General features: G+C 68.7%; 59 protein-coding genes (1 of these 59 only partly in view). 32 read left to right on the top strand and 27 right to left on the bottom strand.

Annotated elements, in window-relative coordinates; translation table 11 throughout:
* The 8 genes from LFM09_RS27235 to LFM09_RS27200 form a co-directional block, all read left to right on the top strand.
* Positions 1–7 carry the end of a hypothetical protein gene (locus tag LFM09_RS27235; RefSeq protein WP_414099400.1) on the top strand. The gene continues 188 nt to the left of window position 1, outside the view, so 7 of the gene's 195 nt are visible here — the last part of the coding sequence; its start codon lies off the left edge, out of view; the stop codon is at positions 5–7.
* A 67-nt stretch (positions 8–74) separates the two neighbouring features.
* On the top strand, positions 75–1,277 hold the full coding sequence (locus LFM09_RS27230) for an ABC transporter substrate-binding protein (protein ID WP_414099399.1): 1,203 nt from the start codon (positions 75–77) through the stop codon (positions 1,275–1,277).
* Positions 1,274–2,152, top strand: coding sequence for a carbohydrate ABC transporter permease (locus LFM09_RS27225; RefSeq protein ID WP_414099398.1), 879 nt, complete (start codon positions 1,274–1,276; stop codon positions 2,150–2,152). The genes LFM09_RS27230 and LFM09_RS27225 overlap by 4 nt, the downstream gene beginning before the upstream one ends.
* A 26-nt stretch (positions 2,153–2,178) precedes the next feature.
* Positions 2,179–2,961 (top strand): carbohydrate ABC transporter permease, encoded by a 783-nt coding sequence (locus LFM09_RS27220; RefSeq protein WP_414099566.1) that lies wholly within the window; start codon positions 2,179–2,181, stop codon positions 2,959–2,961.
* 112 nt (positions 2,962–3,073) lie between these two features.
* Positions 3,074–3,874 carry an SdrD B-like domain-containing protein gene (locus tag LFM09_RS27215; protein ID WP_414099397.1) on the top strand — a complete coding sequence of 267 codons (801 nt, stop codon included), beginning with the start codon at positions 3,074–3,076 and terminating at the stop codon, positions 3,872–3,874.
* 142 nt (positions 3,875–4,016) lie between these two features.
* Positions 4,017–4,802 (top strand): SdrD B-like domain-containing protein, encoded by a 786-nt coding sequence (locus LFM09_RS27210; protein WP_414099396.1) that lies wholly within the window; start codon positions 4,017–4,019, stop codon positions 4,800–4,802.
* Positions 4,803–4,973: 171 nt separating this feature from the next.
* Positions 4,974–5,630 (top strand): hypothetical protein, encoded by a 657-nt coding sequence (locus tag LFM09_RS27205; RefSeq protein ID WP_414099395.1) that lies wholly within the window; start codon positions 4,974–4,976, stop codon positions 5,628–5,630.
* On the top strand, positions 5,627–6,211 hold the full coding sequence (locus LFM09_RS27200; protein WP_414099394.1) for a hypothetical protein: 585 nt from the start codon (positions 5,627–5,629) through the stop codon (positions 6,209–6,211). Before LFM09_RS27205 ends, LFM09_RS27200 begins: the two co-directional genes overlap by 4 nt.
* A gap of 52 nt (positions 6,212–6,263) precedes the next feature.
* On the opposite strand, the gene glf is transcribed toward LFM09_RS27200, so the two are convergent.
* The 3 genes from glf to LFM09_RS27185 all read right to left on the bottom strand — a co-directional run bounded on the left by glf (position 6,264) and on the right by LFM09_RS27185 (position 10,061).
* The gene (gene glf / locus LFM09_RS27195) at positions 6,264–7,451 is read right to left on the bottom strand and encodes a UDP-galactopyranose mutase (protein ID WP_414099393.1); all 1,188 of its coding nucleotides are present in this window, start codon (positions 7,449–7,451) and stop codon (positions 6,264–6,266) included.
* Positions 7,452–7,518: 67 nt separating this feature from the next.
* Positions 7,519–8,427 (bottom strand): glycosyltransferase, encoded by a 909-nt coding sequence (locus LFM09_RS27190; protein WP_414099392.1) that lies wholly within the window; start codon positions 8,425–8,427, stop codon positions 7,519–7,521.
* The gene (locus LFM09_RS27185; RefSeq protein ID WP_414099391.1) at positions 8,415–10,061 is read right to left on the bottom strand and encodes a glycosyltransferase; all 1,647 of its coding nucleotides are present in this window, start codon (positions 10,059–10,061) and stop codon (positions 8,415–8,417) included. Before LFM09_RS27185 ends, LFM09_RS27190 begins: the two co-directional genes overlap by 13 nt.
* A 298-nt stretch (positions 10,062–10,359) precedes the next feature.
* Between LFM09_RS27185 and LFM09_RS27180 the strand changes: the two genes are divergently transcribed.
* The 6 genes from LFM09_RS27180 to LFM09_RS27155 are packed head-to-tail and all read left to right on the top strand — an operon-like array spanning position 10,360 to position 16,955.
* On the top strand, positions 10,360–11,490 hold the full coding sequence (locus LFM09_RS27180; protein WP_414099390.1) for an acyltransferase family protein: 1,131 nt from the start codon (positions 10,360–10,362) through the stop codon (positions 11,488–11,490).
* Positions 11,491–11,531: 41 nt separating this feature from the next.
* On the top strand, positions 11,532–13,466 hold the full coding sequence (locus tag LFM09_RS27175) for a DUF6541 family protein (protein WP_414099389.1): 1,935 nt from the start codon (positions 11,532–11,534) through the stop codon (positions 13,464–13,466).
* On the top strand, positions 13,463–14,695 hold the full coding sequence (locus LFM09_RS27170; RefSeq protein ID WP_414099388.1) for a hypothetical protein: 1,233 nt from the start codon (positions 13,463–13,465) through the stop codon (positions 14,693–14,695). The genes LFM09_RS27175 and LFM09_RS27170 overlap by 4 nt, the downstream gene beginning before the upstream one ends.
* A 25-nt stretch (positions 14,696–14,720) precedes the next feature.
* Positions 14,721–15,845, top strand: a complete 1,125-nt coding sequence (locus tag LFM09_RS27165; protein ID WP_414099387.1) for a glycosyltransferase family 4 protein — start codon at positions 14,721–14,723, stop codon at positions 15,843–15,845.
* A 58-nt stretch (positions 15,846–15,903) separates the two neighbouring features.
* The gene (locus LFM09_RS27160) at positions 15,904–16,593 is read left to right on the top strand and encodes a glycosyltransferase family 2 protein (protein WP_414099386.1); all 690 of its coding nucleotides are present in this window, start codon (positions 15,904–15,906) and stop codon (positions 16,591–16,593) included.
* Positions 16,594–16,595: 2 nt separating this feature from the next.
* The gene (locus LFM09_RS27155; protein WP_414099385.1) at positions 16,596–16,955 is read left to right on the top strand and encodes a DUF2304 domain-containing protein; all 360 of its coding nucleotides are present in this window, start codon (positions 16,596–16,598) and stop codon (positions 16,953–16,955) included.
* Between the two features lie 59 nt (positions 16,956–17,014).
* Here the strand turns inward: LFM09_RS27155 and LFM09_RS27150 are convergent, their stop codons facing one another.
* Positions 17,015–17,950, bottom strand: coding sequence for an NAD-dependent epimerase/dehydratase family protein (locus LFM09_RS27150; RefSeq protein WP_414099384.1), 936 nt, complete (start codon positions 17,948–17,950; stop codon positions 17,015–17,017).
* Between the two features lie 55 nt (positions 17,951–18,005).
* A complete protein-coding gene (locus LFM09_RS27145; RefSeq protein ID WP_414099383.1) occupies positions 18,006–18,809 on the bottom strand; it encodes an HAD family hydrolase in 804 nt (267 codons plus the stop codon).
* 71 nt (positions 18,810–18,880) lie between these two features.
* On the opposite strand from LFM09_RS27145, the gene LFM09_RS27140 reads away from it, so the two are divergent.
* Together LFM09_RS27140 and lhgO are read left to right on the top strand one after the other, a co-directional pair.
* Positions 18,881–19,762 (top strand): LLM class flavin-dependent oxidoreductase, encoded by an 882-nt coding sequence (locus tag LFM09_RS27140; RefSeq protein WP_414099382.1) that lies wholly within the window; start codon positions 18,881–18,883, stop codon positions 19,760–19,762.
* A gap of 30 nt (positions 19,763–19,792) precedes the next feature.
* Positions 19,793–20,953, top strand: coding sequence for an L-2-hydroxyglutarate oxidase (gene lhgO, locus LFM09_RS27135; protein ID WP_414099381.1), 1,161 nt, complete (start codon positions 19,793–19,795; stop codon positions 20,951–20,953).
* On the opposite strand, the gene serS is transcribed toward lhgO, so the two are convergent.
* The gene (serS, locus tag LFM09_RS27130; RefSeq protein ID WP_414099380.1) at positions 20,946–22,193 is read right to left on the bottom strand and encodes a serine--tRNA ligase; all 1,248 of its coding nucleotides are present in this window, start codon (positions 22,191–22,193) and stop codon (positions 20,946–20,948) included. The two genes, lhgO and serS, sit on opposite strands and share 8 nt — an antisense overlap.
* 52 nt (positions 22,194–22,245) lie before the next feature.
* On the opposite strand from serS, the gene LFM09_RS27125 reads away from it, so the two are divergent.
* On the top strand, positions 22,246–22,728 hold the full coding sequence (locus LFM09_RS27125) for a hypothetical protein (RefSeq protein WP_414099379.1): 483 nt from the start codon (positions 22,246–22,248) through the stop codon (positions 22,726–22,728).
* Here LFM09_RS27125 and LFM09_RS27120 read toward each other — a convergent pair.
* Genes LFM09_RS27120 through LFM09_RS27110 form a run of 3 tightly spaced genes read right to left on the bottom strand, consistent with a single transcriptional unit; the run spans position 22,725 to position 25,020 of the window.
* Entirely contained in the window at positions 22,725–23,171 is a 447-nt protein-coding gene (locus LFM09_RS27120) for a DUF350 domain-containing protein (RefSeq protein WP_414099378.1), read from the bottom strand. The genes LFM09_RS27125 and LFM09_RS27120 overlap by 4 nt on opposite strands.
* A gap of 21 nt (positions 23,172–23,192) precedes the next feature.
* Positions 23,193–24,356 (bottom strand): glutathionylspermidine synthase family protein, encoded by a 1,164-nt coding sequence (locus LFM09_RS27115; RefSeq protein ID WP_414099377.1) that lies wholly within the window; start codon positions 24,354–24,356, stop codon positions 23,193–23,195.
* Positions 24,357–24,360: 4 nt separating this feature from the next.
* A complete protein-coding gene (locus LFM09_RS27110; RefSeq protein WP_414099376.1) occupies positions 24,361–25,020 on the bottom strand; it encodes a hypothetical protein in 660 nt (219 codons plus the stop codon).
* Between the two features lie 132 nt (positions 25,021–25,152).
* Here LFM09_RS27110 and LFM09_RS27105 point away from each other — a divergent pair, with 132 nt between their 5' ends.
* The 3 genes from LFM09_RS27105 to LFM09_RS27095 all read left to right on the top strand — a co-directional run bounded on the left by LFM09_RS27105 (position 25,153) and on the right by LFM09_RS27095 (position 26,882).
* The gene (locus tag LFM09_RS27105; protein ID WP_414099375.1) at positions 25,153–26,226 is read left to right on the top strand and encodes a septum formation family protein; all 1,074 of its coding nucleotides are present in this window, start codon (positions 25,153–25,155) and stop codon (positions 26,224–26,226) included.
* Positions 26,223–26,573: a metallopeptidase family protein gene (locus tag LFM09_RS27100; protein ID WP_414099374.1), complete on the top strand. Its 351-nt coding sequence runs from the start codon at positions 26,223–26,225 to the stop codon at positions 26,571–26,573. The genes LFM09_RS27105 and LFM09_RS27100 overlap by 4 nt, the downstream gene beginning before the upstream one ends.
* Before the next feature lie 99 nt (positions 26,574–26,672).
* Positions 26,673–26,882 carry a hypothetical protein gene (locus LFM09_RS27095; protein ID WP_414099373.1) on the top strand — a complete coding sequence of 70 codons (210 nt, stop codon included), beginning with the start codon at positions 26,673–26,675 and terminating at the stop codon, positions 26,880–26,882.
* On the opposite strand, the gene LFM09_RS27090 is transcribed toward LFM09_RS27095, so the two are convergent.
* Together LFM09_RS27090 and pheA are read right to left on the bottom strand one after the other, a co-directional pair.
* Positions 26,879–27,472, bottom strand: coding sequence for a histidine phosphatase family protein (locus LFM09_RS27090; RefSeq protein ID WP_414099372.1), 594 nt, complete (start codon positions 27,470–27,472; stop codon positions 26,879–26,881). The two genes, LFM09_RS27095 and LFM09_RS27090, sit on opposite strands and share 4 nt — an antisense overlap.
* Positions 27,469–28,359, bottom strand: a complete 891-nt coding sequence (pheA, locus tag LFM09_RS27085; RefSeq protein ID WP_414099371.1) for a prephenate dehydratase — start codon at positions 28,357–28,359, stop codon at positions 27,469–27,471. Before pheA ends, LFM09_RS27090 begins: the two co-directional genes overlap by 4 nt.
* A 147-nt stretch (positions 28,360–28,506) precedes the next feature.
* Between pheA and LFM09_RS27080 the strand changes: the two genes are divergently transcribed.
* A complete protein-coding gene (locus LFM09_RS27080) occupies positions 28,507–29,025 on the top strand; it encodes a macro domain-containing protein (RefSeq protein WP_414099565.1) in 519 nt (172 codons plus the stop codon).
* Between the two features lie 45 nt (positions 29,026–29,070).
* On the opposite strand, the gene LFM09_RS27075 is transcribed toward LFM09_RS27080, so the two are convergent.
* Positions 29,071–29,565 (bottom strand): GNAT family N-acetyltransferase, encoded by a 495-nt coding sequence (locus LFM09_RS27075; protein ID WP_414099370.1) that lies wholly within the window; start codon positions 29,563–29,565, stop codon positions 29,071–29,073.
* Positions 29,566–29,626: 61 nt separating this feature from the next.
* On the opposite strand from LFM09_RS27075, the gene LFM09_RS27070 reads away from it, so the two are divergent.
* The gene (locus LFM09_RS27070; protein WP_414099369.1) at positions 29,627–30,244 is read left to right on the top strand and encodes a response regulator; all 618 of its coding nucleotides are present in this window, start codon (positions 29,627–29,629) and stop codon (positions 30,242–30,244) included.
* On the opposite strand, the gene LFM09_RS27065 is transcribed toward LFM09_RS27070, so the two are convergent.
* From LFM09_RS27065 to LFM09_RS27050, 4 genes are read right to left on the bottom strand one after another with little or no spacing between them, the layout of a single operon-like run.
* Positions 30,222–31,328, bottom strand: a complete 1,107-nt coding sequence (locus tag LFM09_RS27065; RefSeq protein ID WP_414099368.1) for a GAF domain-containing sensor histidine kinase — start codon at positions 31,326–31,328, stop codon at positions 30,222–30,224. The two genes, LFM09_RS27070 and LFM09_RS27065, sit on opposite strands and share 23 nt — an antisense overlap.
* Positions 31,329–31,333: 5 nt before the next feature.
* The gene (gene cydD, locus LFM09_RS27060) at positions 31,334–34,345 is read right to left on the bottom strand and encodes a thiol reductant ABC exporter subunit CydD (RefSeq protein ID WP_414099367.1); all 3,012 of its coding nucleotides are present in this window, start codon (positions 34,343–34,345) and stop codon (positions 31,334–31,336) included.
* Between the two features lies 1 nt (position 34,346).
* Complete coding sequence (gene cydB, locus LFM09_RS27055; protein WP_414099366.1) at positions 34,347–35,315, bottom strand: cytochrome d ubiquinol oxidase subunit II; 969 nt, start codon at positions 35,313–35,315, stop codon at positions 34,347–34,349.
* Positions 35,316–35,325: 10 nt separating this feature from the next.
* Positions 35,326–36,780 (bottom strand): cytochrome ubiquinol oxidase subunit I, encoded by a 1,455-nt coding sequence (locus LFM09_RS27050; RefSeq protein WP_414099365.1) that lies wholly within the window; start codon positions 36,778–36,780, stop codon positions 35,326–35,328.
* Positions 36,781–37,108: 328 nt separating this feature from the next.
* Here LFM09_RS27050 and LFM09_RS27045 point away from each other — a divergent pair, with 328 nt between their 5' ends.
* Complete coding sequence (locus LFM09_RS27045; protein WP_414099564.1) at positions 37,109–37,687, top strand: TMEM165/GDT1 family protein; 579 nt, start codon at positions 37,109–37,111, stop codon at positions 37,685–37,687.
* Here the strand turns inward: LFM09_RS27045 and LFM09_RS27040 are convergent, their stop codons facing one another.
* Entirely contained in the window at positions 37,688–38,137 is a 450-nt protein-coding gene (locus LFM09_RS27040) for a MarR family winged helix-turn-helix transcriptional regulator (protein WP_414099364.1), read from the bottom strand.
* A 77-nt stretch (positions 38,138–38,214) separates the two neighbouring features.
* Between LFM09_RS27040 and LFM09_RS27035 the strand changes: the two genes are divergently transcribed.
* Complete coding sequence (locus tag LFM09_RS27035) at positions 38,215–38,565, top strand: cupin domain-containing protein (protein WP_414099363.1); 351 nt, start codon at positions 38,215–38,217, stop codon at positions 38,563–38,565.
* On the opposite strand, the gene LFM09_RS27030 is transcribed toward LFM09_RS27035, so the two are convergent.
* From LFM09_RS27030 to LFM09_RS27000, 7 genes are read right to left on the bottom strand one after another with little or no spacing between them, the layout of a single operon-like run.
* A complete protein-coding gene (locus tag LFM09_RS27030; RefSeq protein ID WP_414099362.1) occupies positions 38,562–38,699 on the bottom strand; it encodes a hypothetical protein in 138 nt (45 codons plus the stop codon). The two genes, LFM09_RS27035 and LFM09_RS27030, sit on opposite strands and share 4 nt — an antisense overlap.
* A 35-nt stretch (positions 38,700–38,734) precedes the next feature.
* Positions 38,735–40,861, bottom strand: a complete 2,127-nt coding sequence (locus LFM09_RS27025; RefSeq protein ID WP_414099361.1) for a DUF5682 family protein — start codon at positions 40,859–40,861, stop codon at positions 38,735–38,737.
* Positions 40,854–41,939 (bottom strand): ATP-binding protein, encoded by a 1,086-nt coding sequence (locus tag LFM09_RS27020; RefSeq protein WP_414099360.1) that lies wholly within the window; start codon positions 41,937–41,939, stop codon positions 40,854–40,856. Before LFM09_RS27020 ends, LFM09_RS27025 begins: the two co-directional genes overlap by 8 nt.
* Positions 41,940–41,985: 46 nt before the next feature.
* The gene (locus LFM09_RS27015; RefSeq protein ID WP_414099359.1) at positions 41,986–43,566 is read right to left on the bottom strand and encodes a DUF5691 domain-containing protein; all 1,581 of its coding nucleotides are present in this window, start codon (positions 43,564–43,566) and stop codon (positions 41,986–41,988) included.
* Complete coding sequence (locus LFM09_RS27010) at positions 43,563–44,024, bottom strand: hypothetical protein (RefSeq protein ID WP_414099358.1); 462 nt, start codon at positions 44,022–44,024, stop codon at positions 43,563–43,565. The genes LFM09_RS27015 and LFM09_RS27010 overlap by 4 nt, the downstream gene beginning before the upstream one ends.
* Positions 44,021–45,184 (bottom strand): SWIM zinc finger family protein, encoded by a 1,164-nt coding sequence (locus tag LFM09_RS27005; RefSeq protein WP_414099357.1) that lies wholly within the window; start codon positions 45,182–45,184, stop codon positions 44,021–44,023. The genes LFM09_RS27010 and LFM09_RS27005 overlap by 4 nt, the downstream gene beginning before the upstream one ends.
* Before the next feature lie 33 nt (positions 45,185–45,217).
* On the bottom strand, positions 45,218–46,390 hold the full coding sequence (locus LFM09_RS27000) for a homogentisate 1,2-dioxygenase (protein ID WP_414099356.1): 1,173 nt from the start codon (positions 46,388–46,390) through the stop codon (positions 45,218–45,220).
* Positions 46,391–46,460: 70 nt separating this feature from the next.
* Between LFM09_RS27000 and LFM09_RS26995 the strand changes: the two genes are divergently transcribed.
* The 4 genes from LFM09_RS26995 to LFM09_RS26980 are packed head-to-tail and all read left to right on the top strand — an operon-like array spanning position 46,461 to position 50,258.
* A complete protein-coding gene (locus LFM09_RS26995; RefSeq protein WP_109630433.1) occupies positions 46,461–47,324 on the top strand; it encodes a hypothetical protein in 864 nt (287 codons plus the stop codon).
* Positions 47,321–48,487: a fumarylacetoacetate hydrolase family protein gene (locus LFM09_RS26990; RefSeq protein ID WP_414099355.1), complete on the top strand. Its 1,167-nt coding sequence runs from the start codon at positions 47,321–47,323 to the stop codon at positions 48,485–48,487. The genes LFM09_RS26995 and LFM09_RS26990 overlap by 4 nt, the downstream gene beginning before the upstream one ends.
* Positions 48,487–49,119 (top strand): IclR family transcriptional regulator, encoded by a 633-nt coding sequence (locus LFM09_RS26985; protein ID WP_414099354.1) that lies wholly within the window; start codon positions 48,487–48,489, stop codon positions 49,117–49,119. Before LFM09_RS26990 ends, LFM09_RS26985 begins: the two co-directional genes overlap by 1 nt.
* Positions 49,116–50,258, top strand: coding sequence for a VWA domain-containing protein (locus LFM09_RS26980; RefSeq protein ID WP_414099353.1), 1,143 nt, complete (start codon positions 49,116–49,118; stop codon positions 50,256–50,258). Before LFM09_RS26985 ends, LFM09_RS26980 begins: the two co-directional genes overlap by 4 nt.
* Here LFM09_RS26980 and LFM09_RS26975 read toward each other — a convergent pair.
* Together LFM09_RS26975 and LFM09_RS26970 are read right to left on the bottom strand one after the other, a co-directional pair.
* Positions 50,255–50,719 (bottom strand): hypothetical protein, encoded by a 465-nt coding sequence (locus LFM09_RS26975; protein WP_414099352.1) that lies wholly within the window; start codon positions 50,717–50,719, stop codon positions 50,255–50,257. The genes LFM09_RS26980 and LFM09_RS26975 overlap by 4 nt on opposite strands.
* Positions 50,716–51,180: a hypothetical protein gene (locus tag LFM09_RS26970; RefSeq protein WP_414099351.1), complete on the bottom strand. Its 465-nt coding sequence runs from the start codon at positions 51,178–51,180 to the stop codon at positions 50,716–50,718. The genes LFM09_RS26975 and LFM09_RS26970 overlap by 4 nt, the downstream gene beginning before the upstream one ends.
* Positions 51,181–51,259: 79 nt before the next feature.
* Here LFM09_RS26970 and LFM09_RS26965 point away from each other — a divergent pair, with 79 nt between their 5' ends.
* The 4 genes from LFM09_RS26965 (at position 51,260) to LFM09_RS26950 (ending at position 54,814) form a co-directional block, all read left to right on the top strand.
* A complete protein-coding gene (locus tag LFM09_RS26965; protein ID WP_414099350.1) occupies positions 51,260–52,024 on the top strand; it encodes a DUF2470 domain-containing protein in 765 nt (254 codons plus the stop codon).
* Between the two features lie 85 nt (positions 52,025–52,109).
* Complete coding sequence (locus LFM09_RS26960) at positions 52,110–52,808, top strand: CPBP family intramembrane glutamic endopeptidase (RefSeq protein ID WP_414099563.1); 699 nt, start codon at positions 52,110–52,112, stop codon at positions 52,806–52,808.
* A gap of 147 nt (positions 52,809–52,955) precedes the next feature.
* Positions 52,956–54,143: an arginine deiminase gene (locus tag LFM09_RS26955; RefSeq protein ID WP_414099562.1), complete on the top strand. Its 1,188-nt coding sequence runs from the start codon at positions 52,956–52,958 to the stop codon at positions 54,141–54,143.
* 110 nt (positions 54,144–54,253) lie between these two features.
* On the top strand, positions 54,254–54,814 hold the full coding sequence (locus LFM09_RS26950; RefSeq protein WP_414099349.1) for a ferritin: 561 nt from the start codon (positions 54,254–54,256) through the stop codon (positions 54,812–54,814).
* Positions 54,815–54,856: 42 nt separating this feature from the next.
* On the opposite strand, the gene LFM09_RS26945 is transcribed toward LFM09_RS26950, so the two are convergent.
* Positions 54,857–56,014, bottom strand: a complete 1,158-nt coding sequence (locus LFM09_RS26945) for an RNA polymerase sigma factor (protein ID WP_414099347.1) — start codon at positions 56,012–56,014, stop codon at positions 54,857–54,859.
* Between the last annotated feature and the right edge of the window lie 53 nt (positions 56,015–56,067).

Here is a 56,067-nt window from a genome sequence, read left to right as displayed (position 1 = left end):
CGAGTAACCGCTCGCACACCCGAGGTGATCGGAGTAAGACGGGATGAGTGATCTCCCGACGCAGACTTCTCTCTTTGGCGGGCGCGTCCGCTCTTCTCGCGGCGTGCGGTTCGAACACCGGAAGGGGCGGCAACGGCCAGGCCCTGAAGCAGTGGTACCACGCTTACGGCGAACCAGGCGTCCAACAAGCGGTGGAGCGATACGCCAAGTCGTACTCGAAGATCCCGGTCGACGTGCAGTGGAACCCCGGCGACTACGACTCCAAGCTCGCGACGAGCCTGCTGTCCGACGGCGGACCGGACGTCTTCGAGTCCACCCCGCAGATCAGCTCGGTGAGGGCGGGTCAGCTCGTGCCGCTCGACGACGTCTTCGGCGACGCCAAGAACGATTTCTCCGCCTCGATTCTCGCGACGCACACCGTTGACGGGAAGATCTACGGGGTTCCGCAGGCGGTGGACATGCAGATGTTGTTCTACCGCAAGAGCTTCTTCGCCTCCGCCAACGTTCAGCCACCGTCCACTGTGGATGAGCTGTTCGAGGCCGCGCGGAAGCTGACCTCCGGTGGCGTGAAGGGGCTCTTCGCCGGCAACGACGGCGGTGGCGGGGTGCTGGGTGGGCCCGCGCTGTGGTCGGTCGGCCTCGACTACGTGCGCGACCACCAGGTCGGGTTCGATGATCCCCTTGCGGCGCAGGCGATCGGCAAGCTGCGTGAGCTCTACACCAGCGGCAGTCTGCTGCTCGGTGCCGTGAAGGACTGGGCGGAGCCGGACGCGTTCACGCAGGGGCTCGTCGCCATGCAGTGGACCGGGTTGTGGGCGGTGCCGGCGGTGCAGAAGGCACTCGGCGACGACTTCGGCGTGCTGCCGTTCCCGAAGCTCGGCGACAGCGGGAAACCGAGCGTGCCGGTCGGCGCGTTCGGGGCGATGGTCAACGCCAAGTCGAAGCGGATCGACGAGGCCAAGGAGTTCGTGCGCTGGCTGTGGATCGAGCGGACCGACTACCAGGAGGACTTCAACCTCGGCTACGGCTTCCACATCCCGCCGCGCGAGAGCATCTCCGCCAAGGCCTCCAAGCTGACCTCCGGTGCGGCGGCGGACGCGGTGAAGTTCGTGCGGGACAACGCGAAGGCGTCCAACCCGCCGGACTGGACGTCGGTGATGCGGACCGCGTTCAACGACGCCGTGTCGCGGGTGGTGCGTGACGGTGCTCCGGCCGACGCCGAGCTGCGCGGCGCGGCGCAGAAGGCACGGGACGAGCTGAAGCGCATCTACGGATGAAGCACGGACGCGCGTTCTGGCTGTTCGTCGGGCCGTTCGCGATCGGGCTGCTCGTGTTCGTGTACGTGCCGATCGGGTGGAGCCTGCTGCTGTCGTTCTTCGACGCCCGCAACACGGTGACGCCCACCGAGTTCGTCGGGCTGCGCAACTACGCGGACATGCTGACGGACGCGCCGTTTCTGCGCAGTCTCGGCACGTTCAGCGTGTTCGCCGCCTTCATCGTGCCGCTGACGTTCGTGCTGGCGTTGGCATTGGCGTTGCTGGTCAACCAGATCAGCTTCATGCAGACGTTCTTCCGGTCGGTGTTCTTCCTGCCGACCGCGTGCTCGTACGTCGTGGCGTCGCTGGTGTGGAAGCTGTCGATCTTCAACGGCGTGCGGTTCGGGCTCGCGAACACGGTGCTGGGGTGGTTCGGCGGGGAGCCGGTCGCGTGGACGGTGTCGACGTCGCCGCCCTGGTACTGGCTGGTGCTCGTGACGCTGCGGCTGTGGCTGCAGCTCGGGTTCTACATGATCCTGTTCATCGCGGGGCTGCAGCGGATTCCCCAGCACCTCTACGAGGCCGCGTGGATCGACGGGGCTTCGCGCGGCTGGCAGTCGTTGCGGTACATCACGCTGCCGCAGCTGCGCACGACGTCGGTGGCGGTGTTGTTGCTGCTGCTCATCGCCGCGTACCAGGCGTTCGACGAGTTCTACAACGTGCTGGGCACCGACCGCGGCTACCCGCCGTTCGCGCGGCCGCCGTTGATCTACCTCTACTACACGGCCCTGGGCTCCGGAGGGCAGGACTTCGGGCACGGCAGCGCGGGCGCGGTGATCCTGACCTTGCTCATCGCCGGCGTGACGTTGTTGCAGGGACGGGTGATCACGCGATGAAGGCGCTCCGGTACCTGGCCCTGTCGATGGCGGCTGTGCTGTTCCTGGTGCCGTTCTACCTGGTGCTGCGCAACGGTTTGGCGACCGAGCAGGAGATCACGGCGCCCACCTGGACGTTCTGGCCGCAGTCGATCCGCTGGGAGAACTTCGCCGCGCTGTTCAGCAACCCGGCCGTGCCGATGGTCCGCAGCATGGTCAACTCGCTGCTGGTCGCGGTGCTGCAGACGGTCGGGCAGCTGGTCCTGTGCGGGCTGGCGGGGTACGGGCTCGCGCGGATCCCGTACCGGTACTCGAACGTCGTGCTGTACCTGGTGATCGCGACGTTGATGATCCCGGCGGCGGTGACGTTCGTGCCGACGTTCGTGGTCGTGTCGACGCTCGGATGGGTCTCCGACCTGCGCGGGCTGGTGATCCCGGGGCTGTTCAGCGGGTTCACGACGTTCCTGTTCCGGCAGTACTTCCTGAACTTCCCGCGGGAGCTGGAGGAAGCCGCGCGGATCGACGGTCTCGGGCACTGGGGCACGTACTGGCGGGTCGTGGTGCCGAACTCGAAGGGGTTCTTCGCCGCGCTGGGCGTGATCGCGTTCGTGACCAGCTGGAACCAGTTCCTCTGGCCGTTGGTGATCGCGCAGGACCAGGACTCGTGGACGGTGCAAGTCGCGCTGTCGACGTTCCTCACGGCGCAGTCGATCGACGTGGTGCAGCTGTTCCTGGCGGCGGCGATCTCCATCATGCCGTTGGTCGTGATCTTCGTGGCGCTGCAACGGCTGTTGATCCGGGGTGTGACCGAGACCGGAATCAAGGGCTGACCTGCAGTTACTTGTCTACAGACCTCTTGCAGGCCGCTTGGAGGTTTCTTGGAGGTCACCCCGGCAGAGTTCTCACTGTCAGACACGGGGAACTTCCGGGGGGACCACAGAAATGAAGAACATCGCTCGACTCGCCGCTCTCGCGCTCGCCGTTGCCGCACCGCTCTCGTTCACCAGCACGGCTCAGGCCGAGGACACCGGTTCGATCTACGGCTTCGTGTGGAACGACGCGGACAACGACGGCGTTCGCGAGGTCGGCGAGGCTCCCATCGCGGGACACTGGATGTACATCGACGGCACGAACAAGGCGGCGCAGACCGACGCCGACGGCTTCTACGAGATCAGCGGCCTCGGGCCGGGCAGCTACGTCGTCGGTTCGGCCGATCGTTCGCTCTCGCACGGCCAGGGGTGGACCAAGAAGTACGCCGAGTCGGTGTTCAGCGAGGCCAACGGCAAGATGACCAGCCCGGTCGAGCTCGCGGAGGGCCAGCGGTACGGGATGGTCAACAGCGGCTTCGTCAACGCCGTGGTCGACACCCGCGTCAACCAGCTCCACATCAGCAACCCGAACCCGCAGGTCGGCGACGTGATCGACATCGTCGGCTCCACGGTGCACAACGGCAACGTGTACGACCAGTTCGGCGGCCAGCTGACGCTGCCGGAGGGCCTGCGCGTCGTCGAGCGTCTCGGCGGCATGCCGAAGTTCTACGAGACCGAGCCCGCCGGCAAGGTCACCGGCTACTTCTACGACCGCAAGCCCGCTGGTACTCCCGAGTGGGTCGGCGTCCGCGTGGTCGTCGAGAAGCCGCTGGACGGCGCCGAGATCAAGTTCGAGGCCTGGAAGGGCCTGTTCCGCAACACCGACACCAACCTGTCCAACGACACCGCGACGAAGACGCTGACCACCAGCTGATCGCTCGTGGGGCCCGGCTCCCTTGGGGGTGAGCCGGGCCCTTTTTGCTGTTCACAGGCCTGCACGAGGTCTTGCAGGTTTCTTCCAGGTCGCCCCGGCAGAGTTGCTCACGTCGAACACCGACGAAGACCTGGGGGAAGAAATGAAGAACCTGACGCGTCTGGCGGCACTCGCTCTCGCCGTCGCCGCACCACTCGCTCTCGCCGGCACGGCTCAGGCCTACGGCGGCGCCTCGATCTCCGGCGTCGTCTGGCACGACCTGGACAACGACCGCGTCCGCGACGCCGACGAGCCCGGCATCGCCGGCCACTACATGGTCATCGAGGGCACCGACAAGGTCGTGCAGACCGACTCGCAGGGCCGCTACTCGTTCAAGCACCTCGCTGCCGGCTCCTACACCGTGAAGTCGACCGACCGTTCGCTGCTCGCCGGCCAGGGCTGGGTGCCCGGCGGCCCGAACTTCCGCCCGGACAACGGCACCTCGTGGATGCCGGTCAAGCTGACGGCGGGTCAGAAGGTCGAGAACTTCGACAGCGCGTTCGCCACGGCTCGCGTCGACACCAAGGTCTGGCAGCTCACCATCTCCAACCCGACGCCGAAGGTCGGCGACGTCATCGAGATCTACGGCTCCACGCACCTCGACGGCACCGTGTACGACCAGTTCGGCGGCCAGCTCACCCTGCCCGACGGCCTGCGCGTGATCGAACGCCTCGGCGGCATGCCGAAGTACTACGAGACCGAGCCCGAGGGCAAGGTCACCGGCTACTTCTACGACCGCCGTTCCGCGCCCGAGTGGGTCGGCGTGCGCGTGGTCGTGGAGAAGCCGATCGACGGCGAGGTCAGGTACGAGGTCATGAAGGGCCTGTTCCGCGGCACCGATGCGGACACGTCCAACGACACCGCGTCGAAGCGCCTCGTCACCGGATGAGTTCCAGGGCCCGGCTTTCCTGGGGGTGAGCCGGGCCCGATCTTTCTTGGGGTAACTGAGTTCTGACGGGCCGTCCCTCACCGGGGCGGCCCGTTTCTCGTTTCATGCAGCAGATCCGGTTCCGGGACACGTTCCCTGAGGCGTCCGAATGCCTGACGCCTTGGGGGAACAGTGATCGCGAGAACGCTCCTCGCTGCAACGTTGTTGCTGCTCACCGCTTGTACCAACCCCACGGCCGCGCCGACCGTCGCCCGTCCGGTGTCCACGAGTCCCGGGCCGACGAGCCCGGTTTCCACGAGTCCGCCGACCACGAGCGAACCTGCGGGGTCCTCGGCTCAACCCGAGCCTGCCGACCCCGCACCCGAACAGCCGCAGCCACCTGCGCGGCAGCAGCCACAGCCCGTCGATCTGAGCCACGAGTGCATCCCGAGCGAGTTGATCAGCGAGGCGAGCGGCAACCCGGCGCCGGGTCCGTACCTGGCCGGCGAGCCGATCGGTCTGTTCCGCTGCACCTACGACGGCGGAACCGGCGGCAAGCCCTCCCGGATCGAGTTCACGACCGAGTCGGACGAGGAGACCTTCGCGGCGCGGCGCGACGCGTTCGTGAGCGCGCCGGGCAACGGCACCCCGTTCCGGGAGAGGCCGGACTTCTTCGACGAGGGCTACGACACGGTGGAGGACTGCTGCGAGTCGAGGTGGAAGTCTGTCACCGCCGCACGTCAGGGCTCGATCGAGGTGTGGGTGAGCTGGACCCTGCCGGTCGCGGACGAGTACCGCGCGACGTTCCTCGAAACGCTCTTCACCAAGATCTTCGAGCGGCTGTCATGAGAGCGCTGCTGGTCGCGGGCTTGCTGTTGGTGGCCGGCTGCACCTCGCAACCGGTCAGCGCGCCCCCGAGCTCGACGGTCCCGCAGGTCTCGACGACCGCACCCACCACGAGCGGACCGGCCACGAGCGAACCCACTGCCGAACCGCCGACGGAGCAGCCCCAGCCGGTGGAACCTGCAGCGCTGGGGCCCGGCTGTGCCGACGTCGCACCGTCGGACGTCCTCTCCGAGATAACGGGTGAACCCGTGCCGGACGCGAACGAGTCCAGAAGGGGAGACGTGGTCGTCTGCTCCTTCGGAGCCTGGGAGATCACGTTCACGAGCGAGTCGGACGAGGCCACCTTCGCGCAGCGTCGGGACGGGTACGTGTCGGTCTACAGCACGCGTCCCGACTTCACCGAGCTGCCGGACTTGTTCGACGAGGCCTACCGGACAGGTGCGGGCTACGAGTCGATGGCGCACACGGTCCTCGCGGCACGGCGGGGGTCCGACGAGGTGTGGATCAGTGCGTACGCATCAGGCCCATGGATCTATCCCGCCAGAGACGCTCTGTTCGCGGCCGTTTTCGAACGCCTCGGATAACGCGAAAGGGCTGGTCAGGTATGCCTGACCAGCCCTTTCACAAAGCCATGAATCAGTCGTCGAGCGACCCGTTCAGCGGGGTGCCGTCGGTGAAGAACGGCGCGATCTTGTTCTCGAACACGGTCAGCGCGGCGCCGATGGCCATGTGCATGTCGAGGTACTTGTAGGTGCCGAGGCGGCCACCGAAGATCACGTTGTGCTGCGCGGCTTCTGCCTTTGCGAGCTCGCGGTAGCGCTCCAGCTTGGCGCGGTCCTCAGCCGTGTTGATCGGGTAGTACGGCTCGTCGTCCTTCTCCGCGGCGCGGGAGAACTCGCGGACGATGACCGTCTTGTCCGTCGGGTAGTCGCGCTCCGGGTGGAAGTGGCGGAACTCGTGGATGCGGGTGTACGGGACGTCCGCGTCGTTGTAGTTCATGACCGGGGTGCCCTGGAAGTCGCCGATCGGCAGGACTTCCTGCTCGAAGTCGAGCGTGCGCCAGCCCAGCCAGCCCTCGCTGTAGTCGAAGTAGCGGTCCAGCGGGCCCGTGTAGACGACGGGGACGCCGGCCGGGATCTCGTCGCGGATCTCGAAGTAGTCCGTCGAGAGCTTCACGTCGATGTTCGGGTGGTCCGCCATCTTCTCGAGCCACGCGGTGTAGCCGTCCTTGGGGAGGCCCTCGTACGTGTCGTTGAAGTAGCGGTTGTCGAAGTTGTAGCGGACCGGGAGGCGCGCGATGACCGCGGCGGGCAGCTCCTTCGGGTCCGTCTGCCACTGCTTGGCGGTGTAGTCCCGGATGAACGCCTCGTACAGGGGGCGGCCGACCAGGGAGATCGCCTTCTCCTCGAGGTTCTTCGCGTCCTTGGTGTCGATCTCGGAGGACTGCTCGGCGACCCACGCCTTGGCGTCCTCGGGCGACATGTAGCGGCCGACGAACTGCGAGAGCAGACCCAGGCCCATCGGGAACTGGTAGGCCTGGCCGGCGTGCATGGCGAAGACGCGGTGCTGGTAGCCGGTGAACTCGGTGAACTGGTTCACGTAGTCCCACACGCGCTTGTTGGACGTGTGGAACAGGTGCGCGCCGTAGCGGTGCACCTCGATGCCCGTCTCCGGTTCCTTCTCGGAGTAGGCGTTACCACCGATGTGGTCGCGCCGTTCGACCACCAGCACGCGCTTGTCCAGTGTGGAGGCGGCGCGCTCGGCGACCGTGAGGCCGTAGAAACCAGATCCGACGACAATCAGGTCATAACCCGCGTAGTTCACGCCCGCAGATTACAAGGCCCCCTCGGCAGCGAATTGCCGAGGGGGCCAAGGAAAAACGATCTCGGGGTTAGAGCACGGAGCGCGGCATCTTCGGCTTCGGGTTGAACGAGATGCCCTCGATCACCTTGCGGAAGAGCTTGGCGCGAATGGACCACGGCACGTTGCCGCCGCGCGTCCCCTGCACCAGGCGGGCGACGAACTTCAGCCAGGACACCACGTTCTCGTGGTGCAGGCGGAACGACGACTCGTTGCGGGCGCCGTACTCGAACTTCCAGAGGTTGGAGGCGTTCACGTCGCCGAAGTTCACGCCGCGGTTCACGCCGAGGTCGTGCACGACGACGCTGCGCAGCACCTGCACACCGGGGCCGGCCTTGGTGATGCGGAGCGTGTACTCCTGGTCGTCGAACCAGATGAAGTACTCGGTGAGCGGCAGGCCGAACTTCGTCAGGGCCCAGCGCGGGAACAGCACCGAGACGAACGAGCAGTGCGTGACCAGGACGTTCTCCTGGCCCTTCGCGATCAGCTTGCCCCAGTCCCAGGTGGTGCCGGGGTTGTTCATCTCGCAGATGTTGCCGTCGACCCACTTGACCAGCGAGCACGCGTACGGGAGCGGCATGCCCATGGCCTCTTCGGCCTTGGCGTGGCCGTTGATGAGCTCCTCGAGGGCGTCCGAGTTGGCGTAGCAGTCGTCATCCATGATCCAGATGAAGTCCGCGCCGAGCTCGTAGCTCTTGTTCATGCCGGTCGCGAAGCCACCGGCACCACCGGTGTTCTCGCTCAAGCGAACGACGACGACGCCGTCGATCTGCTCGTACTCCTTCAGCACCTGGTCCGTGCCGTCGGTGGAGGCGTTGTCGACGACGACGATCCACTCCGGGCGGCGGGTCTGCGCCAGGACGTGGTCAAGGACGGTTGTGAGCTTGTCCTTGCGGTTGTAAGTGACGACAACGGCGGCGACAGTGCTCACTTGAGCCATCCTTGGTAGAGGTCACGCGTCCAGTCCTCGCCTCGCGGCAGCTTCGCGAAGGCCTCGGCCTTGGAAGCCTGCTCGTCGAGCCAGGTCTTGCGCTGGTCGGGAGAGGTCATCATGGTACGGATCCGGGCCGCGGCGGCCTGGACGAAGGGGTACGGGTGCCGCGGGCACAGCAGGTCGTCGGCGATCAGCGACGCCTGCGAGCCGACATCGGCTGAAACGACCGGCACGCCTGCCGCCGTTGCTTCAAAAGACGTGAGAGTCAGGCCTTCGTTGTCCGATGAGACGACGAGCACGTCCGAGTCGCGGAACGTGTCGCTCACCGGGACGTCCGGGCCGCGCAGCTCGACCACGTCGGCCAGGCCCTTGCCGTTGCGCAGGCTGTTCACCTCGGCGGCCAGCTCACCGTGGCCCTGCATGATGAACCGGACCGGGCGCGGCGAGTTCTTCTTCAGCTCCGCGGCGAGCTGGAGGAACAGGTAGGGCCGCTTCTGCTGGGTGAACCGGCCGACGAACGACACCGTGAACGGGTTGTTCTCGACGGTGTCGGCATCGGGAACCGAGATGGCGCCGGTGGTCAGGCCGGCCAGCGTGGCGAGCACGACCTTGTCCTCGGGCAGCCCGTGCTTGCCGATCAGGTGGTCGCGCAGCTGCGGCGAGATCACGTGGTGCTTGTCGATCATGTTCGACAGCCGCACGGAGATGTCGACGAAACCGCCGGTGCGCCACTCCAGGACGTGCAGCGAGTCGACGACCGGGATGTCCGGGCGGACCGACTTGATCCACGGCAGCAGGTTGTACAGCCACGTGTTGTGGTGCAGGTGGATGCCGCGCACGTCGAACGCCGACAGCACGCCGTTGAGGAACGCCGACTCCTGCTTCGGGTCGAGCGGCAGGTTCAGCGGCACGATCAGCGCGCCGTCGAGCTCCGGACGCGTGATCCACTCCTGCGGCGACTCGCGGTCCGTGATCACGATCGGCAGGAAGCCGGCCTCCTTGGCCAGGCGGATCGTGTCGATCGCCCAGCGCTCGGCGCCACCGAGCTCCAGCCAGTGCAGGCCGAACAGGATCGCGGGCGTGTCGCCGTGCGGCGCGGCTGCGGTACCGCGGGACAGCCGGACCGGGGCCTTGCGCGGCACGTCACGACCCTTGCGCTCGACCATGTCCGTGCGGAACTGGCGCAGCGCGTCGAACTGCACGGGCGCGAGGAACCGGACGGCCTTGCGGGCCTTGCCCAGCACGCCGGTCAGCTGGTGGTACGCGGTGATCTGCGCCGGCGGGCCACCGAGGTCGAGCGCGATGTCCACCAGGCCGTCGGAAGCGGCCGAGTGCAGGTCGGTCACCGTCGGAGCGGTGCTGCGCACGACGAGTGAACCGACGACCTCCCGGTCGTCCTCCCACGCGATCGTCGTGCGTTCTTCGTCAGTGAGGGCGGGCAGCGTGCCGGAAGGGCCGCGCACCACCGTGAAGCGGAAGGTCTGACCAGGTCCAGCGAGGGAGTGGAAGTTCGCGGCCCCTACGACCAGGCGCCGTTCGCGCTCGTCGAGCAGGGCGTTCTCGCCGGTCAGGCCTACACCGCTGTCGTCGAGCACCTCGAAAACAGGCGAAGGCTGGGAATACACAGGCGTGTCCGTCACGTCTCTCGAATGGGGTCGATCGGCGCTCACCACGAACGGGAGCCGAGCGCAACCGATGGTACCGGCACCCCGGAGTGGGGTCCGCATCACTCTCCACTGCCCGTGTCACTCGCCCGAACCGGCGATGTGACGTTGCTCTACGTGGCCGCCGTAGTGACCTAGGTCCTTCACGTCACCCCATCGGGTGTGGCATCGTGCTCGGGCGCACTCTGAAGAGTGCATGCTTGACTCTCCGTCGATCGAACGTCACGCGGTGTGGGGAGTCGCAGTCCACGGACCACCCCGCTGAAGGACGTCGATGACGCAGTTGACGCATGCGCAGTTCCTCGCTCTGCGCCGCTTCCCCGCCCTCGACGGTCTGCGCGCGATCGCGGCCGTGATGGTCGTGTTCAGCCACTACGGCGGGCACAAGTGGGCGCCGTACGCCGGCTGGCTGGGCGTGCACCTGTTCTTCGTCATCTCCGGCTTCCTCATCACGACGCTCGCGCTGCGCGAGGAGGACCGCAACGGCCGCGTGTCCGTGCGGAACTTCTGGATCCGCCGGATCTTCCGCCTGATGCCGGTCTACTACGTCGTGCTCGGCGCGACCGTGCTGCTGTACTTCCTGCGCGGCGAGTTCCACACCGCACGCGTGGACGAGGTGCTGCCGTACTACCTGACGTTCAACAACGAGTACATCGCCGCGGGCCACATCTTCGGCCACTCGTGGACGCTCGCGATCGAGCAGAAGTTCTACATCGTGTGGCCGGTGATCGCGTTCGCGCTGGGCGCCATGCCGTTCGGCCGCCGGCTCTCGGTCGCGTTCGGTGCGATCGGCCTGCTCGTCGCCGCGATGGTGGTGCCGTTCTACAGCTGGGGCACGCCGTCCTACATCGTGATCCTGATGGGCTGCGTGCTCGCGATCATGATGCATTACCGCCGCGGCTTCGCGGTGATGAAGTACCTGACCCACCCCGCCGCCGGGTTCCTGTTCATGGCCGGTCTCGTCGTCATGCACTTCACCGCGATGGAGTGGCTGGCGGCGTTCGGCTCCGACACCGCGCTGATCCTGGTCTACGGCGTGTGCGTGTTCCTGCTGCTGCCAGGCATCTTCAACGGCGGCTGGCTGGCGAAGTTCCTGTCGCTCGCGCCGATGCGGTTCATCGGTGAGCGCTCCTACGGCCTGTACCTCGTGCAGCAGCTCGCGGCCATCGTGCTGATGGCGGTCATGCCGATGTTCAAGGTCGAGCGGACGCTCAGCGCCATCGCGGTCACCATCGTCAGCCTCATGATCGCGGACATGCTGTACCGCTGGGTCGAGCAGCCGATGATCGAGGTCGGCCGCAAGCTCATCAACCGCATCAGCAAGCCGAAGAAGCGCGCGCCGGAGCCGGTTCGCGAGGAACCCGCCCGCGATGAAACGCCGCAGCTGGTGCCGAATACAGTGTGAGCAAGCCCCGCTCAGCGGGTGTTACCTGAAAGGCAAACCCGATGAGTGCCCAGCTCGGCGTGTTCAGCGTGCTGCTCGTGCTGCTGATGGCCCCAGGTCTCGTGGTCGGACTCGCCTCCGGCCTGCGCGGGTGGATCGCCGTGACGGCCGCCCCGCTGCTGACCTTCGGCGTCATCGCGGTCTCCGCCTCAGCGGTGCCCTCGATCCTCGGCCGCTGGTCGATCTGGGGCCTGCTGATCGCCACCGTGCTGGCGGCCGCCATCGGGTTCGGCGTCCGGCTCGTCGCCCGCCGCTGGGTCGGCGCGGACGAGCCCAAGAGCCCGCTCGTGCCGTGGAGCCGCCTGCAGCACGCCGGCGTGGCCGCTGCCGTGCTGTTCACGGCGGCGCTCGGCCTGGCCGTGACGGCGCGGGCGACGCACATGCTCACCGACGTCCACCAGTTCTGGGACGCGAGCTTCCACGCCAACGCGGTCCGGTTCATCGAGGAGACCGGCCAGTCGCAGCCGTCGGCGCTCAAGGCGATCAACGACCAGGCGAACGCCGGCTTCACCTACCCGAACGGCTTCCACATCCTCGGCGCGACGGTGCTCGGCATCACCGGCGCACCGATCACGATCGTGCTGAACACCCAGTCCGCGCTGCTCGCGGGCCTGCTGGCGCTCAGCATCGTCGGTCTGGTCCGCGTCGCCGGCGGCCGTCCGCTGCTGGCCGTCGGCAGCGCGCTCGCGGCGGGCATGTTCTCCGCGTTCCCGTACGACCTCGAGTTCTTCGGCCCGATCTGGCCGTTCGCGACCGGTCTCGCGCTCATGCCGGTGCTGCTCGCGCTGCTCATCCACACGCTCGACAACCTGCGTCCGGCCCTCGTGATCACAGCCGCGCTCGGCATCTGCGGGCTGGTCACGCTGCACCCGAGCATCACGCTCGCGGCCGTCATCTTCGGGGTCTGCTACCTCGTGCAGCGCTGGGCGACCGCGCGCCGGGTGCCGCTGCCCGAGGTCGGCATGCTGATCGCCGCCGGTGTGCTGTCGTCGATCTACGCGGTGCCGCAGCTGCTGGGCATGGCGAGCACGGCGCAGAGCGACACGTTCGAATGGCCGCTGCACGACAACGCCGCCGACTCGCTCGGCCAGCTCTTCTTCCTCGGCCACGAAGCAGCGCGCCCGCAGTGGTGGCTGGTGGCCGCGATGGTCGTCGGCCTCATCGGCATCCGGAAGCTCAAGCCGATGTACTGGTGGCTCGCCGGCGGCCTGATCTTCTCCGGCCTGTTCGTGCTGACGACGTCGTACAAGGGCCCGCTGGTCGCGACGCTGACCGGGTTCTGGTGGAACGACCGCTGGCGCTTCGCCGCGCTGGTCGTCCCGGCCATGGTGGTGCTCGCCGGGCACGGTCTCGTGTTCGCCCGCGACGCCCTGTCCCCCCTGCTGCGCAAGACCCCCGAGCAGCTCAAGCTCTGGCAGCGGCTCGCGGCCGGCGCCCTCGTCCTCGTGGTGTTCGGTGTCCTGAGCAACGGCTTCTACGTCGAGCGCAACGCGCGTCGGGTGATCGGCGCGTACAACGGGGGCTACCCCACGGTGACGAAGTCCGAGCAGGAGGGCATCGACAAGCTCGCGACCATCGTGGGCAAGGACGACCTCGTCATGAACGACCCGCGCGACGGTTCGGCGTGGATGTGGGCACTCGACGACGTGCACCCGGTGTTCGGGCACGTCCTCGGCGACACCCCGACCGCGAAGGCCGTCGGCGAGGACCGGGTCGAGCTCTTCACCAAGTTCAACAAGATCGACACCGATCCGAAGATCCGGTCGATCGTCGAGAAGATGCGCATCAAGTACGTGTTCGAGGGCTGGGGCTTCGCGGCGCCGTTCCTCACCCGTGCCGAGGGCATGAAGGACCTGGACAAGGTCAAGTCGCTGCAGCTGGTCTTCAGCAACGAGCACACCAAGATCTACCAGATCAAGGGTGCTGACCAGCCGTGACGCCAGAAGCCCCCGAGGCACCGAAGACCAGCCGGGTCGGGGCGCTGCTCGCCCAGGCCGGGATCGCGATCGACCAGCTGGTGTTCAGCGCGATCACGTTCGCGCTGCAGATCGTCGCGGCACTGGTGTCCGACCTCGCCGACTTCGGTGTGTTCTCGCTGATCGCGATCGTGCAGATCGGTCAGTGGTACCTCGGCAGGGCGCTCACCGCGGAGCCGTTGCTGGTCTCGCAGACCGCCGGTGACGACCGCAAGCTGCGCGGCGCCGGTGCGACCTCGCTCGCGTTCGGCCTCCTGGTCGGTGCGGTGTGCGCGCTGGTCGCCATCCCGTTCGGCGGGCTGACGCGCGATCTGCTGCTGATCCAGGCGGTCGTCGCGCCGTTCACCGCCGTGCTCGACCACAGCCGGTACGTGCTCTACGCGAAGAAGAGGGCCGGCACGGCCATCGCGCTGGACGCCTCCTGGCTGGGCCTGTTCATCGCTGTCGCAGCGGTGTGGTCGGTCGTGGGCAAGCTCAGCGCGACCACGACGTACCTGGTCTGGGCACTCGCGGCAGTCCCCGTCACGCTGGCCGCCGTCGCCGTGACGGTCACACCGCTCGCGCTGAGCCACGTGCGGGAGTGGCTGAAGGAGCAGCGCAAGCTGATCCCCGGCTTCCTGATCGACGCCGCCTACCTGACGATCAGCACCTGGGCCACGTTCGGTGTCGCGCTGATCGTGACCGGTGCGGACGGCCTCGGCCTGCTGCGCAAGGCGTTGATCCCGGTGACCGCGCTGATCGTGCTGTTCATCGGCATCAGCAACTCGCTGCTCGCGCACCTGGCCGGCCGCTCTGCCCGCGAGGTCATCCGGCCGCCGGTCATGATCGCCGGCCTGGCCGCGGTCGTGTGCGCCGTGACGGCGGTGCTGCTGCTCGTGCTGCCGGACAGCTTGCTGACGCTGGCGCTCGGCACGCCGTGGGACCAGCTGCAGACGGTCGTGCTGATCCTGCTCGGGTACGCGTTCCTGCAGACCAGCGCCCAGGCGGCGATGGTGGCGGCGAAGGCGACCGGACGGGCCTGGCTGGGCCCGCGGGTGCGCACCGTCGAGTTCTGCTTCGAGGTCGGCCTGGGTGCCGCGCTGGGCGTGGCGTTCGGCGTCGTGGGCATCGCGATCGGCATGACGGCGGCCTGGTTGATCGCGAACGCGTTCGCGTGGCTGGGCCTGCTGAGGGGTCGCTCGGACGGCTGAACGCGCGTGTGGCAAGTTCTGCGCCGTGCACCTGGTCGACATGCCCGCCTACTACCCCCCGCACAAGGGCGGCGTTGAGGCGTACACCCACGAACTGCACCGCCGGATGCTCGAGGCCGACCCCGAGCTCCGCATCACCGTGTTCACCTCGGCGGTCGGCGCGCCGGCCGGCGTGGAGGAGCTGAGCGACCGCTGGAAGGTCGTGCGGTGGCCCGGTGGCGACATCATCGACCACTACCCCGTGCCCAAGCCCGGCTTCACGAAGCTGCTGCGCGAGCAGTGCGGGCCGGACACCGTGCTGATGACGCACACGCGCTTCTACTGGCCGCACGCGTGGGCCGCGCTGTTCGCCAAGCGCGCCAAGATCCGCCGCGTGCACGTCGAGCACGGGTCCAGCCCGGTGCAGAGCGGCAACGCGTTCGTGCGCTTCGTGGCGTTCATGGTGGACGCCCTGACCAGCCAGCCGGTGCTGCGCTGGGCGGACGAGGTCGTGGCCGTGTCCGGTTCGGCCGGTGAGTTCGTCAAGAGGCTCGCCGGTCGTGAGGCTCGGGTGCTGCACCGCGGCATCGAGCTGGAGGACGGCCTGACCGCGAAGCCCGTCACCGAGCCCCCGGTCGCCTGCTTCGTCGGCCGGCTGATCAACGGCAAGGGCGTCGCGGACCTGCTGGTCGCCACCGCCGAGGTGCAACGCAAGGGCATCCCGCTCAAGCTGCGGCTCTGCGGCGACGGCCCCCAGGCAGAAGAGCTGCGGGCGCAGGTCAAGACGCTCGGGCTGGCCGACCACGTCGAGTTCCTCGGCGCCGTCGACCACGACACCGCGCTGCGCGAGATGGCCGGGGCGACGCTGTTCGTGAACCCGAGCTGGACCGAGGGCCTGCCCACGACCGTGCTGGAGGCGGCGGCGATCGGCTGCACCGTGGTCGCGACCGACGTCGGCGGCACCGCGGAGATCGTCGAGAACGGCGTGACCGGCTGGCTCGTGCCTGCTCGGGACACCGCGGCGCTCGCCGAGGCGCTCGTGAAGGCGATCACCGACCCGGAACGCGAGGCACGGGCCGACAAGCTGCGCACCGGCACCCGCGCGCACTTTTCGTGGGATCGGGCCGTCTCGGAGTTCTTCGCACTGCTGGCTGGCCGAAAGGCCTCGTAACGGGCGCGCTAGCCTGTGTCAGTCCTTCAACACCCCCACACTTCGCCAGGAGGTCCCAGTGGCGGACCAGTCTGACGTTTGGCTGGTCGTCCCCGTCTACAACGAGGCCCAGGTGATCGGTGACGTCATGCGCAACGCGCTGCAGACGTTCCCGAACATCGTGTGCGTCGACGACGGTAGCCGGGACGGCTCAGCGGAAGCGATCCGATCATCGGGTGCACACCTGGTGATGCACCCCGTGAACCTCGGACAGGGTGCGGCCCTGCAGACGGGTATCGAGTACGCCCGCCAGCAGCCTGGCGCTGAGTACTTCGTGACGTTCGACGCGGACGGCCAGCACCAGGTGGCCGACGTGCTGCGCATGCTGGAGCGGCTGCGCGCCGAGCCTGTCGACATCATCGTCGGCACCCGGTTCAAGGGCGACGACTCGCACATCCCGCTGATCAAGCGGATCGTGCTGAAGACGGTCGTCGCGATCAGCCCCCGGCTGCGCAAGCTGAAGCTCTCCGACGCGCACAACGGTCTGCGCGTGTTCAACAAGACCGTCGCCGACCAGATGTCGATCACGCTCAACGGCATGGGCCACGCGTCCGAGATCGTCGAGATGATCGCCCGCAAGGACTGGCGGGTCACCGAGGAGCAGGTGGAGATCCTCTACACCGAGTACTCGATGTCCAAGGGCCAGTCCCTCATCAACGGCGTCAACATCCTGTTCGACTCCGCTCTCAAGACCAGTTCGAGGCGCTGACCATGGTTCTGATCCAGATCCTGCTCATCGTTGCTGTCGTCGTCCTGCTGCTGCTGTTCCTGCGGCACCACGGAACGACGAAGACGGCGGCCGGAGTCAAGATCGGCTTCGTGCTGTTCATGATCCTCGCGGTCATCGCGGTGATCAGGCCTCAGTGGGTGTCGCTGCTCGCCGAGATCGTGGGCGTCGGCCGTGGTACCGACCTCATGCTGTACGGCCTGATCGTGGCGTTCGGCTTCGCGACGATCAACACGTACCTGCGCTTCAAGGAGCTGGAGCTGCGGTACGCCCGGCTGGCCCGCGCGATCGCGATCCGCAGCGCCGAGGCGCCGGCGGAGATCGACGAGAAGACCGCTGCCTGATCTCGTGGACGCGAATCGGCCCCTGTCCTCCACGCGAGGACAGGGGCCGATTTCGTTGGTCACGCGTTGCGGAAGTACTCCACGGTGCGCTCGGCACCGGTCTTGATGTCGACCTCCGGCACCCAGCCCAGGTCGTTGGCGGCCTTCGACGCGTCCAGCGCGGAGGCCCGCAGGTCACCGAGGCGCGCAGGTGCGTACTCGGGCTCGTCGGGCGCACCGGCGGCCGCGGCGACCAGGCTGTGCAGGTCCTTGTCCGAGACCTGCTGGCCCGTGCCGATGTTGTAGCGCTGGCCGCCGCCGTTCTCACCGGAGGCCGCGACGAACGCCGCCACGACGTCCTCGACGAAGACGTAGTCACGCGTGTTGCCGCCGTCGCCGAAGAGCTTGGTCGGCTTTCCGGCCAGCAGGGCGTTCGCGAAGATCGCGACCACACCGGCCTCGCCGTGCGGGTCCTGGCGCGGGCCGTAGACGTTCGCGAGCGCGAGGTGCGTGCACTCCAGGCCGTACAGCTGACGGTAGGTGTTCAGGTACACCTCGCCGGAGACCTTGCTGGCCGCGTACGGCGACTTGGGGTTGATCGCGACGGCCTCGGAGACCGGCAGCACGTCCGGCGTGCCGTAGATGGAACCGCCAGAGGAGGCGAAGCAGACCTTGCGGGCGCCTGCCTTGCGCGCGGCCTCGGCGACGTTGATCGTGCCGATGACGTTCTGCTGCGCGTCGAGGATCGGGTCCGCGACGCTGACCCGCACGTCGATCTGCGCGGCCAGGTGGAAGAGCACCTCGGGACCGAACCCGGCGACGACGTCCGTGAGCTCGGGGTTCGCGATGTCGAGCTGGGTGAAGGAGTAGCGCTCGGCGTGCGCCGGGTCGGCCGGCGCCGTGCGGGTGCCGCGGCGCAGGTCGTCGACGACGTGGACCTCGTGCCCGTCACGCAGCAGGCGGTCGACCAGGGTGGAGCCGATGAAACCGGCGCCGCCGGTCACGAGTGCACGCACGGAAACCTCTTCGTAGTGGGGATGGCCGGGGTTTGGGCCACAGGGTATCCGTGCCTCAGAACCAGCGTTCGAGCACCATCGCGACGCCGTCCTCGGCGTTCGGGCCGGTGATCTCGTTCGCGGCGGCCTTCGCGGCCTCGTGGCCGTTGGCCATCGCCACGCCGTGTCCCGCCCACGTGAGCATCTCGACGTCGTTCGGCATGTCCCCGAACGCGATGACGTTCTCGCGCTCGACGCCGAACCGTTCCGCGACGTCAGCCAGCCCGGACGCCTTCGTGACGCCGTGCACGGAGGCCTCGATCAGGCCGTTGTTCGTGGAGTAGGTGAGGTCGACCTCGCCGTGCAGGACCTCGCTGATCGCCCTGACCATCTCGCCGCTGGTCATGTTCCGGTGCCTGATCAGCAGCTTGATCGCCGGGTGGCCGAGCGTCTCCGCGCGGGAGAGGCCGCTGTGCGGGCCCTCGGGCCACGGGTGGGTGTAGCTGAGCTCGGCGACGAACGTGCGGTCGTCCTTGGGCGTGCCGACGAGCTCGACCGCGTACGTGCAGTCGTCGAGGACGCTGTCGACGGCGGCGGCGATGTCGTGCAACTGAATCGGGCTGAGTGTGCGCGCCCAGACGATCTCGTCCTTGCCGATGTCGTAGAGCACCGCACCGTTCGCGCAGACGGCGAGCCCGTCGAGACCGGCCTCTTCGGCGATGCGCGGGATCCAGCGCGGCGGGCGACCTGTGGCGAGCACGAACGGCACACCTGCTGCTAAGACGCGTGCGACCACCTGTGCGGTGCGTGCGCTCACGCTCTCCTGAGGGTTGAGCAGGGTTCCATCGACGTCGGAGGCGACCAGGCGCGGCTGTTCCACCCCGTCATCTTGCCTCTTCAACTATCGAGTCCAAGTTCGTAGGGAGCTGAACAGCTGGTTACCGTACGTCCGTGCGCGCAGGAATCGTGATTCTCCCGGAACACCGATGGTGGATCGCCGAACCCAAGTGGCGTGCGGCCGAGGAGTACGGGTTCCACCACGCGTGGACCTACGACCACCTCGGCTGGCGCACGCTGGTCGACGGTCCCTGGTTCGGCGCGGTCCCCACCCTGACAGCGGCCGCGCTGGTCACCTCGCGCATCAGACTCGGGACGTTCGTGGCGAGCCCGAACTTCCGGCACCCGGTGCCGTTCGCGCGCGAGCTGCTGACCATCGACGACGTGTCCGACGGCCGCTTCACCCTGGGTGTCGGCGCAGGTGGGGACGGGTACGACACGGTCGTGCAGGGCGCGAAGCCGTTGCTGCCGCGCGACCGGACGGCCCGCTTCGGCGAGTTCGTCGAGCTGCTCGACCAGCTGCTGGTCAAGGACCGCACGTCGTGGAGCGGCGAGTTCTTCTCGGCCGAGGAGGCCCGCAGCGCGCCCGGCTGCGTGCAACGGCCGCGGCTGCCGTTCGTGGTGGCGGCGAACGGCCCGAAGGCGATGCGTGTCGCGGCCCGCTTCGGGCAGGGCTGGGTGACCACCGGACCGCCGACCGAGGACGTGGAGACGTGGTGGCGGGGCGTGGCGCAACTCTCGGAACAGTTCACTGAGACGTTGGCCACGCAGGGCCGCACCTCGCGGGTGAACCGGTACCTGAACCTGGACTCCGCGCCGGTGTACTCGCTGTCGAGCGTCGAGTGTTACCTGGACGCCGTGGGCAGGGCCGCTGAGCTGGGCTTCACCGACGTGGTGTCGCACTGGCCGCGGCACGACGGCGTGTACATGGGCAGCGAGCAGGTCGTGGAGGAAGTGGCGGCTGACGTGCTGCCCACGTTCGATCGGCACCTGTAACGGCCGGGCGCTCGTTTAGATTTCGTCACTGTGCGCTCTGTTGTGGTGATCGGTGGCGGAATCGTCGGGCTCGCGGTGGCCGCCGAGCTGGCCTCGCGCGGTGATCGCGTGACGGTGCTGGAGAAGGAGAAGCGCTGGGGCGCGCACCAGACCGGCCACAACTCGAACGTCGTGCACGCCGGGCTGTACTACAAGCCCGGGTCTTTGAAGGCGCGCATGTCCGTCGCGGGCAACGCGTCGATGGTCGCCTTTGCGCGTGAGCACGGTGTTCCCGTTGATGTGTGCGGCAAGCTTGTTGTCGCCACTTCTGAGGATGAGCTGCCACGGCTGCACGCGCTGGCCTCGCGCGCCGAGGCGAACGGGGTTCCGGCGAAGCTGATCTCTGCTGCCGAGGCTCTCGACTACGAACCCGAGGTGGCCTGTGTGGCTGCTCTGCGGGTCGAGAGCACCGGGATCATCTCGTACGCCGGGGTGTGCGATGCCCTGGTGCGGTTGCTGGACGGGCACGATCTCCGGCTGCAGTCGCCTGCTCTGGCTATCCGGACCGTTGGGTCTCACGTCGAGGTCGCGACGCCGCAGGGCGTTGTGCGTGGCGATGTGCTGGTGAACTGCGCGGGCCTGCAGAGCGACCGGATCGCTTTGCTGGCGGGCTTGCAGCCTTCGGCTCGGATCGTGCCGTTCCGCGGGGAGTACTACGAGCTTCGGCGCACGGAGTTGGTCCGCGGGTTGATCTACCCGGTGCCGGATCCGACGCTGCCGTTCCTCGGCGTGCACCTCACCCGGATGCTCGACGGCTCGGTGCACTGCGGGCCGAACGCCGTGCTGGCGTTGCGGCGCGAGGGTTACCGGTGGCGCGATGTGTCGTTGCGCGATGTCGTGGACGTCGCCCGGTTCCCCGGCACGTGGAAGCTGGCGCGGAAGTTCGCGCGGACCGGCGTGGACGAGGTGCTGCGGTCGTTGTCCCGCCGCCGATTCGCCGAGTCGCTGGCGCGGCTGGTGCCGGCGGTCGAGGAGTCCGACCTCGTGCGGGCGGAGAGCGGTGTGCGCGCTCAGGCCATGCTGCCCGACGGTTCGCTGGTCGACGACTTCCTCATCGAGTCAGCGCCCCGCCAGGTGCACGTCCTGAACGCGCCTTCACCTGCGGCGACGAGCGCGCTGGAGATCGCGCGCCACATCGCCTCGCTCACTTGAGCAGCTCAAGCCCACCCATGAACGGCCGCATGGCCTCGGGAACGGTGACGGAGCCGTCCGCGTTCTGGTGGTTCTCCAGGATCGCGACGATCCACCGCGTGGTCGCCAGCGTGCCGTTGAGCGTGGCCGCGATCTGCGACTTGCCGTTCTCGTCCCGGTAGCGCACGTTCAGCCGGCGCGCCTGGAACGTCGTGCAGTTCGACGTCGAGGTCAGCTCGCGGTACTTGCCCTGCGTCGGCACCCACGCCTCGCAGTCGAACTTCCTGTGCGCCGACATGCCGAGGTCGCCGGTGGCCGTGTCGATGACCCGGTACGGCACCTCGATCTTGGCGAGCATCTCCTCTTCCCACGCGAGGAGCCGGGCGTGCTCGGCCTCGGCGTCCTCCGGCTTGACGTAGGAGAACATCTCGACCTTGTTGAACTGGTGCACGCGGATGATGCCGCGGGTGTCCTTGCCGTACGACCCGGCCTCACGCCGGTAGCACGACGACCAGCCCGCGTACCGCTTCTCCCCGTCGAGGATCTCGTCGGCGTGGTAGCCGGCGAGCGGCACCTCCGACGTGCCGACGAGGTACAGGTCGTCGTTGGGCAGGTGGTAGATCTCGCTGGAGTGCGCCCCCAGGAACCCGGTGCCCGCCATGATCTCCGGCCGCACCAGCGTCGGCGTGATCATGAGCTGGAACCCGTTGGCCGTCGCCTGCTGCGCCGCCATGTTGAGCAGCGCGAGCTCGAGCTGCGCGCCGACGCCCTTGAGGAAGTAGAACCTGGAGCCACCGACCTTGGCACCGCGCTCCATGTCGATCGCACCGAGCTTGGTGCCCAGGTCGAGGTGGTCCTGCGGCTCGAAGTCGAACTGGCGCGGCTCACCGACCGTCTTGACGACCACGTAGTCGTCCTCACCACCGACCGGCGCGTCCGGGTGCACCAGGTTCGGGATCTTGGCCAGGAGCTCGTTGACCTCTTCGGCCGTGGCGTTCTGCTCGGCCTCGGCGGCCTTGACCTCGGCGGCCAGGTCCTTCGCCTTGGCGAGCAGGGCGTTGCGGTCGTCGCCCTTGGCCTTGCCGACCTCCTTGCCGAGGACCTTCTGCTCGGCGCGCAGGGTGTCCGCGCGGGAGATGGCGGTCCGCCGGCGCTCGTCTGCGGACAGCAGGGAGTCGACGACGCCCTCGTCCTCGCCACGGGCACGCTGCGAAGCGCGCACGATCTCCGGGTTCTCGCGCAACACCTTGAGGTCAATCACCCTTAATAGGGTAGACCTGCGGTTCATCCGAATTTGTGCGGGGAGGCACGTGGTGAACGGCACGAAGATGTTCGTGGGGGCTCTCGCCGTCGCCGTTGGGATTTCGCTGACGGCGTTCAGCGCGACGTCCATCCCGATGGCGATCAAGGTGAGCGACGCGGAGGGCACGCACGGCACGTACGTGGTCGGCCCCGATCCCGTCTGCGTGAAAAACGGCTGCTTCAGCCGCAACGGCACGTTCATCAGCGACGACGGCAAGATCACGCTCAAGCGCGTGCACGTGCGGAACAAGCTGCCGAAGCCCCTGCGGGAAGGCGACCGGGTCCCGGCCTTCGACCTGGGAGTGCACGGCGAGGTGTTCACGCACGAGGGCGAGTCCGGCTGGCCGGTCTCGGTCCCGTGGATCGGTCTCTTCATCGGCCTGGGCGCCCTGGTGTTCGGCGTACAGCGCTTGCTGCGCGCCGCTCGGCGGGCCCTGAAAACGAGAGGACCCGGCACCACCGCGGCGCCGGGTCCCTTCGAACAGACTGACTAGATGATCGCGACGCCCACCACGAGGCCGAGCGCCACGTGGGCCGCGGCGACGACGACCGAGGCCGGCGCGAAGCGGTCCGACTCGATCAGCGCGCCGATGTCCAGGCGGGTCACCCACTCCAGCAGACGGACGGCCGCCACCTGCACGATGATGCCGACGATGCCGTAGATCAGCGCCGAGAGCAGGCCTTCGCTGAGCTTGCCCTGTGCGCTCCAGATCGCGACCACGATGATCAGGGCCATCGAGACGAGACCGGAGGCGGTCACGATGACCGCGTTCGGCGCACCGTTGCGGACGAGGATCGAGAGCTTGCCCGGCGTCGTCCAGTCGATCGCGTAGAAGCCGAACACCATGAGGATGAGGCCGACGACGGCGTACAGCGCGATCGCGCCGATGTTCCCGACCAGAACTCCGCCGAAGCCGGGGTCCAACGCGAGGGTCATTAGCTGTTCCCTTTCGGAGACTTACTCAACAATTCGATGCGGCACGAACGCCGCGCCATCGTCGGTCACCAGACCGACCGTTTCCCGGATGCCGAGGCCCGCGGACGTGTCGCCCACGACCCAGGCACCCAACGCGGGGCGGTAGCCGTCGAAGTCCGGAAGCGGATCGAACAGCTGGTAGACGAAACCTTCTTTGCCGTACACACCGCCGGTCTGCGTTTCGTAACCGGGGGCGACGATCTGGATGTTCGACCCCTCGCGGCCGAGCAGCGGCTTGCGCACGTACTCGGTGAGCATGCCGGGGTCGTTCAGGTAGGCCGGGAGCAGGTTGGGGTGGCCCAGGTACATCTCCCACAGGATCGCGAGCAGCGCCTTGTTGGAGAGCAGCATCTTCCACAGCGGCTCGATCCACAGGGTGCCGGGCAGCGACTCGACGGCGTGGCGGCCGAACTGCTCCTCGACCACCCACTCCCACGGGTAGAGCTTGAACACCGTGCTCATCGGGGCCTCTTCGAGGTCGACGAACCGGTTGAGCAGGGTGTCCCAGCCGATGTCCTCCATCGCGATGCCCACCGTGTTGAGGCCGGCTTCCGCGGCCGTCTCCTGCAGGCAGGCCGCGGTGAGGTGGTCCTCGCCGGACGGATCGGCACCTGACCAGCTGAAGTGCAGCTCACCGGAGGGCAGCTTGGCGCCGATCTCCGCCCAGCGCTCGACCAGGCGCTCGTGCAGCGAGTTCCACTGGTCGTCGTCCGGGAAGGCGTCGGTCTTCCAGTACCACTGGATGTACGCGGCCTCGAGCAGCGACGTCGGGGTGTCCGCGTTGTACTCCAGCAGCTTGGCCGGGCCGGACCCGTCGTAGCGCAGGTCGAAGCGGCCGTACACGTTCGGGTCGCGACGCCGCCACGACTCGGCGATGTGCGGCCAGACCCACTCGGGGATGCCGAAGTCGCGGTAGCGCTCGGTCAGCACCACGTTGTCCACCGCGTCGAGGCACATGGAGTGGAGGAGCTCGACGTCGGCTTCGAGCGACAGGACTTCGCTCATCTCGAACACGTAGTGCACCGACTCGTCCCAGTAGGGGCGGTCGGCGCCGTTCGCGTACTTCGCGGGCAGGCCGAAGACCAACCCTTGTTCCGAGACCGTGCGCTGCCAGTTCGGCCGCGGTTGCGAGGTTTCACGACGCAACTGCTCAGCCTCCGCTGCTGGAGGAGCCGCTGCTGATGCCGAACCCGCCGCGCTGGACGGACGTGCCCGACTTCGTGGTGACGTTCGCGCCCTTGGGGATCGTGTAGCTGCCGCCGGTCACCTTCTGGCCGACCGCGCCGGTGCCGCCGTAGTTGTAGCGGTACGAGCTGCCGCCGATGTAGATGAAGCCGCCGCTGCTGTAGCCGCCGTGGCTGCGGTAGTACGACTCGTCGCAGTAGTCGTCGTCGACGATCACGTTGTTCGAGTCGGTGCACTGCGCCGTGACGTTCTTCGGGCTGGCGGCCGCGTACCAGATCGCGACCAGCGCGACCACGCCCACGGTGACACCGCCACCGATGAGCAGGCGCTTGCGCGTCTTCCGCTTCTTCTCGAACGCGGCGGACTCGGCGGCGAACCGCTCCTGCTGCGCCTTCAACGCGGCGGCACGAGCGCGCTGCTCGGCGACCGTCGGCTGGCGCGGCTGCGTCATGCCGGCCTGCTGCTGGCGCATGCGGCCCTTCACCGGCGGCTGCGGCGGGCCCGGCGGCGGTCCGGGCTGCTGATGCGGCCCAGGCTGCGGTACCGGCACCTGTGGCGGCAGTTGCTGGTAAGGCTGTTGTGGCTGGCCGGGCTGGCCAGGTCCTGGCACGTTGTTGTCAGTCATCACCACTCCCGCGGGCAAGGTACCGAGCGACACGGCTGAAACACGGCCGATTGGGTGACGAGTGTCCTAATAGCAACACTCGACCCAACCCGGCGCACAGCCGTCTCACACAGCACGGGCATCATGGATGAGATGTCTCCGAGCGCCAGTTGGTTGAGTCGATCAGGTCACATCCGCGACACGCGGCTTGTGATGGTCGGCGCGTTCGTGGGCGCCTTCGTCCTGTTGATGTTGTCCGCGTTCACCTCCGTGTTCGCCGGCGGGCCCCTCAGCAGCAAGCGCGAACAGGTCAACGCGGCCTACCAAGCCGTCCAGGGCGAGTGCCTGAACTGGGAAAAGGCCGATCTGTCGGACGCGGCCAAGGTCGACTGCGCCGCAGCCCACAAGTTCGAGGTCACCGGCATCGCCGACATCACGGCCGCCTACCCGAAGGAAGCGCCGTTCCCGAACGCGGAGGCCTGGGAGAAGATCGCGCAGGAGAACTGCGCCCAGGCCGCGGGCACCTACCTGGCCGGCAAGCTCGACCCGAAGGGCAAGTACGGCGTCAGCACCCTGAACCCGGACGAGCGCCGCTGGACCGACGGCTACCGCCAGCTGCGCTGCGGCCTGCAGGTCGCCGCACCCTCCGGCGCCGCGCTCCCGTCGTACGGCAGCGCGAAGACCCAGGACCAGTCGAACGTGTACGACCCCAGCGTGTGCCTGGCGCTCGGCGAGAACAACACGGTCGGCGACCCCATCGAGTGCGCCAAGCCGCACGCGTTCGAGATCATCGGCGTGGTGCAGCACCCCGAGGGCGAGTTCCTGGCCGTCGACAAGCAGGACGGCATCATGTCCGAGAAGTGCGCCGCCATGGCGCTCGACTACACCGGCGGCGCCGACCTGAAGGCCAAGAACCTGCTGGTCACCTGGGACACGCGCGCCGAGGAGAGCTGGGCGGTCGGCTCCCGCAAGGCCAACTGCAAGATCGGCGCCGTCCCCCAGGGCGAGAACCTCGTGGCGTGGGAAGGCAGCGTCCGCAACCCCAACGGCGCCCCGCTGACCACCGCGAACCCGCCGCAGACCACCTCGGTCAAGCCCCAGGCCGAACCGACCGGCGCCCCGCTGCACTCGGAGTCCGGCAAGCCGCCCTCGGAATCGGGCAAGCCCTCCGACTCCGGCAAGCCCGACCCACCCAGCGGCATCACTCCCACGTCCGAGAACCGATGACCGTCGAGATGACCCGGGCTCGCTTCGACGAGCTGGTCGAAGAGGCCCTGGACCTGGTCCCGCCCGAGTTCACGCACGCCATGAACAACGTGGTGGTGCTGGTCGAGGACCGCAACCCCGACGAGCCGTCACTGCTCGGGCTGTACCAGGGGATCGCGCTGACCGAGCGCAACACGGACTACGGCGGCTCGCTGCCGGACCACATCTTCATCTACCGCGAGGCGATCCTCGACATCTGCGACTCGGAGGAGGACGTGGTCGAGGAAGTGATCATCACCGTGGTGCACGAGATCGCGCACCACTTCGGGATCGACGACGCGAAGCTGCACGAGCTGGGCTGGGGCTAGTGCGCGGCGCTGAACGGCTGCAGCCCGCGAACTGGCACTGGTACGAGAACCAGGTGCACCACCCGGCGGTCGACCTGCCCGGCGTGATCTCGTCGCTCGGTGTCCGCGTCGATCGCGGTCGAGTGCTGGTGTCCGGAGGACCACGGCACCCACTACATCCGCGAGGTCTCGACCACGGCCACGACGGCCGCGGAGTTGACGACGGCGATCGAAGCCGCCGCCGATCAGATCGTGCAGTGGCGTGAGACCGTCCCGAAGGACGCCGACTGGTGGCGTGCCGAGGAAGGCCTGACCCTCAAACGGGGTTAGACCTCGACGCCCGCCCACGAACGGCACACCCAGCCGTCGCCCTCGGTCTCCAGCACCACGACGCCGGTGTTCGGCAACAGGTTCTCGGCGAGCTCCACCGGCACGTTCGACGCCAGCGCCAGCGCGCCCATCCGGCCCGACCCGCCGTGCGTCACGACCATGACGGTGCCGTCCTGGTGGATCGACTCGATGGCGCCGAGGAACCGGTCCAGCACCTGCTGCCCGGTCTCACCGCCGCCGGGGAAGGCCACGTCCAGCGCACCCTCTGCCCACCTGATCACAGTCTCCAGGTAGGTCTTGTAGGCCTCGGTGTCGTTGCGGCCCTCCAGCGAGCCGACCTGGATCTCGTGCACGCCCTCGAGGATCTGCACGGGCAGGCCGAAGCGCTCGGCGGTCGGCAGAGCGGTCTGCTGGGCGCGCAGGCCGATGCTGGCGTAGACGGCGGTGATGTTCTCGCCGGCCAGGGTGTCGGCAAGCTCGCGGGCCTGCTTCTCACCCAGCTCGGTGAGCGGGGGACCCGGCATGGCCGTGTCCAGCTTGCGTTCGATGTTCGACGCCGTCTCACCGTGCCTGACCAGCAGCAACCTCACCCGCGCTCGCCCTTTCTGACAGCATCGACCCAAGCGGCTGCTGCGGTGAACTCGGCGTTGTGGGCCTCGGAGGGCTCGTGGTCGGCCTTCGGGAAGGACCCGAGGAACCGGATCTCGCGCGAGTGTCGGTGCAGCGCGGCCAGCGCGTCACCGATCCTCGGTTCTGCGATGTGCCCCTCGACGTCGATGTAGAAGCGGTACGTCCCCAGTTTGCCCTTCTGCGGGCGTGATTCGAGGCCGGTGAGATTGATGCCACGCAACGCCAGCTCGGTCAGCAGCTCGGACAGCACACCCACGCGGTTCGGGGTCGTCACGACGACACTGGTGCGGTCTGCTCCAGTCGGCTCAGGCAATGCGCCCGGCCGGGTGAGCAGCAGGAACCTGGTGCGCGCGTCCGCCACGTCCAGCACGTCGGTCGCGTACTCGTCCAGCTCGTAGTGGTTCACAGCCACCGGAGCGGTCACGGCGGCATCGAACTCGCCGCGCTCGACGGCGGCGGCAGCAGCAGCGGTCGAGGACGTGGCGATCGACGTGACACCGGGCAACGAGGCGGCGATCCACTCGCGGACCTGCGCCAGGGCGTGCGGGTGCGAGGCGATCGTCTTGATCTCAGCGGTACCGGGCCGGACCAGGATGCTGAAGCGGACGTCCAGCACGGTCTCGGCGACCGCGACCACGGGTTCGTCGCGGATCAGCACGTCCAGCGTCGCGGGCACCGCGCCCTCGACGGAGTTCTCGATCGGCACGCACGCGAACTCGGTCTCGCCCTTGCGCACGGCGGCCACGGCGAGCGGGATGGTCTCGACGGGCACGAGCTCACCGGGGAACCGCAGTGCTGCCTGCTCGGTGAAGGTCCCCTGTGGTCCGAAGTACGCAATGCGCGGCATCGGGTCAGCGTAGTGCGGCGATCAGAGGCGGAAATCACGCCTGTGTCCGCTGCCAAACCTGGGTTCCGTCAGGACCGTTCGAACTGGAATGCTTGAGGCGTGCCCGCTCTAGCGCCTGAACTCGTGTTGTGCGCGGTCGACGAACCGATGGCGAACGCCTGGCTCGCCGTCGCGGACGGACGCACCGGAGTGCGGGTGCATCGCGGGTCCGTTCTGGACATCCACGCGCAGGCCATCGTGAGCCCGGCGAACTCCCAGGGCTGGATGCGCGGCGGCATCGACGCCGTCTACGCCACGGCGTTCCCGGAGGTCGAGAACAACGTCCGCAGTGCGGTCCTCACGCTCCACGGCGGTGAGCTGCCCGTCGGCGAGGCGCAGATCGTGGCCACCGGCGAGACCGAACCGGCGTGGCTCATCAGCGCGCCGACCATGCGCCGGCCCGGTGAGCGGCTGCCGATCGACACGGTCCACCCGTACCTGGCCGCGCGGGCGGTCCTGCGGCTCTGGCTCGAAGGACGCCTGGAGGACGGCACGCCGGTGCGCGACGCCGTCCGCACCATCGCGATGCCGGGGCTCGGCACCGGGGTGGGAGGCGTCGCGCCGTCCACGTGCGCGCATCAGGTCGCGGCCGCGTGGGACGAGGCGTTCAACCCGCTCCACGTGTAGGAACCTGTGCACAACCCTGTGGACAGGGTTGTGGATGCCTGTGGACTACTGGCGTGGTGCGACCCATCGTTCGAGGTCGAGCTCATCTGTGATGGGGATACCGAAATCCCCAACCGCGGGGATCTCGGGCTTGAGCTTGCGCGCCTCGCGCACGGCGTCCGGTCTCAACGCCGCCAGCTTGAACCCGCGCCGCTGGTAGAAGCGGATCGCGTCGAGGTTGTCGTTGGTGGTCGTCAGGCGCACCCGAGTGCAGCCGAGTGTGCGCGCTTGGCGAACCGCGGCGTCGACAAGCGCGGTGCCGACGCCACGGCCCCGCCGTAGCGCGTCGATCGTCACGATCTCCAGTTGGTGGTTCGCCACCGCATAGGTCAGCAGGCCCAGAACCTGTCCCTGCTTCTCCACGAGGAAGCCGGGCAGACTCGCCGGGAAGAACACCTCACCGTGCGCGACGGCCGTGTGTGCTCCCCATAGCTCTAGTACCAACCGAGCGACAACTATGCGATCTGCTTCCTCGATCGGTCGTACAGAGCCTTCTGCCATGACAAGAACTGTGCCAATCCGAGTCACGCTCAGGAACAGCCATTCGACGTACGGTGGATTCGTGCCAGTGCGAGTTTTGTTGGTCGACGACCACGAAGTGGTGCGCAGAGGACTGCGCGAGATGCTCGACGACGAGGAGGACATCTCGGTCGTCGCCGAAGCCGGATCCGTGGACGAGGCGGTGACTCGGGCTCAGAAGACTCCGCCCGATGTGGCCGTCGTGGACGTTCAGCTTCCCGACGGCAGCGGCGTCGACCTCTGCCGCTCGCTGCGGGACCTCGGCATCCGTTGCCTCGTGTTGACCGCGTTCGACGACGAGGAGGCACTGGTCGGGGCCATCATGGCCGGTGCATCGGGCTATCTGCTCAAGCAGGTTCGCGGCCAGGACGTCGTGACGGCCGTGCGCGAGGTCGCGGCTGGACGGTCCCTTCTGGACCCCGCGACCACGAGCCGAGTACTCGAACGGATGCGCAATCCGGCCCCGGTCGGCCTCACGGATCAGGAACAGCGCGTGCTGGAGCTCATCGGTGAGGGTCTGACAAACCGCCAAATCGGTGAACGGCTCTTCCTCGCGGAGAAGACCGTGAAGAACTACGTGACGTCCGTGCTCGCCAAACTCGGCATGGAACGGCGGACGCAAGCCGCCGCATGGGTGGCTAAACGGGGACGGACCAGGTGAGCGTCGTCCCGTTCGGTGAACTCACGACGCGGAAATCGCCACGCGCGGACTTCGCCCGTTCCGCGAGATGCCGCAATCCGCGCTGAGTCACACCGGACGGGATGCCGCACCCGTTGTCCGCGACTCGCAGCAGCAGATGCTTCTCATCGCGCCGTACGTCGATCTGGACGTGTGTCGCCCCTGAGTGCCGCACGACGTTCGACAACGCCTCTCGCAACGCCGCACGCGCGTCGTCGGCGTGACGCCGCGGCACGTTGGCCAGGTCGCCGGCCACGTGCAGTCGCGGCGGGAAACCGAGCAGCTCACCGGCCGTGCGGACCTCGGCGTTGATCGAGTCGAGCAGGTCGGCGGAGTCGGCGGGGTCGGTGTTGCGCAGCTTGCGCACGGTCGCGCGCACCTCGGCGATCGTCTCGTCGACCAGGTCGACGGCCTCCTCGATCCTCGCCCGCTGCGAGTTGTCGAGCTTCTTGCCCAGCCGCCGTTCCAGCAGGCTGAGCTGCACGCCGGCGCCGTAGAGCCGCTGGATGATCACGTCGTGCAGGTCGCGCGCGATCCGTTCGCGCTCCTCGTAGACCGCGACGCGCTGCCGTGCGGTGAAGCCCTCCGCCAGAACGACGGCAAGACCCGCCTGGGCCGCGAACGCCGTCAGCACGTCCACGGTCTCCTGCGTGAACGGCGATTTGTCTCTACGGCGATAAACCGCCAGAGCGCCGATCTTGCGGTCGGAGGTGCCGAACGGCGCCACCGCGAACGGTCCGTAGGTCCTGAGCGCCTGCGGCACGTACGGAGCCGTGCGCGGGTCGTTCGTCACGTCGTCGGCCATCACCGGAACGCCCGTGCGCGCGGCCTTCGCGGCAGCACTGCGCGGACTCAACGTCGCCACGACCGGCTCACCGCTGGACGCCTCGACGGTGAGCGTGCCGTCGTCGTCCTCCGTGGCGAGCATGGCCAGCCCGAGGTCGGCGTCCGCGATCTCCGCGGCCGCCTCCACCACGAGCCGCAGCACGTTCTCCGGGTCTTCCAGCGCCGCCGACGTGATCTCGGTGGACGCGACGAGCACGCGCCGCGCCAGGGAGGGGTCCATGGTCCTCAACGGTATGCGGGCGTGCCGAGGTCCAGCACGAGGTCTGCCCTCGCGGCCTCATCCGGCCGGTGGGTGATGTGCAAGATCGTCCTGCCGTCGTGCCTGAGCTGCTCCAACAGCTTCCGCGCGGTCGGTTCGTCCAGGTGGGCCGTCGGTTCGTCGAGCAGCACCACGTCGGCGTCGTGCAGCAACGCCCTGGCCAGCGCAAGCCGTTGCGCCTCGCCGCCCGACACCTGGTCGGGCCTGATCACGGTGTCGAGCCTCTCGGTCCATTCCGGCAGGCACGCCTTCCGCAAGGCTCCCTTGAGCTGCTCGTCGCTGTGCTGGCCCGACATCCGCAGGTTCTCGCGGACCGTCGTGCTGACCAGCATCGGCTCCTGCGGGCACCAGGTGGCACGGGGCAACTCCACGATGCCGCGTTCCGGCTGCAGGAAGCCGAGGAGCAACGCGAACAGCGTCGACTTGCCGCTGCCCGACGGTCCGACGATCGCGACGTGCGTGCCCGGCTCGATGTTGAGGTGCAGATCTTTGAGCGTCGGCTCGGTCGCGCCCGGCCAGCGGACGTCGACGTTCTGCAGGCGGATCCGCTTGCCCTTCGGCGCCTCCGGTCGTTCCGGAGCGTCGAACTGCAGCCGCGCGCTGGCTTCTTGGAGAGCCCTCCTCTGCTGAGCGGCCAACGGCAGCGCCGCCAGCGGTTCGGCTAGCGCGAGCGGGACCAGGCCGAGCACCGGGTTGCCCGTCGTGGCGCAGATCAGAGCCGCCGCACCGGTCGCGAGCAGGACGATCGCCGTGGCCGCGCCCGTGCCGAACGCCTGCTTGCGGGTCTCCCCCGCAAGTTCGACGTCTTCGGCGTGAAGCTGCGCCAACAGGCGGTGGTGCGCGTCGTGCGCGATGAGATCCGGTGCGGCGGCGAGTGCGTTGATCGTGTCGCGGGCGACCTTGCGGCGGCCCCTGGCGAGCTTCGTGCTGGCCCGGCGCTCGGTCCAGACCGCGACCGCCGGTGCGGCCAGACCCGCTGCGAGGAGCAGGCCGCCCAACGTCAGCGCCGCGGCCAGGTCGATGAACGCGAACAGGATCGTGGTCGCGATCCCCGCTCCGATGGCCACGACCGGCGGCACCAGCACGCGCGGCACCAGATCGCGGACGGTGTCGGTGTCCTCGACGAGCCGCTGCAGGCCGTCGCGGCGCTGGGTCCGGACGAGCCGCAGCCACAGCTCGGCGCGGAGGTTCGTGGCGAGCTTGAACGCCTCGTGGTGCGTCACCAGGCGCTCGACGTACCGGAGCACACCCTTGCTCAGCGCGAACGTCCGCACGCCCACGACCAGCACCGACAGCGTCAGGATCGGCGGCATCTCGGCGGCGCGGGCGATCAGGTGAGCGGCGAGCGCGGTCAGTGCGATGCCGGCCACGGTCGCCAGCACGCCCAGCGCAGCACCTTTGAGCGGAATCGGCAGGCGCTTCGGGCGTTCCTGTTGCGTCTCCTCGGTGACGACCTTGGCGAACGTCTCGTCCTCGGTCGCCTCCTTCTCGCGGTGCGAGGCGAGGACGACGGCCGCCGTGGCGCTTGCTCTCTTGATCGCTTTGTCGACTTCGCAACTTGTCACCGGATCGAGGTGGGCCGTCGGCTCGTCGAGGAGCAGGACCGTCGCGCCGTGGCGGACCCTCAGCAGGGCGCGCGCGAGTGCAACCCGTTGGCGCTCACCTGTCGAGAGGTCCGTGATCTGCCGGTCGAGCAGATGCGCGGCCACGACCTCATCCGCAACTTCCTCGATGTCCTCCGCGTTGGGAACCGTCAACTCCAGCTCAGCGCGTGGCGTGGCAGCGGCAAACGCGGGCTTCTGCGGCACGTAGGCGATTTCGCCCCGGATCTCGACGGCTCCGTCCGTCGGCTCCACGAACCCGAGCAACACCTGGAACGTCGTCGACTTCCCCGCCCCGCTAGCCCCCTCCAGCCGATAGACCTCTCCAGGCCTCACCTCGAAGCTGACCCCGTCCGGCGCAAACCCGCCCCGCCGCAACACCCGGAGGTCCTTCACCCGAACGAGTGAGCCATGAGGGTCACTTTCATGGACCTGAGGTCCATGAAAGTGACCCTCATGGCCAACCACCTCGGCTACTCGGCGGACGGATTCCAGGCCGTCCTCGCTGGCGTGGTGGGCGGCGCCCGCCGCGCGGAGGGGGAGGTAGCACTCCGGGGCGAGGATCAGGACGATCAGGGCGGTCATGAGGGTCAGGTCGCCGTGCACCAGGCGGATGCCGATGCCTACGGCGATCAGGGCTACCGAGAGGCTGGCGGCGATTTCCAGGACCAGGGCGCTCAGGAACGCGATCTTGAGCGTGCCCATCGTGGCCTTGCGGTGCTGGTCGCCGATCTGGCGCACGGCGGTGGCCTGCTGCTTGGCGCGGCCGAAGACCGTCAGCACCGGAAGCGCGCGGAGCAGTTCGAGGAGCTGGGCCGACAGGAGTTCGGTGACGTCGGCGGCCTTCTTCACGCGCTTCTCGGTGTACCAGCCGATCAACGCGGCGAAGACCGGGATCAACGGCACGGTGATCGCGATCAGGACCGCCGACGGCCAGTCCGTGAAGAGGATCCACGCGCCGACCAGCGGAGGCACGATCACGGCCGTGACCAGCGCGGGCAGGTAGCGGGTGAAGTACGCGTCGAGCGCGTCGAGGCCCTTGGTCGCGAGCACCGACAGCTCGGCCGTGCCGCGGTCGGCGATCCAGCCGGGGCCGCGTTCGAACGACTTGGCCAGCAGCTGGGTCCGCAGCTCTTCCTTCGCACCGGCAGCGGCACGGGCGGCAGCGCTCTCCGTTGCCCACGAAAGACCTGCGCGCGCGAGGATCGCCACGGCCAGCAGCGGAAGGCCTTCGCGGGTCGTGATCACCGACGCCAGCGCGACGGCCTGGGCGACGAGCGCCAGGGCGTTGAGGAACGCCAGCGCGCCCACCCCGACGAGGGCGCGCCTGGCGTTCCTGGAGAGCTGGGGCAGTGCTCCCAGCGGGCCTCTTCTCATCTCAGTGCACCGGGATGTGCCGCACGCCGATGCGCTTGCGGAACACCCAGTAGGTCCAGCCCTGGTAGATCAGCACGGCCGGCGTGCCGAACGCCGCCACCCACGTCATGACCGTCAGCGTGTACGGGCTCGACGCCGCACCCGCGACGGTGAGCGAGAACGCTGGGTCCAAAGTGGACGGAAGAACGTTCGGGTAGAGCGTGCCGAACAACGTCGCGACGGTCGCCGCCACCGCGAGCCCCATGAGCGCGAACGCCTGGCCTTCTCGCCCGAACGAGAGCCGCCACAGCGCGAGCAGTGCGAGCAGCAGGACCGGAATCGCCCACAGGTGCGCGACGTAGGCCAGCAGCACGACCAGGGGCAGCAGTGCCACCGGAGCGATCCTCAGCGCCAGGCGCCGGGCGCGTTCGCGGATCTCCCCCTCGGTCTTGAGGGCGATGAAGATGGCGCCGTGGACCAGGGCATAGCCGGCGATCGCGAGCCCGCCGAGCACCGCCTGCCAGGTGATCGCGGCGAACGGCGAGCCGACGCGGTCACCGGCGGCGTTGATCGGAAGGCCGATGACGGTCGTGGCGATGATGATGCCGACGCCGAGCGCCGCCACCCAGGACCCGGCGAAGATCACCGCGTCCCAGACCTTGCGCCAGCGCACTGAGTCGACCTTGCCGCGGTACTCGAACGCGACACCGCGACCGATGAGCGCGAGCAGGAACAGAGTTAGTGGCAGGTACGCGGCGCTGAAGAGCGCCGCATACCAGCCGGGGAAGGCCGCGAACGTGGCACCGCCCGCGACGAGAAGCCAGACCTCGTTGCCGTCCCAGACCGGCCCGATGGTGTTGATCATGACCCGGCGCTCGGTGTTGTCACGTCCCAGGACGGGCAACAGCATGCCGACGCCGAAGTCGAAGCCTTCGAGGAACAGGTAGCCCAGCCACAGCAGAGCGATCACGCAGAACCAGAGCGTCTCCACAGCTTCTCCCCTAGTACGCGAACGCCAGCGCGCCGTCGTCGGTTTTCGCGGGCATGACCCCGGCGACACCACTGCGGACGTACTTGCGGATGAGGTAGATCTCGACACAGGCCAGCGCCCCGTACACCGTCGTGAGCGCGATCAGCGAGGTGAGGATCTCGCCGGGTGTGGACGCGCTGACCGCCTGCGCGGTGAACATCCACACACCGTCCACACCGGACGGGTTGGGCACCACCACGAACGGCTGCCGGCCCATCTCGGTGAAGATCCAGCCGAAGCTGTTGGCGAGGAACGGCGTCGCGATGCCGGCGAGAGCCGTGATCGGGAACCACTTCCCCCGCGGAACGCGACCACCACGCGTGAGCCAGAGCATCACGAGGCCCAGGCCGGCCGAGATCGCGCCGAAGCCGATCATCAGGCGGAAGCCCCAGTACGTCACGGGAAGCGCGGGCACGTAGTCGATCGGCTTGCCGCTGAGCTCGCCGAGCCGTTCGTCGACCGGGTAGTTGGTGCCGTACTTCTCCTGGTACATCGGCACGAGGTCCTGGATTCCCTTTACCTCGCTGCTGAAGTCGTTGTGCGCCAAGAAGCTCAGCAGTGCGGGCACCGTGATGCTCTTGACGTTCTCGCAGTCGGGCCTGGTGACGTCACCGATCGCGAAGATCGAGAACGCGGCGGGCTCCTCGGTGTGGCACAGGGCTTCCGCGGCGGCCATCTTCATCGGCTGCTGCTGGAACATCAGCTTGCCCTGCACGTCACCGCTGATCGCGAGGACCGCGAAGGCCACGACGCCGACCCAGGTGCCGAGCTTGAGCGAGCTGCGCCAGACACCGTTCTCGTCCGACTTCTTCCACAGGTGCCAGGCGCCGATGCCGACGAGGAACGTCGCGGCGACCGCGAACGCCCCGGCGATCGTGTGCGGGAACGCGGCCAGCGTCGTGTTGTTGGTGAGCACCGCCCAGATCGACGTGAGCCGCGGGCGCCCGTTGTCCAGCACGATGCCGACAGGGTGCTGCATCCACGAGTTGGCGGCGAGGATGAAGTACGCGCTGGCCATCGTGGCGAGGCTGAACGCCCAGGCGCAGGCGAGGTGGACCTTCTTCGGCAGCTTGTCCCAGCCGAAGATCCACAGGCCGAGGAACGTCGACTCGACGAAGAAGGCGACGAGCCCCTCCATCGCGAGCGGGGCACCGAACACGTCACCCACGAACCGCGAGTAGGCGCTCCAGGCCATGCCGAACTGGAACTCCTGCACGATGCCCGTGACGACACCCATGGCGAAGTTGATCAGGAGGAGCTTCCCCCAGAACTTCGTCATCTTGTAGTAGCGCTCGTTGCCCGTGCGCACCCACGCGGTCTGCATCGCTGCCACCAGCAGCGACAGGCCGATCGTCAGCGGCACCATCAGGAAGTGGTAGACGGTGGTGATGCCGAACTGCCACCGCGCGAGTTCGAGTACGTCCACGTCGATGAGCGTATGGGCGGATCACGGCCCCTATCAGGTACGACGGTCCCGTCCCGGCTCGGGACCAAGGTCCCGTGCGCGAAGTCACCCCGGTCGGGTGACATGCGTCGGTTAAGATGCATCTGCCAGAGGGGAGTAGTTCCCACCGGAGTTGTCGGCCGGTGGCGTGGTGATCGACATACTGATCCGCCTTCGAGTGGATCCGGTCCCACACCCGTCTTGTACGGGCGAACGAGACCTCCGGCCGGGCTGCAGCATGCCCGGTCGGGGTCTGTTGCGCCTCCGTCCGGGCTCGTATTCGGACGTGGAGGACCTCTTGGCCACCTCAATGCTCGCGTTCATCACCGCCTTCGCGGTGGTGTTCCTCGTCGAGCTCCCCGACAAGACCATGGTCGCGACCCTGGTGCTGACCACGCGCTACCGCGCCTGGCCGGTGTTCACCGGTGTCGTTGCCGCTTTTGCCGTGCAGAGCGTGGTGGCAGCGGCTTTCGGATCGGCTCTGACGCTGTTGCCGGACCGCGTGGTGTCCCTTGTGGTCGGCCTGCTGTTCGCCGTGGGTGCGTTCCTGCTGTTGCGCGAGGGGTTCTCTCGTGACGAGGAGTCCGAGGACGAGGCCGGGGCACAGTCCGAGGTGCCGTTCTGGCGGGCGGCCCTGACGTCGTTCGGCGTGCTGTTCGCGGCCGAGTGGGGCGACGCCTCACAGCTCGCGACCGCCGGCATCACCGCTCGGTACGGGGCGCCGTTGATGGTCGGGCTCGGCGCCTGGCTGGCGTTGGTCGCCGTTGCGGCGCTGGCCGTCCTGGTGGGACGCAAGCTCGCCGGCCGCCTGCCGACGCACTGGATCCAGCGGGTCGCCGGGGTGATCTTCTCGATGTTCGCGGTGGTGGCGCTGGTCCAGGTCTTCTGATCACCAGACCGGACGCAGGCCCGGCTGGTCCTCGCCGTAGACGTGCTGCAGGTACGCGGCGAGGCTCTGCTTGATCGTGTCGAGGTTGTCCGCCCCGATCGCCTCGGCCATCTCGTTCTCGAGGTCCGACCACAGGCTGTCTGCGAACTTCAGGTAGTCGCGGCCCTTCGTGGTCAGCGTGACGTACTGCGCCCGCTTGTCCGTCGGGTGCGGTTCCCGCAGGACGTAACCCCACTCGTCGAGCTCGTTGACGATCTTCGCGGCCGCCTGCTTGGTGACGCCGAGGTGCTGTCCGATGTCGACGGTGGTGGCGCGTTTCTCCTTGAGGAACCGGAAGACGTAGCCGTGCGCGGGGCGCAGCGGTTCCAGGCCGATCTGCTTCAGGCGGTCGTGGAACTGGTCGCCCATGGCGCGGTAGGTCATCGCCAGCAGCATCGGCACCGGGTCCATTTTCTTCTCCCGAGTAGACAACCTGGTTGACCTTATTCTATGGTTAGACAACCAAGTTGACTACATCGGAGGTTGTCTTGCTGGTTACGGGGGATTCCGTCGAGCCGTTCGAGTTCGGCGGGTTCGAGTTCAGGCCGTTCGCCGTGCCTTCGCGCGGGAGCACCGAGATCGCGCTGTGGACCGTTGACGTGCCGGAAGGTGGCGACGGGAAGACGCACACCGCCTCGAAGGAGGAGGTCTTCTACGTGCTGTCCGGGTCCGTGACGATCCAGGGTCAGACGGCTGGTGCTGGTGACGCGATCGTGGTTGCGCCCAACACCGAGCTGTCGCTGACCGGCGGCCCGGCTCGGGTGCTGGTGGCGACCTCGGTGGGGATCGTCGGCACGCTGGCCGACGGGACGACGGTGACGCCGCCGTGGTCTCTCTAGTTCGCCGGTGATGCCTCTTCGGGAGGCTCCGGCGTGGTGTCCGGGACCTCCTCGCGGAGGTCGCGGGCGATCTTCTTGGCCTCGTCGATGAGCTCCTGCGACTCGGCGAGGCGTTCTTCGTCCGGTGCGGTCACGTGTTCGGGATCGGCTCTGTGCCGGTTCCCCAAACTCAGGCCAGCAGGCTCCGGACGTGGGCGGCCAGTCGTTCCGCGATCTCCAGGTCCCACTCGTCGTCGGAGGCCGGCTGAGGGGTCTCGCCTGCGACGACGCGTTCGCCGAGCAGGCGCCGCTCGGCGGGCGTGAAGTCCGTGATGGCGCGGCGGAGCAACGGCAACGCGTCGTCGAACGACTCGCCGCGCAGGCCGCTCAGCCACTCGTCGATGAGGCCGAAGAGGCGGGGGTCGGCGGCCAGGAGCGTCGCCGAGCCCCTGAGGAAGCCGGCGACGAACGCCGTCGCAACGCTTCGGTGCAGGCGCGCGGCCACGTCGTCGCTGGTCAGCTCGCCTGCTTCCCACATGAGGCGGGTGGCGCGGCCGGTCGGGAGGCCGTGGGCTTCCGCCTTGACGAGGGCTTTGAGGGCTCGCCACCAGGTCTTCTGGTGGTCTTCGTCAGCCGCCAGCCTCGTCGCTTCGTGGGCGCCGTCGAGCACGCTCAGCGCGTGTTCGGCGATCTCGTCGTCGATGTTGCGGCAAGCGAGCGGGAGGCCCACCGCGCCTCGGGTCAGGAGGCCGTGCAGGGCGACGCGCAGGAGTTCGGGGTCGGTGCCGCGGACCGATCCGTAGCGGACCGTCCTGGCCAGGTCCGGGAGGGCCGCGAGGAGTTCCAGTGCGTCGGTGGCCATGGCTGCGCAGCGATCGAGGGCGTCGCGGGCCTCGGTCACGGCTTTGGGGAGTTCGCAGCCGACGGATTTGCTCAGGGTGGCGGCAGCGTCCGCGACTCGGGTCGCATCTTTTGCGGCTTGGGTCAGGACGGTCTCGGCCGCTGAGTGGACCGTGGTGCCGTGGCGGGCGGCTACCGCCACGGACACCGCGAAGATCGGGTCCCAGCGCAGTTGCCAGACCTCGGCGAAGGTGCCGAGGGAGTTCGAGCGGTCCGGCTTGCCCCACGGAACGCCCAGGACTTCCAGTCGTTGCAGGAGTTTCGAGCGTTCGCGGTCGGTGTCCTTGCGCAGGTCCAGCTTGAGCTGCTTGGGCTGGACGTCGGCGGGGAGTCTTAGTTTTCGTTGCAGGCGTTGGAGGTCTGCGGCCAGAGGTGAGCGCGGGACGTTGTCGCCGACTTCGCCGAGGCGTTCGCCCACGACCAGCTTGCGGTGGACGAGTTGGAGCGGGACCTCGTCGCCACCGCAGAGGACCGCCAGGGCGGCCTCGCTCACCTCGCTCAGGCCGGCGCTGGGGCGTTCCCTCAGCGCGGCAAGGGTTTCCGCGAGTCTCACGGCTTCCACCGCGCTCGCGGTCGAGGCGGGGAGGTCTTCCTCTCGGAGGACGGCGGCGGCTTTCGCGAACCACCTGGGGATCACGTCCTGCTGGTGTTGCCAGAGGTGCGCGTACCAGCCCGGGGAGTCGACGCCGGCGCCGTAACCGCTCTCCGCGGCGAGCTGGCCGTGGCTCCACGGGACCCAGGTGCCGGAGATCCTGCGGCGACGCATGCCCTTGAGCAGTGCGGTGTCCGCCGCGACCGTCGGTTTCTGAAGCAGTGCCGGCACGTGCCAGGCGCCGCAGACGATCGCGATCGGGCCGTCGGTCTCCTTGCGCGCCTTGCGGATTGCCTGGCGCATGAACGCTTCTCGTCTGAGCGTGCGTTCGCCGACTTCGTCTTCGAATTCGGTCCTGACCGCGACCATGGCTTCGGTGATGGCGTTGGCGAGGTCCAGCGGGTCGGTCGCGCTGTGCTCGACCACGTCCTCCCACCAGCGTTCCGGGTCGTCGAAGCCCGCGGCCTCGGCGAGCAGGCCGATGGGGTCCACGTTGCCGCTCGGCCCGTCGTCACCGATGCTGCTCGCCGCGGGCAGGTCGAAGAAGCGCGCCTTCGCGTCGTTCTCGTTGGCGTACTTGAGCGCCTGCCACTCCGGCGAGAACTCGGCGAACGGCCAGAAGGCGGCGTTCTCCGGTTCGGCCTCGTCGTGCAGGAGGATCGCGACCGGCGGGGTGAGGGCGTGGACGTGTTCGAGGAGTGCGTCGGCCTCTGGTGGGCCTTCGATGAGGATGAGCGCTGGACGCGTCTGTTCGAGCGCTCTTTTGACCATCCGGGCCGAGCCGGGGCCGTGGTGCCGGATGCCGAGGAGGATCGGCTCACTCACCGCTGGCGTCCAGGCAGGCTCGGTAGAGGTCACGCCACTCCACGCGCTCCTTCAGCACGGTCTCTAGGTACTCCTGCCACACGGTCGCGTCCGACACGCGGTCCTTGATGATCGAGCCGATGAGCCCGCTGGCCAGCTCGTCCGCCCCGAGCGTGCCGTCGCCGAAATGACCGGCGAGCGCCATGCCGTTCGCGATGACCGAGATCGCCTCGGCCGTGGACAGGCTGCCGCTCGGCTTCTTCAGCTGCGTGCGACCGTCCACAGTGGAGCCGTTGCGCAGCTCGCGGAAGATCCTCACGACCCGGCGCACCTCGTCGAGCGCAGGCGGCTCGGCGGGAAGCTGCAGGGCTTTGCCGAGCTGCTGGGCGCGGGTCACGACGATCTCGACCTCGGCGTCCTCCGTGGCGGGCGGCGGGAGCACGACGGTGTTGAACCGCCGCGCGAGCGCGGACGACATCTGGTTCACCCCGCGGTCGCGGTCGTTGGCCGTGGCGATGACCGTGAAGCCCGGCACCGCCTGAACCTGCGTGTTGAGCTCCGGGACCGGCAGGGACTTCTCGCTGAGGATCGTGATGAACGAGTCCTGGACCTCGGACGGCATGCGGGTCAGCTCTTCGACCCGCGCCACCGCGCCGCTCTGCATTGCTTTGAGGATCGGGCTGGGCACGATCGCCCGTTCGCTGGGACCTTCGGCGATGAGGCGGGCGTAGTTCCAGCCGTAGCGGACCTGGTCCTCGCTCGTGCCGGCGGTGCCCTGGACGACGAGCGTCGAGTCGCCACTGATCGCCGCTGCCAGGTGCTCGGACAGCCAGGACTTCGCGGTGCCGGGGACGCCCACGAGCAGAAGCGCGCGGTCCGTGACGAGGGTGCCGACCGCGACCTCGACCAGGCGGCGCGCACCGACGTACTTCGGGCTGATGACCGTGCCGTCGCTGAGGGTGCCGCCGAGGACGTAGGTGACGACGGCCTGCGGGGACAGGTTCCAGTTGGGCGGCCGCTGGCGGTCGTCCTGGGCCGCGATGGCTGCCAGCTCGGCGGCGTACTGCTGTTCGGCCGTCGGCCTGAGCACGGCGGTCACTGGGCCTCCTGGATGTGTTGCCTTGCCTCGAAGTGTGGTGGTCCGGTCACTGCGGCTCGTGCGCGGGGTCGGCCGGGACGGGCGACTGGGTGCCGGGCGTCTGCTGCGAGGTCGCGCCGGGCACGGGGCTGGTGGCGTTGGGTCTGGCCGGTCGCTTCGGCAACTGGTCACCGGTCGGTGGCGCCGCAGCGGGTTCGGCGGGTTCCGGGGCGGTGTCCGACTGCGGGGCGAACGACTCGCGCAGGCGGATGCGCAGGCGCAGGACCTCCAGCTCCAGCGAGTTCTCGGGCCAGCGGCGGGTGAGTCCCTCCCAGTTGGCGCCGAGCAGGTCGGCGTTGCCGCGCGCCAGCAGGACGGCCGGCGGGCGGCCCGCACGCCAGCGCGGGTCCGGGAGGGCGGCGTAGCGGTGCAGCAGGGAGCGGGTCGTCTCGGCCGACCACGGGGCCGGGAGCTGGGCGCAGGCGTGGTCGAGGAGGTCGTAGTGCCAGTTGACCGAGACGGCGACGACGGCCTGCTCGGCCACGGACGCGGGCAGCGCCGCGAGCATTTCGAGCTGCTCCATGCCCGTCAGGGTTTCGGCAGCGGCCACCGCCCACGGGCGTGGATCGGTGGCGGCGGCCAGTTGGTCGGCGATGCCCCGGAGCAGGGCGCCGGCCCACGGACCCCTTCGCAGGATGCCGGCGGCCTTCGCGTCGGTGGTCTGCAGGCGCGCGGTCCAGTACGAGGGCGGGACGCTGGCCGCGGCCGCCCGGATGCGCCCGGCCACGCCCTTCTCGGAGCCGTCGCGCATCAGGTCGCGCTGCTCCTCCTGGTCGGGCTGGGTGGTCCAGAGCTCGTCGGTCTGGACGTCGAAGCCGTCGTCGGTCCGCCAGAGGCCCCGGCCGAGGCGGTCCGAGGCGCGGGCGGCCAGTGCCGACGTCGGGAGCTTGCGGAGCAGGCGAAGCGCCTCGTCGTGAACGGGCGCGGCCTTGTCGTCGAGAGCCGCTTCGAGGAGCTCCTCGTCGGCTGGGCTCAGTGCGGTTTCGAGGGCGCTGATCAGGACCTGGCGGTCGGCCGAACGGCGGGAGCTCTCGAACTCAGCGGCGATGAACGCGCCGACCGCGGCCGGGTCGGCCTTGCGCTTGCGGCGCAGGGCTCGAACCCGTTGGGCGCTGGGCAGGTCGAGGACCTCGGCGAGCGGAACCTCGTCGACCAGCGGGGTGGCGCCACTCGCCCAGGACCAGCCGGGGCGGGTGTTCGCGAGCCAGCGACCTCGGGCACCGAGGACCTCGACGACGGCGGCGCGCAGGCCCGGCCGTGCGGTGCCCAGGGCCAGCAGGGCGGGAAGCATGCGGTGTTCGGCGACGACGTTGTTCGCCTTGGCGAGGGCACACCACTCGGTCAGCAGGACCTCGTCGTCGAGGCTCATGATCGCTTGCAGCACCGCTCGCGCGGCCGGTCTGGGGAGCTCGGCGGGTTCGGCCGGGGCGAGCGGGAGCGGGTCGTCGGTGACCTCGGGCGGGAGGGTGGCGCCGAACGCGGCCACGCCCAGAGCGGCGCAGGAGGACAGCAGCTCGGTCGGGTCGCCGCCGCCTCGGGTGGTGCCGATCAGGAGGTCTTGGACGGTCTTGGACCACTCGGCCTTCATGCCGCCACCCCGGTTTCGTGATGGGGGTGGTGCGGGCCGCGCGGTGAGGGCAGGGCGGGGGCGTCAGACGGCATGGCCGTGGTCGGGTGGAAGGCCGTGGGCGGCGCGGTCTCGGTGGGGCGGACGGCTTCGGGCGACACCGTCCTGGCGAACTGGACGGCCCTGCGCGGAGCGACCGTAGTCGGGTGGTGGACCTCCGGCGACGCGATCTCGGTGGGGCGAACAGCATCAGGCGACACCGTCCTGGCGAACTGGACGGCCTCGCGCGGAGCGACCGTAGTCGGGTGGTGGACCTCCGGCGACGCGATCTTGGTGAGGCGAACAGCATCAGGCGACACCGTCTTGTCAAAGCAGACGACTGCGCGCGGCCCGGACATGGCCGGGCACGTGGGCGCGGCGAGCGCGCGGCGAGCGGGCGAGGGCGTGACCTCGGTGCGGCTGGCGTGGGTGGTGGTCATGTGACCACCTCCAGGGTGCCGTCCACGGCCACTGCGCCGATGCGCACCGTGTGGCCGTCCCACAGGCCCCAGACGTCGAAGGGGACGCCGCCGGTCAGCGCCAGGGCCATGTCGAGGCCTCCGTCGTCGCGTACCGGGAGGCCGTGGCCCTGGCCGTCCACCAGGGACGTGCCGCACAGGCGGACTGAGGCGCAGCCGAGTGGGAACAGGCGTTGCCACGGATCGGCCAGCAGCATTGGTTCCAGGGAGGCCAGAGCCGAGCGCCAGGACGTGGGGGCCGGGACCGGGTCTGGGGGGCGCGAGGCTTCCAGTTCGCCCAGGGCCACGCGGTCGGAGCCCGGGTAGGGGTGGACCAGGGCCGTGGACTCCTGGCCGTGTGGGAGGAGAGGGACGGGGGCGCCTACTGCGGAGTGGCGGATTGCTACTACCCAGCGGCCCGTTCGGCGGCCCCAGCACCACTGGCGGACGGTGCGGACGCGGCCGTCGTCGGTTTCCAGGCGGAGGAGGGCCACCCAGCGGTCGGTCACGCCTGGTGTGGCTCGGACGGTTTCCTCGGGGGTGGTCACGCCCAGCCTGGAACGTGGCTGGACGGCGCAGAGCAGGTGCAGGCCACCCAGGCGGTCGGCGACGTCGGAGGTCCAGCGCGGGCCTGAGCGGGCCACGATCTCCTGGATCTCCGCCACGGCACCGGCCACACCGGGGACCTGGGCGTCGATCATGCGGGCGGTGAAGGCCTGCCACCAGGAGGCTGGGCGGCCCGGTAGCGAGGCCACCCCGGCGGAAGCCACGTCCAGGAGCCAGTCGCGCAGGCCGTCGATACCGGAGGACATCGCGGAGGCGCGGTTCGCTGCGGTCTTTTCGCGGGCTCGGGCGCGGCGGGCCACGGCTTCGGGCGAGGTGTCGAGCTCACGAGCAGCGCGGCGCGTGGTCCACTCCTCCACCCAGTCGGGCGGGAGGGCGTCCGGGATGTCGAGCTCTTGCAGCGAGACTGCGTGCTTGCAGGGGAACTTGCGGGACGGGCACGTGCACTTCGCGGAGCCGGCGACCAGGTCGACGCACACGCGGTACGGCACCGAGCCGGAACCCGTGTAGAGGCCCCACAGCACCGGCAGGGCCTTGCCCAGGCCCTGCCAGCGCGTTGGAACGGCTCGTGTCCTCACAACAATCAAGGTAGCGAGGACCTCTGACAAAAATCAGGCCGGACCCCGGCGGGCCCACGTCCACGCGTAGGCCGGGTCCTCGCAGGCCTCCGCCGCCTCGCCCAACTCCAGCGGGCGGAACGTGTCGACCATGACCGCGGTCTCGTCGAAGTAGTCCACGCCCAGCGAAGCCTCGACGGCACCGGGCTGCGGGCCGTGCGTGCAGCCCGAGGGGTGCAGCGACATCGAGCCGATGCCGATGCCGGAACCCTTGCGCGCCTCGTAGTTGCCGCCGACGTAGAACATCAGCTCGTCCGAGTCGACGTTCGCGTGGTTGTACGGCACGGGCACGGCCAGCGGGTGGTAATCGACCTTGCGCGGGCAGAACGAGCACACGACGAAGTTCGGGCCCTCGAACGTCTGGTGCACGGGCGGCGGCTGGTGCACGCGGCCGGTGATCGGTTCGAAGTCGCGGATGTTGAACGCCCACGGGTAGAGGTGGCCGTCCCAGCCGACGACGTCGAACGGGTGGTTGGCGTACGTGAAGCGAGTCAGCCCCGCACGGTGCCGCACGAGCACGTCGACATCGGTGCCCTCGACGAGCAACGGCTCCTCGGGGCCGCGGATGTCCCGCTCGCAGTACGGCGAGTGCTCCAGGAACTGGCCCGCCTTGGACAGATAGCGCTTGGGCGGCCCGATGTGCCCCGTCGCCTCCAGCACGAGCAACGACATCGGCGACGACGGCACGACCCGGTAAGTGCACGAAGTCGGGATCACGACGTAGTCGCCGTCGCCCACGGTCAGCGCACCGTAGATCGTCTCGATCACGCCCGCACCGGACTGCACGTACAGCAGCTCGTCACCGAAAGCGTTGCGGTACAAGGGTGAAGGCACCGAAGCGACCACAAACCCGATGGTCACGTCCGGATTTCCGAACAACTTGCGACGCCCGGTCACCGCGTCGACCTCGTCAGAAGCCCACGTCAGGTCCTGGGTCTTGAAGTGCCGAGGCTTCAGCGGCAGGTTCGGGGAGACCACACCGCGCTCGTCCTTCACCGTCTCCGCGTTCACGATCGCGGTCGGCAGGTACCGGTGGTAGAGCAGGGCCGAATCAGCCGAGAACCCCTCGACCCCCATCAGCTCTTCCGCGTAGAGCCCACCGTCCGGTTTGCGGAACTGGGTGTGGCGCTTTCGGGGGATCTCCCCGACCTGGCGGTAGTAGGCCATGACGACTCCGGAGGCGTTCGACTATCGGACATCTTTGTTCACTTACCGATACCCAGCTAGCGTGTCAGCCGTGTCAAGCGCTGTCGAACTCCGTGCGCCCGGTCCGCGCGGTACTCCGCCCCTGCTCGCGAGGCTTGTGGACGATGCCGCGCTCTTCCCTCCGGGGAACGCGTCGATGCCCGACGCGGTGCGTGGCCACTTGGACGGACGGGTCGGCGAGTGGTCTGGCGTCATGGGACTTTTCCTGTGCCCGGCCTCCCGTCTCGCCGAGTTGATCACTGAGCTGATCAAGGTCAAGCCACCGAAGCCGATCGCACTGAGTCTCGTGATCGACACGGGTCTCGGCGGCGTGCCGAAGGCGGTGAGCATCGTCGAGAGCAGAAGCGAGCTCCTCGCCCTGCGCATGGTCGAGATGCCCGCACCGTCCGATGTGGACGAGGTGTGGCTCGAACGCGTGTCGGAGTTCGTCCCCGAGGACGTCATCCGCGTCGTCGAACCCCGCCGCGGCGGTCCTGAATGGCTCGACGGCGTCCGACGCGTCATCGAGCACGGCAGCTGGCCCAAGCTCCGCTGCGGTGGTCTCAGCCAGGAGAACTTCCCGAGCGTCGACGAGGTCGCGGACTTCCTGTCCGTCGTCAGCGGTGGCGGTGTCGCGTTCAAGGCGACGGCGGGCCTGCACAAGGCCGTCCGCTACACCGACGAGCAGAACTTCACGCACCACGGCTTCCTGAACCTCCTCGTGGCCACGGCGCGGTCCCTCAGCGGCCGCGACGTTCGCGAGGCGCTCGCGAGCACCGACGCCGAGGCTCTCACCGCCGAGGCCAAGGCGCTCAGCGACCAGGCCGCGCACGCCGTCCGCGGCGTCTTCGCGAGCTACGGCTCGTGCTCGCTCGCCGAACCGATCGCCGACCTCGAGGAGCTTGGACTGCTGTGAGCTGGATCAGCGACCCGAACTTCACCGAAGACCAGCCGTTCGGACCGCAGACCCTCCCCTACGGCGTCGTCGACGGGGGCGTCGCGGTCCGCGTGGGCGACCAGGCTCTGCTGCTCAAGAGCCTCGCGCTGGGCAAGTGCAGCGAGTACGTCCAGGGAGACTCGCTGGACCCGCTGCTGAAGGCCGGCCGTCCGGTCTGGAGCGTCCTGCGGGCCAAGCTCAAGGAGATCGTCACGGCGACCTCCGCACCCAAGGGCGCCGAGCTCACGAGCATCGAGTCCGCGAAACTGCCGTTCACCGTCGGCGACTACGTGGACTTCTACAGCTCGAAGCACCACGCGGAGAACGTCGGCCGCATGTTCCGCCCCGACGGCGACCCGCTGACTCCGAACTGGACGCACCTCCCGATCGGCTACCACGGCCGCGCGGGCACGGTGTACGTCTCGGGCACGGACATCGTCCGCCCGAACGGCCAGCGCCGGAGCAGCGAGGGGAGCCCCAAGTTCGGCCCCTCCGAGCGCCTCGACATCGAGGCCGAGGTCGGGTTCGTCTGCGGTGGCCCACCGGCGGCGAACGTGTCCACGTCCAGGGCCGCCGAGCACGTCTTCGGCGTCGCCCTGGTCAACGACTGGTCGGCGCGCGACATCCAGGCGTGGGAGTACCAGCCGCTCGGGCCGTTCCTGGCCAAGTCGTTCGCGACGTCGATCGGCGCCTGGATCACACCGCTCGAAGCGTTCTCAGTTGCACGCGTCCCGACGCCGCCGCTGCCGAACAAGCTGCACGACTACCTGACCTGCGACCAGCCGTGGGGCCTGGACATCACCATCACGGTCGAGCTGAACGACACGATCGTGGCGAGGCCCCCGTTCAGGGAGATGTCTTGGTCGTTTGTGCAACAACTCGCCCACATGACCGTGAACGGGGCTACCGTTCGCCCTGGTGATCTGTTCGCCTCGGGAACGGTCTCGGGACCGGAGAAGGACGAGCGCGGCTCGTTCCTCGAACTGAGCTGGGGCGGCAAGGAACCGTTCAAGCTCGACGACGGCTCCACGAGGTCCTTCCTGGAGGACGGCGACACGGTCAAGCTGACCGCGACGGCGCCCGGTGAGGGTGGTTCGGTGGTGGGTCTCGCCGAGGTGGTGGGCACAGTTCGGAGTGCGTGATGGTCGGAGCGACGAAGGAGAGCTCGCTGACCCTGGAACGGGGTCTGGCGCTGCTCCAGGCGGTCGCTGAGGCGGAGTCGGAGGCACCTTCGATCTCCGAGCTCGCCACGGCCATCGGCGCGTCCAGGGCCGCGGTCTACCGGCTCCTCGTACCGCTCCAGGCGCGCGGTCTCGTGCGCCGGGAGGGCTCGAAGGTCCGCCTCGGCCTCGGCGTCCTGCGACTCGCGTCCAACGTCCTCCCCCAGCTCCGCATGGCCGCCAACCCCGCGCTGCGCGAGCTCGCGGAGAAGGTCGGCGCCACCGCGCACCTGACCGTCGCGGACGGCAGCGAGGCCCAGGCCGTCGCCGTCGTCGAACCGTCGTGGACCGCTTTCCACGTGGCGTACCGGGTGGGTTCCCGCCACCCGCTGCACCGCGGCGCCGCCGGCAAGGCCATCTCGCAACCCGTCGACAGCTGGGTCGTCTCGAGCGGTGAGCTGCAGCCGAACGCGTACGGCGTCGCGGCACCGGTCCGCGGCGTCTCCGGCCTGAGAGCGTCCGTGGGCGTTGTCGCGCTTGAGAAGCTCGATGCGGACGTGGTCGGCCCACACGTCGTGCGGGCGGCCGAAGAAGTGGCGGCAGCCCTCAAATGACAGAAGAGCGGCTCCGGCGTTGGCGGCTCCTGTTAGGCCCCAGCGCGGAAGATGTGGCACAGCTCGGAGACGACGACCAACGGCGTGACGGCGCGCTGACTGGCCTCTACGGCGGCGGTGGCGACCGTGGTGCCGGCCTCGGCGCCAGCTCCCCGCAGCTGCACCGCTGGCTCGGCGACGTCCGCAAGTACTTCCCCACCTCCGTCGTCCAGGTCATGCAACGGGACGCGGTCGAGAAGCTCGGCCTCAAGCAGCTGCTGCTCGAACCCGAGCTGCTGCAGGCCGTCGAACCGGACGTGAACCTCGTCAGCACCCTGCTGCAGCTCTCCCGCGCCATCCCGGCCCGCACCCGCGACACCGCGAAAGCCGTGGTGCGCAAGGTGGTCGAGGACATCGAGAAGCGCCTCACGGACCGGCTCGTCGAGGCGGTGCGCGGCGCCGTCGACCGCTCCAAGCGCACCCACCGGCCGCAGCTGCAGGACGTCGACTGGGCGACGACGATCAAGGCCAACCTGAAGAACTACCAGCCACAGCACAAAACCGTCATCGTCGAGGACCTGATCGGCCACCGCAGGCGCAGCCGCACGGCCGCGATGCGGGACGTGATCCTGCTCGTCGACCAGTCCGGCTCGATGGCGGACTCCCTGGTGCACGCGGCGGTTCTCGGTTCGGCGCTCGCCAGCATCCGCTCGATCTCGACGAAGCTCGTCGTGTTCGACACCGAGGTCGCGGACCTGACCGACCAGCTCCACGACCCGGTGGACCTGCTGTTCAGCGCCCAGCTCGGCGGCGGCACGGACATCAACCGCGCGGTCGCCTACGCGCAGACCCAGGTCCGGCGCCCGACCGACACGGTCATCGTGATCATCAGCGACCTCTACGAAGGCGGTTCGGAGACCGAGCTGCAGCGCCGGGTCCGCGAACTGGTCGCAAGCGGCGTCACGGTCGTGAACCTGTTGGCGCTCAGTGACTCCGGCACCCCGGCGTACGACCACGAGCTGGCGGCCAAGCTGCACGCGCTGGGCGCCCCCGCGTTCGCCTGCACGCCGGACAAGTTCCCCGAACTGCTGGCGGCCGCACTGCGCAAGGACGACCTCACGCAGTGGGCGGAGTCCGAGGGCATCGCGACGGGCCGTTAACGCTCGACAACCCGCCCACGCACCAAGAACGCCAACCCTCGCGTCATCGCCACAACGCGTCCACGCTCATCCGGCCCGGCGATCCACACACGCCCTGTGTGCCGCACGAGCACGCGCGCGCGTTCCGGCAACTCGGGCAGCCGCAGGTTCTTCTCCGAGCCGTCCACGCGGAGGTAGGCCTGCCGCCCGATCCGCCGCCCGGCCACGAAGTTCACCGACACCGGCCGCCACGGGAACCGCTCGATCAGCTGCACCGTGCCGCGCCGCTGGAAGAAGTGCCGCAACCCCGGCGCCGCCAGCTCCAGCACGACCGGCACGGCCAGCACGGTCAACCAGAGCCAGCCGATCATCAGCACGACACCGAACACCGCGACAGCGAAGAAGATGTGCCCCACAGCGCGACGATCCGCCCGCGCGAGACAGGTGTCGCTCCAGTTGTCGGTAACGGTCTTCGGGATCATCTCTGCACACGCGCCGGAATGAGCTGCGGCACCCCGCGGAACGTGACCACGGTGTTCCCGGCCGAGTCCGGCGGCACGAACCACACGCGGCGATGGCGCGCGATCCGTCCGCGCAGGAAGGGACCGACGCGCAAAGTCAGCAAGAGCTGCGGCGACGACAACACGATCAGACGCCCTCCTTCCCACTGCACATGGGCGAAATGCCACGGTTCACCTTCCGGTAAACGCACCGGACGGCGACGGGTCACCACCCACAGCACCGCAGCGGCGAAGAACAGCAGGAACAGCGCCACCGGTGACGACCACGACCACAGCAGTACCAGCACGAACTGGAGCGCGAAGGCCGCACCGGCGAGAACGGTCCACATCAGGGCGCGACGGCTCGCCCGGTCGACACAGTGCCGGGTCCACCGATCGTCTAGGGCCGTCACCTCGGTGGACGGCTTGTTGGGCACGACCACCTGTCAACCGTACAGGTGACGCTTCCCATCAGGAGTGAAGCTAAATTAGGCTTGCCTAACCTTCCGAGGAGGTGGAGCGGTGACCGACACCCAGACCAAGCGCCCGCCGGCGCCGCACGCCGCCGAGCGCGCCCGCACGATCGCGGCTCGGGGTGGTCACGCCGCACTTCTTCCTCAGGCCGGATCCCGCACCAGCCCGTTGTTCCACCACGTGCACCCGTGCGGAACCACGATCTTGCTGCTCGCCGACGAACACCCGCTGGTCGGGCAGTTGTGGCAGACCCCGCGCGCCGAGGTGACGGCCATGCTGGAGATCGCCGACCAGGCACCGGTGCCGTTGCGTGAACCGGTTCGCGGGCTGCTGTGGCTCACCGGCTGGGTCGCCGCGCTGGACGGCCAGGAGGCGCGCGACGAGATCCTCGCGGTCGCCGACGTGCGGCCGGACCACCGGCTGCTGGACGCCGGTCACGGCGCTTCCGTGCTGAGGCTCACACCGGCGTCGCTGGTGATCGCGGACGCCGAGGGCACGTCGTCGATCCGGCCGGAGCAGTTCGCGAGCGCGGCGCCGGATCCGTTCTGCCGCAACGAGGACCACTGGCTGCGGCACCTGGAGGTCGCGCACAGCGACGTCGTCGGTCAGCTCGCCAAGCACCTGCCGGAGGAGCTGCAGGGTGGCCATGTGCGGCCGCTCGGGCTCGACCGGTTCGGGCTGCGGCTGCGGGTCGAGGCCGAGTGCGACGACCACGACGTGCGGATCGCGTTCTCCAAGCCGGTCAGCACTCCGACCGAACTCGCCGCCGAGCTCCGCAGGTTGATGGGCTGCCCGTTCCTCTCCCAGAGGTAGCGTCAGCCGGGTGACCTTGACTGCCCCGGAGATCAAAGCTGACGAGAAGCGCGGTTACCAGCTCGAACTGCTGATCGTCTTCAGCATGACGCTCGGACTGTCCGGCCTGCGCAGCCTCGTGCGGCTGATCGACAGCCTGCTGCAGCCGACGCCGCTCAACCAGCAGTCGGTCGCGATCAACGTCCCGCAGGCGCGCGCCGATCTGCTGGACCTCATCGCGCAGCTGCTCGGCGTGCTGCAGCTCGCCGCGTGGGGTGGCATCGGCCTGTACCTGTTGTGGCGCACCGGGATCAAGCTCAAGGTCATCGGGCTCGACGGGACGCGCAAGCTCGCGGACTCGCTCGGCGCGCTGGGTTTGGCCGCGGTCATCGGCATCCCCGGCCTGGCGTTCTACTTCGCCGCGTGGGCGCTCGGGCTGAACCTCGCCGTGCAGCCGTCCACTTTGGACAACGCGTGGTGGATGAGCGCGGCACTGATCCTCGCCGCCGCCGGCAACGCGTGGGCGGAGGAGGTGCTCGTCGTCGGGTACCTGATCACGCGGCTGCAGCAGCTCGGGTGGCGGCAGTACACGGCGCTGTTCACGGCGGCCGTGCTGCGCGGGTCGTACCACCTCTACCAGGGCTTCGGCGGGTTCGTCGGCAACCTGGTCATGGGTCTGGTGTTCGGGTTCTACTGGCAGCGGACCAGGCGGCTGTGGCCGTTGGTGATCGCCCACACGATCCTCGATGTTGTCGCGTTCGTCGGCTACACAATGTTGCGTGGCAAAGTGAGCTGGTTGCCGTAATGATTCGACGGTAGATTCGAATATTCCGCACCATTCGTTGCGATTTCAGGCTCGGCAGCGGCGATTTGTGCTGTTCAGGGTTACGCTCGTTCGGTGACTGCGCACACGATCGCTGAGACCGAAGCACTCCCGGACGCCGCGCCCCGCGTGGACAGCGAGGTCGGCCCGCTGCGCACGGTGCTGCTGCACCGGCCGGGCAACGAGCTCAAGAGGCTCACCCCGCGCAACAACGACCAGCTGCTGTTCGACGGCGTGCCGTGGGTCGGACGCGCGCAGGAGGAGCACGACGCGTTCGCCGCGACGCTGACCTCCAAGGGCGTCGAGGTCCTGCTGCTGGCCGACGTGCTGGTGCAGGCGCTGGAGGACAACCGCGCGCGCATCGCGGGCATCCACAGCGCCGTCAACGAGCGCCGCCTCGGCATCGACCTGGCCGACGCGCTGCGCAGCCACCTCACGTCGCTGGCCGCACCGCAGCTCGCGCAGGTGCTGATGACCGGCATGACGTTCGAGGAACTGCCGGCCGCCGAGGGCGCGTCGCTGGTGCGCCGGATGCACCTCCCGATCGACTTCGCCGTCGACCCGCTGCCGAACCTGCTCTTCACCCGCGACTCGTCGGTGTGGGTCGGCGACCGCGTGGCCATCACGTCGCTCGCGCTGCCCGCCCGCGACCGCGAGACGACCCTCACGGACCTGATCTACGCCTACCACCCGCGGTTCCGCCGCACGGGCCGCGCGTACGGCGCGCACTCGGCGCCGCTGGAGGGTGGCGACGTGCTGCTGCTCGCGCCGGGCGTCATCGCCATCGGCGTCGGTGAGCGCACCACTCCGGCGGGCGCGGAGTCGTTCGCCCGCTCCGCGCTCGCGGACGGCCTCGCGCACACCGTGCTGGCGGTGCCGATCGCGCAGGAACGCGCCACGATGCACCTCGACACCGTCTGCACGATGGTCGACCGCGACGCCGTGGTGATGTACCCGGCCATCAGTGACGCGCTGATCGCGTACCCGGTGCGTTCCGACGGCAACGGTGGCGTGAGCGTCGACGGCCCCGTGCCGTTCCTGGAGGCGGCGGCCGAGGCGATGGGCATCGAACGCCTGCGCGTCATCGACACCGGCCTCGACGCGGTCACCGCCGAGCGCGAGCAGTGGGACGACGGCAACAACACGCTGGCGGTCGGCCCCGGTCTGGTCGTGGCGTACGAGCGCAACGTCGAGACGAACGAGCGCCTGGAGGCCGCCGGCATCGAGGTGCTGCGGATCGCCGGTTCCGAGCTCGGCTCCGGCCGTGGCGGCCCGCGTTGCATGTCGTGCCCGATTGACCGCGCACCCCTGGTTTAGATCGCAAGTGATCGTTAGGAATGCCTAACCTTTGTTTGGTTCCCCTTTCCAAACAAAGGTTAGCTTTTCCTGGAATGCGGAGATCACCGCTTTGAGCTAACGTACTCCGCATGGCCTCGAACGTGAAGAAGATTCTCTCCAAGAAGTCGAAGTTCCACGAGCTGCTGCAGGCTCAGGTGGGCAACGAGTTCTCCGCTTCCCAGCAGTACATCGCGCTCGCCGTGTGGTTCGACAACGAGGACCTGCCGCGCCTCGCGTCGCACTTCTACAAGCAGGCTCTCGAAGAGCGCAACCACGCGATGATGATCGTGCAGTTCCTCATGGACAACGACATCGCGGTCTCCATTCCCGGCACCGAGAACCCGATCAACGAGTTCAAGGCCCCGCGTGACCTCGTCGACCTCGCGCTGCGCCAGGAGCAGCAGGTCACCGACCAGATCGTGGCGCTGGCCAAGGCCGCCCGCGAGGAGGGTGACTACATCGGCGAGCAGTTCCTGCAGTGGTTCCTGAAGGAGCAGGTCGAGGAGGTCTCCTCGATGAAGACGCTGCTCACGATCATGGACCGCGCGGACGGCAACATGTTCTACGTGGAGACGTTCCTCACCCGCGAAACCGTGGGCGACGAGGGTTCCGACGCCGGTGCGCCCTCCGCCGCCGGTGGCACGGTGTAGTTCTTCCTTAGCACGCTTGAGTGCCTGAAATCAGGGCCCGCTTCACCCGTTGTGGTGAGGCGGGCCTTTTCGGTTGAGTCGCGCCGCCTGGCGGGTGAGATATTCCCGTTCGGCGAGGTTCGAGGATTTTTCGGCCGCTTCGGTGTAAAGCCGGGCCGCCGTTTGCACGTCGCCGTCCCGTTCGCGGAGGTATGCCTCCACCGCCGAGTAGCGCGGCAGTGAATCGTCCAGTTCCGCGAGCGCCTTCAAACCGGCCCGCGGTCCGTCCGCCTCGCCCACGGCCACCGCGCGGTTGAGCCGCACGACCGGACTGTCCGTCAACGCCGCGAGCTCGTCGTACCACTCGACGATCTGCACCCAGTCGGTCTCCTCGGCCGTCGGCGCGTCCGCGTGCAGTGCCGCGATCGCCGCCTGCGCCTGGAACTCACCGAGCCGGTCGCGGGTCAGCGCGGCCTGCAGGATCTCGACGCCCTCGGCGATCAGCGCGGTGTCCCACTTCCCGCGGTCCTGCTCGGCCAACGGCACGAGGCTGCCGTTGGGAGCGGTCCTCGACGCGCGCCGGGCGTGGTGCAGCAGCATCAACGCCAGCAGCCCGGCCACCTCGGGGTGGTCGATCGCACCCGCGAGCTGCCGGGTGAGCCGGATGGCCTCGGCGGCGAGGTCGAGCTCGCCGGAGTAGCCCTCGTTGAAGACGAGGTAGAGCACGCGCAGCACCGTGGCGACGTCGCCGGGCTGGTCGAGCCGCACGTCGCTGACCGTCTTCTTGGCCCGGCTGATGCGCTGGGCCATCGTCGCCTCCGGCACCAGGTAGGCCTGGGCGATCTGGCGGGTGGTCAGGCCACCGACCGCGCGGAGGGTGAGCGCGACGGCCGACGAAGGTCTGAGAGACGGGTGCGCGCACAGGAAGTAGAGCTGGAGCGTGTCGTCGGAGGCCGCGGCAGGCCCCGGCTCCGGTTCGGCGTCGACGAGGTCCTCACGCCTCCTGCGCGACGTCTCGGCTCTGGTCGCGTCGATGAACTTGCGCCACGCCGCGGTGACCAGCCAGCCCTTCGGATCGCGCGGCGGGTCGGCAGGCCACACGCGAACCGCCTCGACCAGAGCGTCCTGCACGGCGTCCTCGGCCGCCGCGAAGTCGGCTCCGCGGCGGACGAGGATCCCCAGCACGTTCGGGGTGAGACTCCTGATCAGCGCCTCGTCCACGCTCACTCCGCGTTGCCGTAGAACGGGCGCACCTCAAGCCACTCGTGGATCGG

The organism is Lentzea alba, from assembly GCF_047445655.1.
In the GTDB taxonomy this organism is placed as follows: Bacteria; Actinomycetota; Actinomycetes; order Mycobacteriales; family Pseudonocardiaceae; genus Lentzea; species Lentzea alba_A.
This window is presented reverse-complemented; position numbering and strand designations above follow the sequence as displayed.

Bases quoted from the DNA above. Each gene is read 5' to 3' on its own strand.
- LFM09_RS27190 (WP_414099392.1), bottom strand. From the start codon at position 8,427: ATGGCTCAAGTGAGCACTGTCGCCGCCGTTGTCGTCACTTACAACCGC.
- LFM09_RS26980 (WP_414099353.1), top strand. From the start codon at position 49,116: ATGACAGAAGAGCGGCTCCGGCGTTGGCGGCTCCTGTTAGGCCCCAGC.
- LFM09_RS26950 (WP_414099349.1), top strand. From the start codon at position 54,254: ATGGCCTCGAACGTGAAGAAGATTCTCTCCAAGAAGTCGAAGTTCCAC.
- LFM09_RS27105 (WP_414099375.1), top strand. From the start codon at position 25,153: ATGTCTCCGAGCGCCAGTTGGTTGAGTCGATCAGGTCACATCCGCGAC.
- LFM09_RS27120 (WP_414099378.1), bottom strand. From the start codon at position 23,171: ATGACCCTCGCGTTGGACCCCGGCTTCGGCGGAGTTCTGGTCGGGAAC.
- LFM09_RS27010 (WP_414099358.1), bottom strand. From the start codon at position 44,024: ATGACCACCACCCACGCCAGCCGCACCGAGGTCACGCCCTCGCCCGCT.
- pheA (WP_414099371.1), bottom strand. From the start codon at position 28,359: ATGCCGCGCATTGCGTACTTCGGACCACAGGGGACCTTCACCGAGCAG.
- LFM09_RS27080 (WP_414099565.1), top strand. From the start codon at position 28,507: ATGGCGAACGCCTGGCTCGCCGTCGCGGACGGACGCACCGGAGTGCGG.
- cydD (WP_414099367.1), bottom strand. From the start codon at position 34,345: ATGAGAAGAGGCCCGCTGGGAGCACTGCCCCAGCTCTCCAGGAACGCC.
- LFM09_RS27100 (WP_414099374.1), top strand. From the start codon at position 26,223: ATGACCGTCGAGATGACCCGGGCTCGCTTCGACGAGCTGGTCGAAGAG.
- LFM09_RS27015 (WP_414099359.1), bottom strand. From the start codon at position 43,566: ATGAAGGCCGAGTGGTCCAAGACCGTCCAAGACCTCCTGATCGGCACC.
- LFM09_RS27065 (WP_414099368.1), bottom strand. From the start codon at position 31,328: ATGGACCCCTCCCTGGCGCGGCGCGTGCTCGTCGCGTCCACCGAGATC.
- LFM09_RS27155 (WP_414099385.1), top strand. From the start codon at position 16,596: ATGGTTCTGATCCAGATCCTGCTCATCGTTGCTGTCGTCGTCCTGCTG.
- LFM09_RS27215 (WP_414099397.1), top strand. From the start codon at position 3,074: ATGAAGAACATCGCTCGACTCGCCGCTCTCGCGCTCGCCGTTGCCGCA.
- LFM09_RS27175 (WP_414099389.1), top strand. From the start codon at position 11,532: ATGAGTGCCCAGCTCGGCGTGTTCAGCGTGCTGCTCGTGCTGCTGATG.
- LFM09_RS27225 (WP_414099398.1), top strand. From the start codon at position 1,274: ATGAAGCACGGACGCGCGTTCTGGCTGTTCGTCGGGCCGTTCGCGATC.
- LFM09_RS27110 (WP_414099376.1), bottom strand. From the start codon at position 25,020: ATGACTGACAACAACGTGCCAGGACCTGGCCAGCCCGGCCAGCCACAA.
- LFM09_RS26960 (WP_414099563.1), top strand. From the start codon at position 52,110: ATGACGCTCGGACTGTCCGGCCTGCGCAGCCTCGTGCGGCTGATCGAC.
- LFM09_RS27000 (WP_414099356.1), bottom strand. From the start codon at position 46,390: ATGGCCTACTACCGCCAGGTCGGGGAGATCCCCCGAAAGCGCCACACC.
- LFM09_RS27210 (WP_414099396.1), top strand. From the start codon at position 4,017: ATGAAGAACCTGACGCGTCTGGCGGCACTCGCTCTCGCCGTCGCCGCA.
- LFM09_RS27075 (WP_414099370.1), bottom strand. From the start codon at position 29,565: ATGGCAGAAGGCTCTGTACGACCGATCGAGGAAGCAGATCGCATAGTT.
- LFM09_RS27200 (WP_414099394.1), top strand. From the start codon at position 5,627: ATGAGAGCGCTGCTGGTCGCGGGCTTGCTGTTGGTGGCCGGCTGCACC.
- LFM09_RS26985 (WP_414099354.1), top strand. From the start codon at position 48,487: ATGGTCGGAGCGACGAAGGAGAGCTCGCTGACCCTGGAACGGGGTCTG.
- LFM09_RS27180 (WP_414099390.1), top strand. From the start codon at position 10,360: ATGACGCAGTTGACGCATGCGCAGTTCCTCGCTCTGCGCCGCTTCCCC.
- LFM09_RS27040 (WP_414099364.1), bottom strand. From the start codon at position 38,137: ATGGACCCGGTGCCGATGCTGCTGGCGATGACCTACCGCGCCATGGGC.
- LFM09_RS26975 (WP_414099352.1), bottom strand. From the start codon at position 50,719: ATGATCCCGAAGACCGTTACCGACAACTGGAGCGACACCTGTCTCGCG.
- LFM09_RS27045 (WP_414099564.1), top strand. From the start codon at position 37,109: ATGCTCGCGTTCATCACCGCCTTCGCGGTGGTGTTCCTCGTCGAGCTC.
- LFM09_RS27220 (WP_414099566.1), top strand. From the start codon at position 2,179: ATGGCGGCTGTGCTGTTCCTGGTGCCGTTCTACCTGGTGCTGCGCAAC.